This window comes from Planococcus beijingensis, from assembly GCF_016820615.1.
GTDB lineage: Bacteria > Bacillota > Bacilli > Bacillales_A > Planococcaceae > Planococcus > Planococcus notacanthi.
Map to the genome: position 1 here is coordinate 688,526 of NZ_JADHDZ010000001.1, position 57,671 is coordinate 746,196.

Genomic DNA, 57,671 nt, shown 5'->3' on the forward strand with positions numbered 1-57,671 from the left:
AGGCCCTCTGTGGATCCAAGTCCAAGCGATGGATAAAGGACTTGAAGTCACAGTAACACGCGCTCAATTGACTAAAGATGGGCAAAAGCTTGATTTGCCTGATGACATAGAGGAACGCCGCAAAATGTTTGCAAGTGAAGATGCGGTGACTCCCGAATTTGATGAATTCGAACCGGTTTTCGATGAACCCGATATTAAGAAACTTGAATATACATTTGTCTTCTCCGAAGTGGAAGAACTATTGCCGATTGCACGGCGCTTGATGTATGTGCCGATTGAATCTGCGGTCTATCACTTTGAGAACAAATACTACCTTTACACAAGTTTTGATGAAATTCTTCATTCTGAAGAAGATATCAAAAACAATGTCAGCATCATCACAGAGTATTTGCGCATATCACCTGTTACAGTTCACCGACTTGAAGAATACGGTAAGCCCATCTTCAAAGAAGACGCGCTCTCAAATGTACTGCATTACTTTGGCTAAGACCTCCTTTACAGGAGGTCTTTTTTTATTGCCAAAATAGGCTGGATTCCATAGAATGGAAAAAAGGAGAGTGATTGATATATTAGTGGCTAAAACAGAACAACAGGAATTGTTTTATTTGACCGGACAACACGATAGGCATGAACTTCAGTACATTCGTACCCAGCGTCGATTCTTTTGCCCATCCTGCCAAGCTCCATTGCTTTTAAAAATTGGCGTAATCAACATCCCTCATTTTGCCCATCGGACTCTTTCAGGCTGCGACCATTACAGCGAACCTGAATCTTCTTTACACCTTCAAGGAAAACTCCTTCTCCATCAATTCTTCAAACAGCGGAACTTTAAAGTCAATCTGGAAAACTACTTGCCTGAAATCCGGCAGCGTGCAGATCTTCTGGTAGATGGACAACATGCCATTGAGTTCCAATGCAGCACCATATCACCTGAGGACCTCCAGCAGCGCTCGCAAGGCTATCGACGATTAGACATCAAGGACATCTGGATTAAAGGCTTAAGAGAGCCCTGCAATGAAGGAATCGGCTTGTTGCGATTGAAATCCCACGAAATTGCTATGCAGCAGAAAAGGGGAGCGCTTCCTTTCATTCTTTTGTTTTTCCCTCCGGCTAATCGATTTTATTATCACTCCAATTTATTGTTCATCAGTTCAAATCGGTGGGTAGGAAAAACGAAGTCGATTTCAGCTGCTATGCAGGTCTTTCCATTTGCAGTTCCGAAGCCACTGTCGAAAGCGGAGTTCAAAACAGTGATGGAAATTTTTAAGGCCGAAAAAAAGCGCTATATCCGAAATCAGCTGTACGCTGAAAATCGGATTAGAAACGTTTATTGCCGTCTTTGCTACGAGTTGCGAATGGATATGGCAAATGTACCAGAGTTCATCGGCATCCCAGTCCAAGGCGCCCAGTGTTTCAAAGATCCTGTAGTGTTGTGGCAATTGCATGCCCTTGCTGCACAGGAAAAAAAGATTCCCCTACGTGACTTGATCCGTTCGGGCAAATTGACATTGAGTGCCGGTACGCAAGAAGGACAGGCAGCAGCAGTTTTGGAAGATTACCTTTCCTGTTACCTGTCTTTTGGAGGAAGTGCCTTGACTGATAACAGTCTTTTGGATATCGTCTACCATAACTATTGCAAAACCTTATGAAAATTGAGAAAATAAGGTGTAGTTCGATTCCCGAAAGAGTGGGACAGAGGAGGAAATTAAATGGTTGAGAAAGTATTGGCAAGAGAAGAAGTACCAGCAGAACTGACGTGGAGATTGGAAGATATATTTGAAACCGATGAGCTGTGGGAAAAAGAGTTTGTAGAAGTTGCAGCTCTTGGAGATAAAGCCGAATCCTATCAAGGGAGATTGCAGGAAAGTGCGGAAGCACTCTATGAGGTGCTGGTCTATAAAGATGAGTTGACTGAACGTTTAAGACGCCTTTACACGTATTCCCATATGCGCTATGACCAAGACACCACCAATTCAAAATATCAGGCGTTGGATAGCCGCGTAAAGTCTTTGTTTGCGAAAGTATCAGCGGGCTTGTCCTTCCTAACACCGGAAATTTTGGCTTTAGAGGAATCTGTTTTAAATGACTATATTGACAGCCATGAAGGCTTGCGCTTATACAAACAAGCACTCGAAGAATTAAATTCCTTGCGTCCTCATGTCTTGCCGGCAGAGCAGGAATCCCTGCTTGCCCAAATGTCTGAAGTAAGCCGTGCTTCTTCCGAAACGTTCGGCATGCTGAACAATGCAGATCTTGAATTCCCGGAAATTGAAGATGAATCAGGCGAAAAAGTGCAGATTACACATGGCAACTATATTCGCTTCCTTGAAAGCAAAGACCGCCGTGTACGGGAAGATGCATTTAAAGCCGTTTATGCGACATATGGCAAATTCCGCAACACGTTCGCTTCTACTTTATCCGGCAATATCAAACGTGATAACGTCAATGCGCGGATCCGTAAATTCGAATCGGCTCGCCAGGCAGCTTTAGCTGATGACCATATTCCAGAAGCGGTTTACGACAATCTGGTGGAGACTATCAATAATAACCTTCACCTCTTGCACCGTTACGCCGCCCTTCGCAAAGAAGTGCTCGGCATCGACAAGGTTCATATGTGGGATATGCATACACCATTGGTCAAAGAAGTGAAGATGGAGATTCCATACGAAAAAGCCACTGGCATCATGCTTAAAGGACTTGAAGCACTTGGAGAAGAATATGTAGGCATCGTCAAAGAAGGCATCGACAATCGCTGGGTGGACGTCAAAGAAAACAAAGGCAAGCGCAGTGGAGCTTACTCTTCCGGTGCTTATGGAACAAACCCTTATATCCTGATGAACTGGCAGGACAATGTTGATAACCTGTTCACGTTGGCGCATGAGTTCGGCCATAGTGTCCACAGTTATTATACGCGCGCGAACCAGCCGTATATTTATGGTGATTATTCAATCTTCGTGGCAGAAGTGGCTTCTACCACCAACGAAGCCCTTTTGAATGAATACATGGTCAACGCCACTGAAGATGACCAGGAACGCATCTATCTGCTGAACCACTGGTTAGATGGATTCCGTGGGACGGTGTTCCGCCAAACCATGTTTGCTGAATTCGAGCACATGATGCACAAAATGGATCAAGATGGCGAAGCGCTGACTGCAGACCGCCTGACAGAAGTTTATTATGAACTGAATCAGAAATATTTCGGACCGGATGTAGCAGTCGATGAAGAAATCGGTTTGGAGTGGGCGAGAATCCCGCATTTCTACTATAATTACTATGTGTTCCAATACGCGACAGGCTTCAGTGCTGCAACTGCCTTGAGCAAAGGAATCCTAGAAGAAGGACAACCCGCTGTTGACCGCTATATCAATGAATTCCTGAAAGCCGGCAGCTCGGATTATCCGATTGAAGTGCTGAAAAAAGCTGGTGTCGATATGACACAATCAAAAGCTGTTGAAGAAGCCTGCAAAGTGTTCGAACAAAAACTTAATGAGCTTGAGAAACTATTGTTGAATAAATAAGAAGGAAGAGAAACTAACGATACTAGTTAGTTTCTCTTTTCTATTTGTTATTACACAATAATTAAGTTCAAACAGATATTGGATAATACACAGCTCGTTTATGACAAATTTGTGAAAGTCTTTGTGAATTATTGCATTAACTATTATGCCATGCTAAGATTAGGTTGTGAAATAAATCACATACAAACATACACCCCTTTGTTTGAGCGTGAACATTTCTCCCATCCCCTTTGTGTAATATAGAAAGGCGCCTTCCGGACGTGGAAGGCGCCTTTCGCTTTTTTTCGCATCTTTATTGGGCAGACTCTCGATTTAATTCACTTACTTTCTAATTCAACCCAAATACTTTCCAATAAATGCAGAATACTTTCCGTTTCAACTCACATACTTTCTATTGCAGAATAAATACTTCTCAAAGTCATCCCGATAAAAAATAGCCTGTCTCCCCCAAAAGGGGAAGCAGGCTATTTTACTTTCCATATGGTTTCTTTTGCCATGCAGATGCGTTCCAGTTTTTGTTGGAGCACTTGTTTTTTGAGTTCGCATTCGGCTGTTTGTTCGGAAATATTATAAATAGAAGCAATTTCTCTAGTGGCCATTGTCGAGTATTTAGTAAAAAGATCATCCAAGGGTGGCGGGGACTGACGATTTAAGCTTTCTTCACCCATCATCTCTTGCAAAATTGTCTGATAGACATCGTATGAATAAAGTCCGGATACTTTAACACCCTCATCTTCAATGCATTCATTGAAAAATACGATGCTTGGCACTTCGTTGATTTCCATTTCACGTGTAATCTGTAAGTCGCATTGGAAAGCTTTTGCGGTATGTACAGAGTGGAAGTCCAATTTGAACTCTTCTTGATCCAATTCTGCTTCTTCCGCAATTTCCAGTAAAACATTGTATGAAGAAACATCTTTTGATTGAAGGAACAAGTGCTCCTGCAATTTGTGCAGGAATCGGTTTCCAGAACGTTTTCCCTGAAGCTCTGCTGCTTTAATCGCAACAGACGGCAAAACAGGATGGGTTAAGTTGTTCGTGTCGATGTTTGATGAAAGTGTTCCTTTATTTAAATTGAGCAGCTGTGTACTCAATACAATACGCATAGAAAAGTAATGGCCGTATTCGATCTGGAGTTTCCGTATAACTGCTTGGAGCTTCCAACATTCTGGGTTCAAGGGGTCTACGAAAACATACAACTCCATTGGTTTGAAAGAATTCGCAGGTTCACGAATTTCCTGCACCAAATCTAAATTGCTCACTCCAACTCCTCCTCACTGTCAGACTCATTGATCATGTGATGTGCAGTTAAAACAAGTCGATTGTATAAGGTTTCACGGAATTTTCCGCTCAATCCCACCTCGTCCATTGCTTCACTCATGCACTCAAGCCAAGCCTGAGCTCTAGCAGGCGTTATTGCGAATGGATGATGTCTTGCTTTTAGTCTCGGATGCCCATGTTCTTCTGAATACAAATTCGGTCCACCTAAGTATTGGGTTAAGAATTGTTTTTGTTTACGGGCGGTCTCGGAAAGGTCATCTGGAAAAATAGGCTGCAGCTTTGGATGTGCCGCTACGCGAGCATAAAATGCATCGACTAACTGTGATAATGTTTCCGCACCAATCTCTTCGTACGGAATAATCGGTTTTCCAGTCATCATCGTGTCTCCTTTGCTTTAGCTGTAAACTCATTCTAACAACGCAGCACAAATATCTCAAACAAATCGATTGAACAGTTGGGAAAAATTAGGCAATAAAATTTAATTGTCAACAGAACGGATAGAAGCAGAATTCATGAAACGGGCGATTTTTTTATCGGCCGGGCGCTGTGGAATGTCTTGCTGCTGCAGGAAATCCAAGAAGCGTTTTTGGCCATTTTCAGCATCAGCTACTTCGAATTCCAATTCAAAATCTTCATGGCCGTTGTACTCGGAATGGTCAATCACCAGGAGCCCATCCAGATAGTCGAATTCTGCACGATGAGTGGTCAATGTGCCGATCGATTCTAATTGCGCCAATGGAATATCGAGCTCCTGCAGGGCAAGCGAAACTTCAGGTGCTTCAAAAGTCTTTAATTCCAGCATGCGGCGCGCTTGTTCTCTGGTCAATTTATCAGTGATTTCGTAATGTCCGACTGGCGCCGGAATCTTTAACGTACATTCGAAGCGCCCCTGTTTATTGCGGATGCGAAGAGCGCCGAGCTTGTGCTTCAATTGAAAGTCGGGCGTGTCAAAATAATGGTTGTGCTGGGTTTTAGGCCCGTTGTGGAAAGCAGAAAAATCCTTCAGTAAACGCATGTATTCTTCTTTAGTGAGCATGTTTTTAAATTCGATTTCAAGTTCTTTTGTCATAAGATGCACCTCTCTAGTAACTTCATTATCGGATAGTTTAGCGCAAACTGCAACGAATGGCAGAGCTGTGTTAAAATATCATTATCAGGAAGCCAGAGAGGATGTATGAATTTGCATAAATTAGTAGCTGTATCTAGGACTGAAATTACCGACAATGAAATAGAATTCATTATTGAAGAAACAGAACCTGTCGAAGCAATTGAAGCTTCTGGCCAAATGCTGACAGATTCCGACAACCAGGCGTTTGTCTACTTGTTGGATACGGGTACTGACTATATATACGTTCAATTTGATATACATACATGGCCGGCGTTGACCAAAGCGCTCCAGCTTAAAAACGTCCCCCTTTTAACATGGGGCAAGCAAGTTATGCCTTTGGCTAATTTCCACGACGAACTATGGATGCTGGTGGAGAATATAGAAGGCAATGACAATTATGGTGAAGCGTTCCGCATCGCTGTTGAACAGGCATTTCATGAGGCACTTGCTTCAAGATCTTAGAGAGAAGTGAGGAGGACCGGAAATGGGTCAATGGAATCGATTTTTAGCACCGTATAAACAAGCCGTAGATGAATTAAAAGTAAAATTTAAAGGAATGCGCAGCCAATTTGAAAATGGCAATACAAATTCACCAATCGAGTTTGTTACAGGCCGAGTCAAGCCTCTAGCGAGTATCTATGACAAGACACTGGAAAAAGGCATCCCGTTCGAGCCTTCTGAACAATTGGCCCACCAGTTGCAGGACATTGCCGGAATCCGGATGATGTGCCAGTTTGTCGGAGACATCGAAACGGTAGTCAGCCTGCTCAGGCAACGCAAGGATCTGCGCTTCGTTGAAGAAAAAGATTATATTTCCAATGAAAAGCAAAGCGGTTACCGCTCTTACCATGTCATCGTGGAATACCCGGTCCAGACCATTGATGGTGAACAACTGATTTTGGCGGAAATCCAGATACGTACTTTAGCGATGAATTTTTGGGCCTCGATTGAGCATTCCTTGAATTACAAGTATAAAGGTGTTTTTCCGGAAGAAATCAAGAACCGCTTGCAGCGAGCGGCGGAAGCCGCGTTCCAATTGGACGAGGAAATGTCGCAGATCCGGGATGAAATTCAGGAAGCCCAAGCTTATTTTACTGAATTTAAGGAATCGCCCGGAACCCATTTCCGAACCGACAGAGAAGGAGGTCGATCAGAACGATGAAATTTTACATTATATCGAGAACGGACAAATTATCCAATGAATTGATGGCCACTGCAAAGAATTACCTGGAGGATTTTGGGATGGAATGGAACGAAGAGGCACCGGATGTTGTCTTGTCGATTGGCGGAGACGGTACGCTTCTTCACGCCTTCCATAAATACAGTGAGAAACTGGCGGATGTAGCTTTTGTCGGGATACATACGGGCCATCTTGGTTTTTATGCCGACTGGAAGCCGATTGAAATCGAAAAATTGGTTTTATCAATTGCTAAAAAAGATTATGAAGTGATCGAATATCCATTGCTTGAGGTTAGCATCCACTATCAGAACCTCGATGAACCGGCTGTTTATCTGGCGTTGAACGAGTCGACTGTAAAATCTCCGGATGTCACATTGGTGATGGATGTCTTTTTGAATGAAAGCCATTTTGAACGTTTCAGAGGAGACGGCCTGTGCATGTCGACGCCTTCTGGCAGTACTGCCTACAACAAAGCGCTTGGCGGGGCGATCATCCATCCGTCCTTGCAGGCGATGCAATTGACGGAGATGGCCTCCATCAATAACCGGGTTTTCCGCACAGTCGGTTCACCATTGGTTTTGCCTGCGCATCACAGATGTGCGTTGCGCCCGGTCAAGGCGCCGGATTTCATGGTGACAGTTGACCATCTGCAATTGCTTCACAAAGATGTAAAATCAATCGAATACAAAGTGGCCAGCGAAAAAGTCCGTTTTGCCAGATTCCGTTCATTCCCGTTCTGGCAGCGTGTCCACGACTCATTCATTGACAGCGAGCTTTCAGATTGAACGCCATGAGACCTTTTCAACTGACGTATACTGCTGAAAACCAAAGCCTGTTGCGTGAAGCATTGGGAGAATGGGGCATCTCAAAACGAACGTTGGCTTCCGTCAAGTACGGCGGCGGACAAATTTTAGTGAATGGTGCAGAGGTAACGGTCAGGCATCCCCTTAAAAAAGGCGATGCAGTGACCGTTATTTTTCCGAACGAAGAACACGGCAAGGGCCTGCTGGCAGAAGACGGGAACCTGGATATTGTCTACGAGGATGATGCTTTGCTGATTGTCGAGAAACCGCCTTTGCAGAATACGATTCCTTCCCGAGAGCATCCTTTTGGAAGCCTGGCCAATATTGTAGCCAAGCACTTTAATGACAACGGAATCCCTTCGACCTTGCACATTGCCACACGTCTGGACCGGGATACGTCCGGCCTCGTCTGTATTGCGAAAAACCGCCACATCCATCACATGATCTCCATGCAACAGCAGGAGAAAAAGATGAAGCGGCGGTATGAGGCCTTGGTTCATGGTCTGGTGGAAAAGGACGAATTTACAATAACGGCTCCGATTGGACGGAAAAATACAAGCATCATTGAACGGGAAGTCCGTGAAGACGGGCAATTTGCGGAAACCGAAGTACGGGTGCTTAAAAGGATTCGGGATTATTCGCATATCAGTCTCCAGTTGAATACAGGAAGGACTCATCAGATCCGTGTGCATTTAGCCCATATCGGCCACCCTTTAGTTGGAGATGATTTGTACGGCGGCAAAAGGGAACGGTTGGACCGCCAGGCGCTTCACTGTACGGAATTGGAATTGATCCATCCGGTTTCCGGAGAAAAATTGTTTTTCAGTTCTTCGTTGAATAGAGACATGCAGGCATTGGTTTAATTGTAGATGTGAAAACGGTCGGGTTGGTAGGGCTGCTGAGAAGGAACGGAGACGATTTCTTTTTCGGGATAACGGAAAGCTGTTAAAGCGCCGCCAAACACACAGCCGGTATCGATATTAACGGTCCGGTTGATGAAATAAGGTTCAGCGGTCGGCGTATGGCCATAGACCACCCACTTCGTTCCTTTGTATGTTTTAGCCCAGTCGCGCCGGACAGGGCGGCCATCGGCATGGAATCTGCCTGTAATGTCACCGTATAGCACAAAAACCGCGATGCCTTTGCTCAGCGGCTTGCCGATCATTTCAGCCTTTAAACCAGCGTGGGCGACAATCAAATCATCTTCAAGCTGCTGATAATGAGGAAGCTGCTCATAGAAATGAATATAGCGTTTCCGGAACTGCTGCCTTTCCTGTTTGGGCAACTGTTCCCATTCGGCGACAGTCATTTCCAGTCCATGGGCAAGCTGAACATTATGCCCTTTGAAAAAACGGAAAAGTTTATTGCAATGATTTCCAGGGGAATAGTAAAGGATGCCTTCATCCTGCATGGCGAACAGTAGGCGCAGGACATTCAACGACTCTGGTCCACGGTCCATCGCATCACCGACAAACGCCAGCTTTCTGTTTTCAGGATGGGTGAATACATCGCCCTGTTTCTGGTAACCTAAGCGTTCGACGAGCTGCAATAGTTCTTGGTAGCAGCCATGGATGTCACCGATGATATCGTATTTCAAGTAAACCACCTCTTTAATGAAAAATTTACTATACAGTTCTATAGTGAAGCGTATAGACTACTATAGCAAGCAGACACAATCCTCGAAAGGAGGGAGTATACATGATGGAAGAAAAAGTTATACGTGATGAGGAAATGAACGATGCATTGTTCAATGAATTGCTTATCCGCGGAGATGTTAAAGAATTCCGTGATGAGTTTTTATCGCACCATCCATACGACCAGGCAAGTTTTTATGAAAAGGCGGATTCCGCCACTAGGCAAGTGCTGTATCAGTATCTCTCTCCTAAAGAGATGGCAGATCTCTTTGAAGCAATCGAAGTGGACGATGATGATTACGAAGATTTGTTCCGCGAGATGGATGCCAGTTACGCCGCTGATCTCTTGTCCTATATGTACACGGATGACGCGGTCGATGTCTTAAACGAATTGAATAAAGAACAAGTCGCCAGTTACTTGACGATTATGGACAAAGACTCGGCGCAGCAAATTAAAGACTTGCTGCATTATGAGGAATATACTGCAGGTTCCATTATGACGACGGAGTTTGTGGCTATCCCGAAAAACTCCACTGTCCGTTCCGCGATGAACATTCTTCGCAATGCCGCTCCGAATGCGGAAACCATCTATTATGTGTTTGTGGTAGATGATGATCAAAAACTTTCAGGCATCGTGACCTTGCGTGATTTGATTCTGGCGGAAGAAGATACCTTGATCAGCTCCATCATGAATGACCGGGTCGTCAGTGTTTCGGTCAGCGAAGACCAGGAAGAAGTGGCACGGATGATTAAAGATTACGATTTCCTGGCTTTGCCGGTTGTCGATTATCAACATCACCTGCTCGGCATCATCACTGTCGATGACATCATTGACGTGCTGGAAGAAGAAGCATCAGATGACTACTCCAAACTGGCCGCTGTCTCGGATATGGACACGTTTGACAAAGGATCCTTTACCGCGGCTAAAAAACGGCTGCCTTGGTTGATTTTATTGACGTTCCTTGGAATGTTGACGGCCAACCTCATGGGCATGTTCGAAGCGACATTGGATCAGGTAGCATTGCTTGCTGTCTTTATTCCGCTTATTGCGGGAATGGCAGGAAACAGCGGAACTCAAGCTTTGGCCGTAGCAGTGCGGGGGATTGCGACAGGAGACATCGAAGAAGAAAGCAAGATCAAGCTGTTGTTCCGGGAAGCCGGCACAGGTCTGATTACAGGCGTGGTCTGTGGCATCGTAGTGGTAGGCTTAGTGTACTTCTGGAAAGGTGAATTGCTGATCGGTGTATTGGTCGGAACCGCTGTTTCCAGCTCTATTTTTGTGGCGACTCTTGCAGGTTCGTTCATTCCATTATTGATTCACCGGATGAAGATTGATCCGGCTGTCGCTTCAGGACCCTTTATCACTACTTTAAATGACATCATTTCCATTTTGATTTATTTAGGTTTAGCGACAACGTTCCTGGGCAGCCTCTAGAAAAGTGCGAATTGCACTTTTCTTTTTTGTGATGTATTATTAGTACCAGGTAATAATAACAGATGCAGGAGGAATGGACATGTCAATATCATTAGAAGGAAAGACTTTTGTCATTATGGGAGTAGCCAACAAGCGGAGCATCGCTTGGGGAATCGCACGTTCGTTGGATCAATCGGGAGCTAACCTGATTTTCACTTATGCAGGTGAGCGCTTTGAAAAATCTGTGCGTGATTTGGTGGCTACGTTGGATGGCAACCACGAACTGATTTTGCCATGTGACGTGACAAATGACGAAGCTGTAGCAGAATGCTTTACGGCCATTAAAGAACAGGTAGGCACCATCCATGGACTTGCGCATTGCATCGCTTTCGCGAAGAACGAGGAACTGGCAGGAGATTTTTCGGATACGTCAAGAGACGGATTCTTGCTGGCTCAAAACATCAGTGCATACTCATTGACCAATATTGCCAAAAACGCCAAGCCATTGATGGCTGAAGGCGGAAGCATTGTAGCTTTGACATACATCGGCGGCGAGCGCGTTATGCCGAATTACAATGTCATGGGCGTTGCAAAAGCTTCTCTTGAAATGTCTGTGCGTTATTTAGCAGCAGATCTAGGGCGTCATGGCATTCGTGTCAATGCGATTTCTTCAGGTCCGATTCGTACACTTTCTTCTAAAGGAGTCAGTGATTTCAATTCGATTTTGCATGAAATCGAAGAAAAAGCGCCACTGCGCCGCAACACTACACCGGAAGAAGTGGGCGATACAGCAGCATTCCTCTTCAGCGACATGTCTCGCGGGATTACAGGAGAAACCATCCATGTAGACAGCGGATACCATATCCTTTAAAGAACACAAAAAAACAGGGCGACCAGATTAGCGGTCGTCCTGTTTTTTCATGTCTGCAAAACCATCAGTTAACGACTTTTTCCATCGATTTGTGAGGGATTCCCGCATCCATGAATTCTTCTGATGTCACTTCATAGCCGATATTTTCATAAAAGGAGATAGCGTGGGTCTGGGCATTCAATTTAAGTCTGAAAATCCCGTTTGTCCGTGCATACTCTTCCATCTCGTTCATCATCATGACACCGATATGCTGTCCACGGTACTCGGGGAGAACACATACCCGTTCGACTTTGCCGAGGCCAGCTTCTACTTCCCGCATCCGTCCGGCAGCAATCGGCTGTTCAAGCTGATAGCCGACAAAATGAATGGCACTGTCATCGTATTCATCCATTTCAAGATGAACCGGAACTTTCTGCTCTTCCACAAAAACTTTTCTGCGGATATCAAAGGCCTGTTCTTTTTCCAATTGGTTTTCGGTTATTTTTACTTTCAGCACTTATTGATCATCTCCAGTTAATCGGAATGTCTCGTAGACCGTCCATGAACCATCTTCCAATTGATAAAGTAAATGAATGCGGTCAATAATTTCTTCGTGGTCGATGCCTGCCATCTTCAATTGGGCGAAAACATCGGCATGTTCGGTATCAGACAATTTCTGTCCAATCGTAACATGCGGCACGAAAGAATGCTTCGGCATACCGCCAAAGAAATCGGAATGTAAGTCTTCATGCAACGCTGAGATATCAGCATTCGGTTCCACTTTGAAATACAAAGTATTGGTGACTGGAGAAAACGTGCTGACACGCGTCGCGTGCAATTTAAACGGTTTATGGCGTTTTGCGATGTTCTGCATTTCTGCCGCAACATCTTTTATTTTTGATGCGTCCGCCTCAAATGGATCTTTTAATGTCATGTGAGGGGTGATCAGTTCATAATGCGGATCATAGCGTTTTCTGTATGAGTTTGCGATATCCTGCAATTTTTTTGAAGGAAAAGCTGCTACTCCATATTTCATCCTAATGACCTCCTTGTCTGTAATGACCATTTCTCTGAATGCCGCCAGTTAGTCCTGGCGCCTCATCAGCTTCTACATACCGAAGTTCTGAATCAATGCACGCCGCAAATCTGGCTGCCAATGCTTCCAAGTATGGTCTCCATCAAATTCTTCATAAAAGATCGAAAACCCTTTATTTTTCATTAAATTATTTAATTTCCGGTTAGGTTCAACAAAATCTTCTGTTCCGCCATTGCTCAGTTTGACTGCTGTTTCTTCTTTTCCGATGACGTGGTAAACGGTGAAAGAATTGGCTGAATTAAAGGCTTCGACTGTTTTCAGCATGTCTTCGCCGACTTTTGGCGACTGCAGAATGACGCGGCCGAATATATTCGGGTATTTCAAAGCTGCCATCAGCGATACTGTTGCAGCCAGCGAATCCCCAATCAATGCACGGCCCATGCCGACTTGATAGGTCGGGTATTTTTCATCCAGGAAAGGCACCAGTTCATGTGCTAAAAAGCGCACGTATGCACCATGCTGTTCACCGGTCGGTTCGTATTTTTTATTGCGGTCGGACACGCTCTTATAAGGAACGCCGACCACGATGATATTTTCGATTTCCTGATTCGCCAATAACTCATCTACGACACGCGGAATCCGCCCTAATTGAAAATAATCCTTGCCATCTGAAGCGATGACCAATGTGTATTTGTACAAGGGTGAAAAATTGGAAGGAAGGTAGACAAGCAATTGCATGTCTTCTTGAAGTTCCTTGCTGTAAATGGATAAATCTTCTACCTTTCCAGTAGTCATTTATATGCCTCCTCTAGTGGTTTGTAAGAAAATTGTACCATACTGGATGGACAAGGTATAATGGGAAAAGAACACCAAGACTATAGAAGGAAGGGGTTTTTGATTATGGATGGCGGAAGATTTCGAGTACATTCGGACGAAGTGACGAAAGCGACGCACGAGGCGTTGGAGCGAAGAGGCGTCACCAATGAAGACATAGCTAAAATCGTTTTGGATATGCAGTTGCCTTTCAATGAAGGACTGACAATTGAGCATTGCATGGAATCCGTTGAAAGTGTTTTGCGCAAACGTGAAATGCAGCACGCCCTGCTCGTGGGAATTGAGTTGGATGAATTGGCAGAACAAGGGAAGTTATCCCGTCCACTCCAGCAGATCGTGGGAGCAGACGAAGGGCTTTTCGGAGTCGATGAAATGATCGGTTTAGGTGCAGTATTGACTTATGGAAGCATCGCTGTAACCACATTCGGCCATTTGGACAAAAACAAAACTGGAATTATCCATAAGCTTGATACGAAATATGGCGGCCAAGTCCACACATTCCTGGATGACCTGGTAGCAAGTGTTGCGGCATGTGCATCGGCACGGATTGCCCACAGGACACGTGACCTTGAAGAACAAGGGCGGACTTTTGAAGATTTGCCGCCGGAAGAAACAGCTCCTGAAACTCATGTAGAAGGTGCTGAAAATTGATTCGAGTTTTCTAAATCTTCTCTATGTAAGCGGTTGTATTTCCTGAAATGCATTGAAAGTAGTAAGAAAGACATGCTATTATGAAAAGGAAACAAAAAATAAGAATTGAGCAAAGGGAGGTCACTTTATGTTGAAGAAGAAATTTGGTTTATTTGCTGCAGTAACTCTTGCAGGATCTGTATTTTTGGCAGGCTGTGGAGATGACGCAGCAACAGAAACCGAAGGAGAAGGCGGTGGCGGGGCTTCAGATCCCGAATTCCTCAGCATCTTGACGGGCGGAACAACAGGAACATACTATCCGCTTGGTGGCGCGATGGCTACGATCGTTGAAAATGAAACGGGCTTGGACACGACTGCTGAAGTTTCCCAGGCTTCCGCTGCAAACATGACTGCACTTGCTGATGGAGCGGCGCAGATTGCGTTTGTTCAAACGGATACAGCCTTCTACGCAGCTGAAGGATCGAACATGTTCGAAGGGGAAAAGATTGATACCGTTTCCGCTATCGGTGCGCTTTACCCGGAAACCATCCAATTGGTCACAACTTCAAATTCAGGAATTGCTTCTTTTGATGACTTGGCTGGGAAGAAAATCTCTGTAGGTGCCCCTGGATCTGGGACTTATATTAATGCTGAACAATTACTGGAAATCCATGGCATGACGATGGAAGACATCGATGCTCAAAATCTTGATTTTGGGGAATCACAAGAAAGCCTGCAGTCAGGACAAATTGATGCGGCATTCATCACTGCCGGGACACCGACAGGCGCTGTTGAAAGCCTTAGCGCAACTTCAGACGTAGTGATTGTACCTGTCGAACAGGATAAAGCGGATGCATTGATCGAAAAATATCCTTACTATGCAAATGATGTTGTACCATCCGGCACTTACGGATTGACTGAAGAAGTTCCGACTGTTTCTGTATTGGCTATGTTAGTGGTACAAAACGAACTTTCAGAAGACTTGGTGTACGACATCACTAAAGCGATCTATGAAAACACAGATCAAATCCAGCACGCTAAAGCGGAATTGATCAAAGCTGAAACGGCTCTTGATGGAATCGGAATCGATATCCATCCTGGAGCACAGAAGTATTTCGACGAAGCAAAGTAATTGAATGAGCGAACAACTGACGGTAAAGCGAAAGCTCTGCCGTCAGTTCTTTGTTTTAAAGATGGAGGAGAATGGACGATGCAGTTTCCCCGGATACAGAAGTTTCTTCCGTTAATGATTGCCCTCATCTTAATCAGCTCCTTGATCGCATTCACCCCATTCCAGAAGAATTATGTGTTTACCGATAACGAGACTGAAAAAATAACGGCTTATGTGCCGGTCAAAAGCCGGTTTTTCCAATTGATCTATACCCATTCGATCCATTTGTCAGAAGTCATTGAAAGTTATAAAGTGATCGAGGATAACGCTTTAATGATGACAGAGCTTGAATATGAAGATTTTAATATCGGCATGCCCTCAAATGCAGGAGAAGGCGAGACCTTTGTCGAAAAGGACGGTAAATACTTTATCAAGAATATGACAAGGGAACTGCCCGAATTTCGGCTGTTCGTCGGAGATGTGGATGCCGGTTTATCATTCAGAACAAAAGGACAGAAGATTGATTTGAAAAAAACGCTTGAAAGAGGGAAGTCGTATACTTTTAGGGTAGAACGCTTATCCCTGTTTCAACTAAGACAAGGAGTGAGAATTGATGAGCGATAAATTGTCTCCAGAAGAACGCGAACAGCAAAAGCTTCCGCCGGAAGATGAATCTTACATCTCGGAAGAAAAACAGAAGGAAATTCTACAGAAATACGATCCTGAATCCAATACGCGGGATTTAAGCGGAATCATTAAGCATGTGGTCTTTTTCGGGTTATTAGCTTTTTCTTTATTCCAGCTTTATACCGCTATTTTCGGGCAATATACCGCTTATATTCAGCGGTCTGTCCACTTAGGGTTTGCATTATCTTTGATCTTCATATTATTCCCGGCCAGAAAGCGCAAAGGAATCCGGCATAAAGTGGCCTGGTATGATTATATTCTGGCGCTGCTTTCAATTGGCGTAGCTGCCTACTGGCCAATCATGTATGATGATTTGGTGTTCCGTCTCGGACGGGTCACTGAATTGGATTTGATTGTCGGGATTTTAGCGATCCTGCTGACGCTTGAAGCAACCCGGCGGGCCGTGGGTATGCCGATTACCGTCATTGCCAGTTTATTCTTGGCCTATGCCTTTTTCGGGCCTTACTTCCCGAGCTTCCTGCGCCATAGAGGACAGGATCTGGATTCGATCGTCCAGCTCATGTTCTATACCACAGATGGCATACTGGGAACGCCAATCAGCGTTTCAGCCACCTTTATCTTTACGTTCCTGTTGTTCGGGTCGTTCCTGGTGAAGACCGGGGTCGGACAGTATTTCAATGATCTGGCTGTATCCTTGGCCGGTCATTTGACTGGGGGGCCTGCGAAAGTGGCCATCTTCTCCAGTGCGTTGCAGGGGACCATTTCCGGGAGTTCTGTGGCCAACGTAGTAACTTCAGGTTCCTATACTATTCCGATGATGAAAAAACTGGGATATAAGAAGGAATTTGCCGGAGGCGTAGAGGCAGCAGCTTCGACAGGCGGACAATTGATGCCGCCGATCATGGGTGCTGCAGCCTTCCTGATGGTGGAGTTTATCGGAGGAGTTACCTACTGGGAAATTGCGAAAGCAGCTGCAATACCGGCTCTTTTGTATTTCACAGGAGTTTGGATCATGACTCATTTTGAAGCCAAGCGGATTGGACTGAAAGGCCTTTCGCCTGAAGAAATGCCAAACCGCAAGGAAGTTTTGAAAAAGATTTATCTCTTGCTGCCGATTATCGCCATCATCGTTTTCTTGTTGATCGGCATTCCAACCATGCAGGCAGCACTTTACGGGATTCTGTTGACGATTTTCGTCAGTGCTTTTAATAAAGAAACACGCTTGAACTTCAAAGATATCATTTTAGCGCTTGTTGATGGGGCACGAACGGCTTTAGCTGTTGCAGCGGCAACAGCCGCCGCCGGAATCATCGTCGGCGTCGTTGTGAAGACCGGCCTTGGCCTGAGTCTGGCAAATGGGCTGGTTTCAGCTTCAGGAGGAAATATCCTGCTGACCTTGTTCTTCACCATGCTGGCAGCGATTGTTCTCGGAATGGGGTCACCGACAACTGCCAATTATGTCATCACCTCTACGATAGCGGCACCAGCCATTATCACGTTGTTGATGATGGATGAGCCGGTTGGAGCGGCAGTACCGCTGGTGGTCGCTTTATCTGCCCATCTATTCGTGTTCTACTTCGGGATCATTGCCGATATTACACCGCCTGTTGCGCTTGCAGCATTTGCAGCTTCAGGGATTTCAGGTGGCGAACCGATCAAGACTGGTTTTATTGCAGCCAAATTGGCGGCCGCGGCGTTTATCATTCCGTATATGTTTGTGTTGTCACCCGCTCTGCTGATGATCGATACCACTTGGCCTGAGCTGATCTGGGTACTGATTACAGCATTGACAGGGATGATTGCCATCGGAGCAGGATTGATCGGTTATTGGTACCGCAAGCTGAACTGGCTTGAACGCATCCTGGCATTCGCAACCGGATTAGCTTTGATTTATCCGGAGGGCTTGTCTGATACGATTGGTGCCATTGCCTTTGTTATTCTATTTGGAATCCAGTGGCTGGCGCGCGATAAAAAGCCTGCCAAAACTGTAGAAGCATAATAAACTATGAAAAAACCGGTCGGGCTGATGCCTGGCCGGTTTTCTTTTAGCTGAAAAAACGAAAAAAGCCATCACCCGAAGGCGATGACTTTTTCAAAGCAAACTTTGTTCCTAAAGCTTGCAGTGGGTTTGGCACCCATTGATTCCTGCAAATCGGGAACAGCAATTTCCAACTGTTTTCCGGTGCGCTGATAAGAATGATGGATGTCAAATCTTTTACTGCACTTATCATAATACGCATACCGGCAAATGTAAAGTTGTTAGAAAATTGAATGATCCATAAGGCGGGGCATTCAATTTTTTTAAATCTTTTTTTATAGTTGAAGCATAGGATCTGTTGGATTTTCTTTAGAATATCGCTTCTGCTATGCAGTCCAGAGCCAGTGAACCGCATGGCAGAAGTTTATTTTTTTAAAAAGGATTGCCGTTACGATCATCGTGGTATAGAATAAGAACATACGTTCCCTTTCGAGAGGTGAGAGTGATGAAAGCACTTGAATTGCCAGAACGTCATATCTTTTGTATTGATATGTGCAGTTTCTATGCCAGCGTCTCGGCGGTAGAACTGGGACTCGATCCGTTGGAAGTTTGTCTTGCAGTGGTGGGAAACCAGGAACGGAAAGGAAGTGTGGTTTTAGCGGCATCACCTATGATGAAAAAGCGTTTTAGTGTGAGAACCGGCACACGGCTTTTTGAAATTCCGAACCATCCGGATATTTTGCTGATTGAGCCTAAAATGAAGCTTTATTTGGAAAAATCGATGGCTATTACTGAGCTGTTGGGCAGCTACGTGCCAAAAGAATCGATTCATGTTTACAGTGTAGACGAGAGTTTTATTGAACTGACAGGGACAGAGAAGTTGTGGGGGCCTCCTGAACAGACAATGCGCCGCATCCAACAGAAATTGCTGGACTGTTTCAAACTGCCTTCTTCGGTGGGGGGAGGGCCAAATATGCTGCTGGCAAAGTTGGCTCTCGATTTGGAGGCGAAAGAAACGGGTTTTGCCAATTGGACATATGCCGATGTGCCAAAAAAGTTATGGCCAGTAGCGCCTCTCAGTAAAATGTGGGGCATCGGCTCTCGGATGGAAAAGACCTTAAACAGCATGGGGATTTTTTGTATTGGAGATTTGGCCTGTACAGATGTCTCGCTTTTGGAGGAGCGCTTTGGGATTATGGGCAATCAACTCCACCAACACGCCAATGGCATCGACTTGTCGGATTTAGGCGCGCCTTTGGTGGAGGGACAGGTCAGTTACGGAAAAGGACAGATTTTATATCGCGATTACATAGAAGAAAAAGACATCATGACGATTATTCTGGAAATGTGTGAAGATGTTGGGATGCGTACGCGTAAAGCTCGCCGCATGGGGCGGACAATTCACTTGAGTGTTGTTTACAGCAAGTCCGTATTCGGCGGCGGATTCTCCCGTTCGCGCTCTATTGACGAAGCAACGAATGATACGCTGAAAATTTATCGCGTCTGCCAGGAGATTTTTCATGAGCATTTCCAACATAAACCGGTTCGCCAGATTTCATTGTCCATCAGCAATCTGGAAGAAGAGGCGTCGATGCAGTTAAGTCTGTTCGATGAAAGGAAGTTTGAAAACAGGCGCTTAGGGAGTGCCATGGATGCCATCCGGAAAAAGTATGGCTATTCGGCTATCTACCGGGGCATCTCGGGCACACAGGCGGGCACCGCCATAGCGCGGACAAAATTGATCGGCGGACACAACAAAGAATAGGGGTGGTCCGATGAAACGCAATAAGTATTTAAAGACAGTCGGCGATATTAAAGATCGCGGAAACATTAAATGGACAGCCTTGATGCTGCCAGAACATGTCGAAATGATCCGGGAATGGTACGAGAAAGACGAACAAGTGCCAAAACCCGAGTTGAACGGAGACGACTTGCAGCTGATTCAGGAAGAGATGGAGATTGCGCTGAAACGGCAATGCGAAGTTCTCATCCGCTGCTGGAAAGATGGTGCCATCGAGGCACACAGGGGGAAGATTAAAAGCATTGATGGGAAAACTCGAATGCTGATTTATGAGGATCCATTCAAGCAACGCAGACTGCCCGTGGATGAAATCGTGTCGATTGTGATGGTGGATTAAACCAGCAGGCATGGCCTAAAAAAGTGACAAAAAAGGATGATAAAATGAAGCGGATGAATTTGTATTTTTTTGGTGAAGAGCACATAAGTTTTCAAGATGGCTTTTATTTTTACGGGATGAACTTACTGGGGATCGCCTTGCTGTTTTTGATGCAGTTTTGATGTTGAAGATAAAGATGAATAGGATTTCAAATTTGGTGCGGGAGCTTTATGCATCCCGTTTTTTGTGATACAAAAAAACCGCGCAGCCTAAATGGCTGTGCGGTTCTTCATCATACTATATGATTCCTACTGGGCTCGAACCAGCGACCTCTACCCTGTCAAGGTAGCGCTCTCCCAGCTGAGCTAAGGAATCTCAATTTCCAGGACAAATATAAGTATAGCTTGTCCACGGAAAAAGTCAATAGTTTTTGGAGAAGAAAAATAAGCGCTGTATTTCCCTTTATCCGTCCCGCCCGGAGCACTGTCAGGGCATGCGGAAATACGCTGTATTTCATCGACGACACAGCCGGAAGAAAGCCTCTTAAAGAACTGCTGTCCTACTGTCCAACTCCTCTAAAACCGGCGTCTTGCGCTTCTTGTTCTGTACAGAACCATTCTTCGGGATTGGTTTGTTCATAAGAAGAATCACTCGGCATGTGATAGATTTTATTGCCGTTGCGGTTGATATTTCCTTTGATTTCACAATCGCCGGCTATTGGCTCTTCAGTGGAGGAACGGGCATTTCCGGAAGATTCCTGTCCAAATGCTTCTGAATTGAAGCCCCGGTCGGTGGAATAGTTTTCGTATTGCCAAATCCCTGCTTCCTCGTCCTTGGCAATTTGCTCCGCTTTTTCAAAATCATCCAGGTAACGGGTATTTGGAGGGAAGACATAGGCAACCCGGGCCAGTCCAGACTCCAGCATCTGTTCCTGAACACTTTCGCCATCGACGTAGATATAAGCCAGCAAGCGGTCATAATCGTCAAAACGGTCGCCGACGTCAAACTCGATCGAGACATCGCCTGATTCGATCAGCCGTTTGTTTTCTTTTGTCGCTTCTTTGCCAAGAGGCTGTTCACCCAGGCGCGGGTGATTGGTTTCCGGCGTATCCATCAATAAGTAACGGACAGTGACTTCTTCGCCTTCATAAATGATTTTTATGGTATCGCCATCAATGACCTGCGTCACTTCCACATCGATCCGGTCGGTTGTGCCGGATGTATCAGTCGATTCCAGCATGCCGCATCCTGAAAGAAAGAATAAGGCCATCAGCATAAGTTTTAGTTTCATAGGATCCCTGCTTTCGTTTCCATTATTATATGGATAATTAGGCTTTCTGGCAATGCGATAGCGGTTTGCGGATTTGGGTTCAGTTATAACTGTCCTGGAGATCCGCATAATAAAACGCCTCAATCAATTGTAAATTGAATAAGGCGTTTTCTATGTATTGCAGCGGCAAAAGTCGTGTGTAAGTTTCAGCAATTAAAAAGCTGACTCCGTCTGATTTGAAGTTTCTTCATAGTATAAAATAGATTCTTCCGTAACGCTTTCTAACTTTTCTTTATTGACGCCTACTTCTAATTGTCCTGTGAAAATAGGCTCCCACCAATTCGTTTGTTCATTCATGTTGTTTCCTCCTCAGGATGTAATGGTATTGTTTGACTATTCTATACCCCTAAAGGTTACACTGATAAACACAGGGCATAAAAAAGCCGAAAGGCCATAAAAGGGGAGATTTTTTATGATTTCAATTGGCATCATTGGAACAGGAATTGTTGGTGAACGCATCATCAAACAGCTTCAGCAGGAAAAACAAGTGGAAATAAAAATGGTCTATGACCAGCAGGCAGAACGCCTCGAAGAAATCAGCGAAGCCTATGGAATCCCTGCAGCAAGATCAGTAGAGGACGTATTGCATTCAGAGGTCAATTGGGTATACATTGCGACACCGCCCGCCTTTCATTCGGAAATCGCTGAACTGGCAGCCAGTGCGGGAATCAATATCCTCTGCGAAAAACCATTGGCTCATGACGTGGACGATGGAGAAGCGATGGTCAAGTCTGTTGCTGACAATCGTGTGCACACGGCAATGCATTTTCCATTGATGTACAGACCGGAAATCCGTGAAATGGCCAAGCGCATCAAGAGCGGACAGATTGGAAAAGTCTTGCGGATTGAGCTCCAGACCTTTTTCCCGGATTGGCCGAGGCTGTGGCAACAAAATCCATGGATAGCTTCAAGAAGCCAGGGAGGCTTTGTCCGTGAAGTCTTTCCCCATTATTTTCAATTGATGAACCGTCTTTTTGGTGAGTTGTCGTTTACTTCCCACCACATCACCTATCCGGAAGACGATGAAAAATGCGAAACAGGATTGATTGCACATGGCTTGACTCAGGATCAGACTCCATTTCTGCTGACGGGCATCAGCGGCATCGGGCAACAAGAAAACTTGCAGTTTAAAGTTTATGGCGAAACAGGGGTTCTGACACTGGAGAATTGGTCAGATCTTTATGAAGAGAAAAAAGGGGAAGAGCGGCAATTGATCAGTGGATTTGAAAATGTCCCGTCGCTTTTCGAAGAAATGAACAATCAATCAACTCTTTTGGTTGATTTTGAAGAAGGCCTGGTCATCCAACGCTATATCGATTATTTGTTGACTGAATAAGTGTTCATTTTTTGAATTCAAGAACTCCATTGGTATAATGAAAAGACTTGAAGGAGGTTGGAAAATGAATTTTACAGCAAATGACGTAGAACAGATGATTGAAGAACAACGTGATTATTATTATACGGGCGCCACAAAATCAACGGACTTTCGGATTGAACAATTGCATCGCTTGAAAAGCGTAATCCAATCCCATGAAACCGACGTAATTGAAGCTTTGAAGAAAGACCTGGGCAAAAGTGAATTTGAAGCATATGCAACCGAAGTAGGCTTTGTGCTCGACAGCATCGGCAGCATGGCGAAAAATTTGGAAGACTGGATGAAGCCTGAACAAGTCAAGACGCCGATTCATCTTCAGCCGTCGAAAAGCTTTGTCATCCGTGAACCATACGGCTCTGTCCTGATTATCGGTCCTTTCAACTATCCGTTCCAATTGGTGATGGAGCCATTGATCGGGGCTATTATCGGCGGAAACTGTGCAGTGGTCAAGCCATCTGAAGCAACGCCTCATGTGGCGAAAATCATCCGCACCATTATTGAAGAAACGTTTCCCACCTATTACATTCGTGTGGTTGAAGGCGAACGTGAAGAAGTGACGGCGCTGATCCATGCTTCATTCGATTATATTTTCTTCACGGGCAGCGTCAATGTCGGGAAAGTCATCATGAAAGCGGCATCGGAACGATTGACTCCCATAACTTTGGAGCTTGGCGGCAAAAGCCCGGCGATTGTGGACCAGACGGCGAACTTGGACCTGGCTGCCAAACGGATTGTCTGGGGGAAACTAATGAACACAGGCCAAACGTGTGTAGCGCCTGATTATATTTGCGTGCACGAATCGATTAAAGATGAATTCCTGAAAAAATTGACGAAAACGATACAGAAATTCTACGGGAAAGACGCCCAGCAGAGCAAAGATTACGGACGCATCGTCAACACCCAGCATTTTGACCGCTTAGCGGACATTGTGAATAAGGAAGCTGACCACGTCATTTACGGCGGCAAAATGGACCGCGATGATTTGTATATCGAACCGGTTCTTCTGGACAATGTCAATTGGGACAGCCCGTCGATGGAAGATGAAATTTTCGGACCGGTTTTGCCGATCATCACATATACGGATCTTCCGTTGCTGTTGCGCCAAATCCGTAAATTGCCGAAACCTTTGTCGGCATACTTGTTCTCTGAAAACGATCGTGCTGTCCGGTTCTTCCTTGATCAATTGCCATTTGGGGGTGGCTGCATCAATGATACGGTATCTCACGTGGGCAGCTCGTACTTGCCATTCGGCGGCATCGGTACATCGGGAGTCAATTCCTATCATGGAAAATCCAGTTTTGAAACCTTTACGCATGCCAAATCGATTCTCAAGAAATCAACTAAATTATCAACGAACCTGGTCTTCCCGCCTTATAAAAACAAAGCGAAGTGGATCAAGACAGTATTGAAATAAGCGGCCTTCAGGTCGCTTATTTCTTTTTTGTCTACTTGCTTGCGCTTTTCGTGATATCCAGACTCCAACAGCCAGCCCCTCGAGTCGCTTCAGCCTTCCCGACAATGGCAAAGAACGCCATTACCGGGAAGGCTTCCAGCGCTTGTCAGGGCTAAACGACTGCTTGCGCTTTTCTTGATGTCCAGACTCCAGTGCCCAGCTCTTTGGGTCATAAGCCAGCCCAGCTGCGTGGCAAAGAACGCCACACTGCTATTCCGTCTTATGCCCGGCAGAGCTACATGGGCACTTGCGCTTTTCTTAAATCTGCTATTATAAGTATCAAGAGGTGATTGCAGTGGCAGAACGCATTTTAATTGTGGAAGATGAGAAAAGCATTGCACGTGTATTGGAATTGGAATTGAAATTTGAAGGATATGAAACAGGGGTTGCCCATACAGGATCAGAAGGATTGATTCAATTTCGGGAACAGGACTGGGATTTGGTGCTGCTCGATTTGATGTTGCCGGAAATTCATGGACTGGATGTCTTAAAACGAATCCGTTCTTCTGATGCAACGATTCCGGTTATTTTATTGACGGCTAAAAACGATGTGAAAGATAAAGTGGCCGGATTGGATTTAGGGGCAAATGATTATGTGACCAAACCTTTTGAAATAGAAGAATTGTTGGCCCGGATCCGTGCTTGCTTGCGCTTGGTGAATGGCAACGGCAATTCTTCACTCCATCGTTTCCAGGAGCTGGAGATGAATGAAAGCACACGTGACGTCAGACGTAACGGCCGTGCCATCGAATTGACGCCGAGGGAATTTGATCTTTTGCTGTATCTGATTAAAAATCCACAGCAGGTGCTCAGCCGCGAACAAGTGTTGAATGCAGTGTGGGGCTATGATTATTACGGCGACACCAACGTCATTGATGTCTATATCCGTTACTTGCGGAAGAAAGTGGACGCTGGTGAAAACTCGACTTACATCCAGACGGTTCGCGGAGTCGGCTATGTCTTGAAGGAGCAAGGCCATGAAGCTGAAAAATAAAATCCACATTTCCTCCACTTTACTGATGCTGGTTATTTTACTGGTGCTGGCTTTTGTCATTTATTTTTCGTTCAGCCAATTGACGTATTCATCGGAAGTCAATCAACTGCAGTCGGAAACAAACGCTCTTGTGGCGAAGTTCAATGAAACTGAAACAACAGATCCGAGCAATGTACTGCGAGCGTATGTGCCTGTCAACGGACTTGTGAAGGTCACAGTTCCAGAAGGCAAGCAGCCTTCACCTATTCAATCTCCGACAGTGACTGTGAAACTTCCTGCAGAGTTGGAAGGCCAGTCCGGAACAGTGAAAGTGGATGACGAGCGCTTTGCGTATGTAAAAGCGCCGATTATCTGGACAGATGGCCAAGTGGCGGAAGTGACGGTCGCGCAGTCATTGCGGGAAACGACCAATAACTTGAATACGCTTCGTTTAGTTTTGATTGCGGGAACTTTGCTGGCGATGATTCCAGTTGTCATTTCCAGTGTCGTTCTGGGGAAAATCGTGACACAGCCAATCACCAACTTAACGAATACCATGACACGCATCCAGCGCAATGGCCAGTTTGAAAGACTTCCGATAGAAGGGAAGTCTCAGGATGAATTGACGCAGATGGGCAATACCTTCAATGAAATGATGAGTCTATTGGAAGAAAACTATTCCAAGCAGGAAGAGTTTGTTTCGAATGCATCGCATGAACTGAAGACACCGCTGACAGTCATCGGAAGTTACGCCAAGCTGCTGCAGCGGCAGGGCATGCAGGATGAAAAAATTGCGGAAGAAAGTGTGGCCGCCATCCGTGCAGAAACCGATCGCATGAAGGCGTTGATCGAGCAATTGCTGCACATTGCCCGCCGAAGCGAATCCCAGGTGGAGTGGACACAGGTGGATGCACTTGACCTATTGGAGCAGACCGTCACTGCCATGAACACTTCCTACGACCGTGAATTCAAGTTGATCACAAGTGAGCAGTCTCTGCCAGTCGTCACCGATATCGCGAAATTTAAGCAATTGCTGTATATCCTGTTGGACAATGCCCGAAAATACAGCTCGGAAAAAGTAGAAGTGGTGGCCAGAAAGAACGGTGACACCATCATCCAGGTTCGCGACACGGGAATCGGCATTCCAAAAGAAGCTGTGCCCTATGTCTTTGAACGTTTTTACCGAGTCGATAAAGCCAGAAACCGTGAAACTGGCGGGTTTGGTTTAGGGCTCTCGTTAGCGAAGCAACTAGCCGATTCCTTGAAAGTCCGAATCGAGCTGGAAAGCATTGAACAGCTTGGTACGACAGTATCCATCATTTTCTCAGAGAATTTTAATGTTGATGAAGTACACTCGAAGCAGGAGGGATTGTGATGCGAAAATGGATTTTGATGGCGTCAGCGACAATCTTGTTTGGAGTAGGGGTTTTGGCTTTTCTTCTGTTTCCTCGTTCTGGACCTGATATTTCAGCAAAGCAGGCCAATGAAACCGTAATCAGCCTGTACGGGGGGAAAGTGGAACAGACTATAGAAGAAGGCGATGCTTACCGGGTCGAATTCGTGCGGCCGGATGGACGTTATCTGGCTTTGGTCAACCGTCAGAACGGGCAAGTGGAGACCATGGAATTGCTTAATAAAACAGAAACAGTTAAGGAATTGACGGAACAACAAGCACAGGAAATGGCGTTGAAGAATGCTTCGGGTACGATTGACGACATCAACTATAACAAAGAGCGCAATGAATACGAGGTCAAGGTAAAGGAAGAAACCCAAGTTTCGACGGTCATCTTATCTGCGGAAACAGGAGAGGTACGGAAAATCAGCCAGGAGCCGATTAAAGCGGCACCGCCTGCAGAAGAACCGGAAGCCGAACCTGAAAGAATCATTACAAGAGACGCCGCGATCAAACTGGCTAAAAAAACATTGACCGGCGAAGTGCAAGAAGCTGAGTTTGTAGAAACTGGAGACGGCGGATACTACTTGGTTGAAATTGAGAATGAACAAACTGACCAGGAAGCAACAATCCAGATTCATGCGATCCGCGGGGATACCATGACCGTTGAGTGGGACGATTGACTCTGAGAACACTATCATGGATTTCTCATCAAATTCTCATAAACCCTTAATCTTCTGCTCAGAACAGAAGGTTATTGTAAGAGTAACAACAAATGAGGAGGAGAAATTACATGAAGAAATTAATTTACATTCCAGTCGCAGCAGGGGTTTTAGCTTTTGGGGGCATCGTTTTGGCTAACTCGGAAACGCCGGCAGCCAATCCGGCAGCCAAAACGGTGACCAACGAAGTGCAGAAATTATCAACACCTGAAGAAATGCTCAGCTTTGAAGAAATCTCAGCAAAAGCATTGGAGTTGGCAAATGGACGCATTACTGATATCGAGTTGGACAAAGATGACCGTAGAGCTCATTACGAAGTGGATGTCGACTTTGAAGGGTATGAATATGATTTTGAATTCGACGCCTACACAGGAGAAGTGCTGGAACATAAACGCGAAAAAGACAGAAATGATGATGTAAAGCAATCCAGCACAGCAGTTTCACCGGCAAGCACAAAGACAGCAGACAGCAAATCAGTCAATCAGGCAGTTTCAAACAAAGACTTGATCGGTTCGGATAAAGCGATTGAATCGGCTTTGGCGGTCGTAAGCGGGACTGTGGAAGGATTTGAACTCGAAACGGATGACGGATTTGCTTATTACGAAATCGAAATCAAAGATGGACGCTCAGAACATGACGTCGACGTCAATGCAAAAGACGGTTCTATCCTGAAAGTCGATTCGGATTTTGATGATGATGATGACGATGACGACTGGGATTGATTACAGCATGCATCTGAATAACCGGCTCGAATAGAAAAGACAGGAAGGGGAATCGATCCCTTCCTGTTTTTGTTTAAATCGTTTTTATAGGCAAAAGAATTGTGGCGGTTGTTCCGACGCCTTCTTTACTTGAAATCGTCAAGGAACCTTTGTGTTCTTGGATAATCTTTTGGGAAACAATCAATCCGAGGCCAGTACCACTGGCTTTAGTGGTGTAAAAAGGTTCGAAAACTTCTTCCAGATCCTGTTCAGCAATCCCAATCCCCGAATCTTTGAACCTGATGGAAAACATGGAATCAGCTTCGGCTTGCAGTGAAATCTCGATTTCGCCAGGCTGTTCCATCGATTCAACAGCATTTTTCAATAAATTGATAAAGACCTGTTTTAAATGATGTTCTTCCCCATTGATCTGGAAATCCTTGTCCCATTCCGTCTTCAAAATGATGCCGTTCAGATTGAGCTCTGAACTGAAGAGCAGCAAAATATCATTCAGTGTTTGCTGAACGCTGAAAATCTTCAATGTGGCAGCTTGAGGTTTGGCGAGAACTAAAAATTCACTGATGATCAAATTGATCCTGTCTATTTCAGATTGAATCAATGCTGTATATTCAGGAAAGAGATGCTTGGGATCCTGATGCATCATTTGGACAAACCCGGAGACGACGGTCATGGGATTCCTGATTTCGTGAGCCACCCCTGCAGCGATTTCTCCAGCAAGCTTGAGTTTTTCAGATTGCAATATCAGCTTTTCAGATTCCTTTTGGTAGCTGATGTCCCGGGAAATGATCGAAGTGGCAATCACCTCATTGGAATCATCAAAGATAGGCGACAGCGTGACCTGTGCATGAAAGCGGCTGCCGTCTTTTCGGACATCTATCGTTTCCAATAAAGAATAGCTTTGGCCCTGCTGGACTTCCCTGGTACGGATTTCCGCTTCTTTTTTCATATCCGCTGGGTAAAGCGGCAAGGTTTTGCCGATGCATTCTTCTGAAGGCCATCCGTATAGTTCTTCAAAAGCGGGATTGACAGCAATGATTTTATTAGTTGAATCGAAAACAGCAATCGCATCTTTGGCATTCTCGAAAAACAAATGCAAGTAGCCTTCTTTTGACAACAGCGCCTTTTCCATCGATGCATTTTTTGATTCCAACTGTTTTAAATAATGGCTGAAATAGATGCTGTCGAGCAAAGTGATCGATAGAACCGCGATGAAGAAGGTAACCATCGATAATTGGTTGTAAGGCAATGGTGCTCTTACGGCAAAGCGGTCAAAAACCGTCAACAGCAAGGTGAATTCTACAGAAGTAATTAATGCCAGGACGACAATCGGCTTTGTATCATTATATAAAGCGGAAGCAATGATTGGTATCACAAAGAAAATGAGTGTGATGGAAGATGAAGATTCTAAATTCAAGATGAATACATATAGGTTCATGGCTAAAAGAACCATGAATTGAAGCGTATGATCATTTACTTTGACTATAGATAAGCCCAGTAATACTGTATAAGAAATGATGCCGAATAAAGGAGAAGCAGCGGCTGTATTCATTTCCACTAATTGATTAAGCAGAAGGTGGAAAATGCTTGCAAATCCGTACAAGTGGATAAATAATTGATTTCTTCTGTGTTTGATGACATTGCTTTCCATTGGACACCTCGAGGTTTATGCTTATAAACTATAGTATGTTGAACTATTCTTTCCGGTTTTCCGGCAAACAAACCGGAAGCGGAAAATGACAGGCAAAAGTTCATTTTTTTGATTCAACTTATACCATGATACTATAAGACAGGACTGTCCGAACAACTTTGATTTTGATATGATTAAAAGATCGAGGAGTGATGAAGGTGACCTATCAATGGAACCAAAACGAAACGATCGAATTATTGAAAGAAATAGTGGAAATTCCAAGTCCATCCGGCTATACCATGGACGTCATAGCAAAGATCCGAACGTTATTTGAACAATGGCATGTCGAGTACAAGACCACCCATAAAGGTGCGGTAATCGCGACGATCCAAGGAGAAAATAATCAGCAACATCGGTTGCTGACGGCGCATGTCGATACACTCGGTGCGATGGTAAAGGAAATCAAACCAAGTGGCCGCCTGAAGCTGTCATTGGTGGGCGGATTTAAATTCAATGCGATTGAAGGCGAAAATTGCCTGATACATAAAGCGGACGGTTCAACCGTATCCGGAACGATCCTGCTGCATCAGACAACGGTCCATGTCTACAAGGACGCGGGATCAGCTGAGCGCAATGCAGACAACATGGAAGTGCGCTTGGATGAAAAAGCCTTTTCACCAGAGCAGGTCAGGAACCTTGGAATTGAAGTCGGAGATTTTGTTTCTTTCCAGCCAAGATTTGAAGCGACTGCTTCTGGCTACATCAAATCCCGTCATTTGGATGACAAGGCAAGCACGGCTTTGCTGCTTCAATTGGTGAAGCATTTCAGCGAAACACAAGAAAAGCTGCCTTATACGACCCATTTTTATATTTCAAACAATGAAGAAATCGGCTACGGCGGAAATTCCAGCATTCCTGAAGAAACACAGGAGTATATTGCGGTTGATATGGGTGCTATTGGAGACGGACAGGAATCAGATGAATACACTGTATCGATCTGTGCGAAAGACTCAAGCGGCCCGTATCATTACGGATTGACCCGCCACTTGATTTCCTTGGCGAAAGAGCAGAGTATTGATTACAAAGTCGACATCTATCCTTATTATGGATCGGATGCATCGGCGGCCATCAGTGCCGGCCACGACGTGAAGCATGCTTTGTTCGGTCCTGGAATTGAAGCTTCCCATTCATATGAGCGCACCCATACAGATTCATTAAAAGCGGCGGCAGCATTGCTTCACGCATATGTCTTGTCACCATTGGTTTCATAAGAGTTAGGAGAGGATTTACATGAACAGCAAAGAATTACTTGCGGCAATCCCATATAAGCAGATTAAAGGTGAGTTGCCTGAAGAAATTAAGTATTTAACCATCGATTCACGGGATATCCAACCGGATTCCTTGTTCATTTGTATAGCAGGATATACGGTGGACGGCCATGATTTTGCACAACGGGCTGCCGACCAAGGGGCAACAGTGATTATTGCTGAAAAGCCATTGACGATCGATAATGCCACAGTGATCACAGTGGCCAGCACTTCGCGGATATTGGGGCTATTAGCCGCTAAGTTTTACGACTATCCCTCTAAGCTTTTGCATATGATCGGCGTCACTGGCACTAACGGCAAAACCAGTGTGGCAGGCATTCTGCATTCCATGTTGATGGAGCTGGGCGAAAAGTCAGCCTTGACCGGGACAATCGGCTTCAATTTAAATGGCCAACTGCATCCATCAGCCAATACGACAAACGATGTCTTGACGACGCAGCAGATGATTGCACGCGCACGCGATGAAGATTGCTCACACATGACGATGGAAGTTTCTTCGCATGGATTGATACTCGGCCGATTGGCTGGCGTGGAATTCGACACGGCCATTTTCACCAACTTGACGCATGATCATCTGGATTTCCATGGAACGATGGAAGCATACGGCCATGCCAAAGCGCTATTGTTTTCTCAGCTTGGCCAGGACCTTGCCAACCGGAAGCAGGCTATTTTAAATGCAGATGATCCATGGTCTTATGAAATCGCCAAGATGACACCACACCCTGTCTATACATTCGGCATTAAGAACGATGCACAATTCCAAGCAAAAGATATTGAATTGACACATGAAGGGACCCGCTTCACTCTTGAATGTTCTGAAGGGAAGTTCCCGGTCCAGATGAAATTGCTGGGAGAGTTCAACGTTTCCAATGCGCTGGCAGCAATTGCTGCATTATACGCTGAAGGCTATAAGTTGGATGAAATCCTTAAAGCTTTGGCGGCAATTGCGCCTGTCGAAGGACGTATGCAGAAAGTGGAATTGGAAGCACCGATTTCAGTCTTCATTGATTATGCGCATACACCGGATGCCATCGAAAAAGCGATTGATGCTGTTCAAGACTTCAAAAAGAACCGCATCATCTTCCTGGTCGGAACAGGAGGCAACCGGGATAAGACAAAACGTCCTATTATGGCTGAAAAAGCATCGGTTGCCGATTATGTCGTCTTAACGACAGACGATCCTCGCGATGAGGCATATGACAGCATTTTGGGCGACTTGGAAACCGGTATGACGCACAGCAATTTTGCTTGCATCGGCGACAGAGAACAAGCTGTCCGCCATGCTGTGCAACAAGCTGAGCCAGGCGACATCATTATTTTTGCCGGCAAGGGACATGAAGATTACCAAATTATCGGCAATACCAAATATCCACATAGCGATAAAGAAATTGCGATACAGGAAGCAATGAAAAAGTTTCAGTGAAAAAGAAGCCTCTCCAGGCTTCTTTTTTCTATGGACAGTAAAATTCCTTGTTTTTTTCAGTCGCGTTCTCTAATATGAAGAGAGTAGATTAAAGGAGCGTATAAACATGCCAGACCAATTAAAGAATGAAATTCAAAATAGAAGAACCTTCGCCATCATTTCCCACCCGGATGCCGGGAAAACAACTTTAACGGAAAAGCTGCTGTTGTTCGGCGGTGCAATCCGTGATGCAGGAACTGTCAAAGGAAAGAAAAGCGGCAAGTTCGCTACATCCGACTGGATGGAAATTGAAAAACAACGGGGGATCTCTGTAACGTCTTCCGTGATGCAATTCGATTATGCCGGACACCGCGTTAATATTCTGGATACTCCTGGACACCAGGATTTCAGTGAAGATACGTATCGCACATTGATGGCCGTCGACAGTGCCGTCATGATCATCGATGTGGCCAAAGGGATTGAAGCCCAGACCGTCAAATTGTTCAAAGTCTGCAAAATGCGCGGTATTCCCATTTTCACCTTCATCAACAAAATGGACCGCCAAGGGAAAGAACCGCTCGAACTGATGGAAGAGCTGGAAGAAGTACTTGGCATCCAATCCTATGCGATGAACTGGCCGATCGGCATGGGGAAAGAATTTCTCGGGATTTACGATCGCTACAATAAACGCATCGAGCCGTTCCGTTCTGAAGGAGAGCGTTTCCTGAAGCTGGATGAAGAAGGCAAATTGATGGAAGAACATGAAATGACCAAAACGTCTTATTACACTCAAGCGATGGAAGACATCGAATTACTGGATGAAGCGGGCAATGATTTTTCAATTGACCGAGTGAAAAAAGGTGAATTGACGCCTGTATTCTTCGGAAGTGCTTTAGGAAACTTCGGCGTGCAGACCTTCCTGGAAACGTACCTGCAGTTTGCTCCTTCACCACAGCCGCGTGAAACGCGAGATAACGAAGAAATCAATCCGGTCGATATGCCGTTTTCTGGATTTATCTTTAAAATCCAAGCCAATATGAATCCGGCTCACCGTGACCGTATCGCTTTCGTGCGCATCGTGTCCGGTAAATTCGAACGGGGAATGAACGTTACGCTGGCGCGGACAGGAAAAAGCATCAAATTATCACAAACCACTCAATTCCTGGCGGATGACCGGGAAATGGTCAACGAAGCCGTTGCAGGAGACATTATCGGCCTTCATGATGTCGGGAATTACCAGATTGGGGATACCATTACGAGCGGCAAGAAGTTCCAATTCGAAAGCTTGCCACAGTTTACACCGGAACTGTTCATGAAAGTAACCGCCAAAAACGTCATGAAACAAAAGCATTTCCATAAAGGGATTCTTCAGCTTGTACAAGAAGGAGCCATTCAATATTACAAAACCCTTCACTTGGAGGAAGTCATTCTTGGTGCAGTCGGACAGCTTCAGTTCGAAGTGTTCGAACATCGGATGAAAAACGAATACAACGTGGATGTACGGATGGAACCAGTCGGTTCGAAAATCGCACGTTGGATCGAAAATGAAGAAGATGTTAAAGAATCGATGTCCAGTGGACGTTCGATGCTGGTTCGCGACCGTTTCGATAATTATGTTTTCTTATTCGAGAATGAGTTTGCAACACGTTGGTTCCAGGACAAAAATCCGGGAATTCGATTGTATAGCCTTCTGTAAAAATGAAACCTGCTTCGGCAGGTTTTTTTATTTTTTATTGAAAAAAGTGGCAGATAAGTGAACACTATCTTTATAATTTGCGGTTGTAAGCGTTTTTTCTTATGATTAAGAAACACGGATAAGAGAGGGTTTGAAGAAATGAAACTAAGCGATTTTTCGATTAAAAGACCTGTTTTCACCTTAGTCATTATGTTTTTGATCATTATTCTGGGAGTGGTATCTTTTACCCGGATTCCAATTACTTTAATACCTGAACTTAATCCGCCGATTGGCGTGGTAGTGACTAATTATCCGGGGGCAAGCCCTACAGAAGTAAGTGAAAAAGTCACAAAGCCATTAGAGGCGAATTTATCGACTTTGCCAGGAATCAAATCAATTCAATCAAATAGCCAGGAAGGATCTAATTTTATCCTGTTGGAATTTGATTGGTCCACCAATATCGATGATGTCCAAACAGATATCATGCAGCGAATCGATCAAACGCCGATCCCGGATGATTCGAACGATCCACGTTTTTTGAAGTTTGACCCTTCTCAATTCCCAATCCTTCAATTGTCTTTACGTTCGAGCGATCCGGATGCTGATGTTCGTGTAGTTGCCGAAGAGCTGGAAACCGAGCTTCGCCAGACGGATGGAGTAGCCAGCGTCAACATTTCAGGATCTTTAATAGAAGAAATTCAAATTGAATTGGATCAGGCAGAACTGGAAGAACGAGGTCTGCAGCAATCGGATGTTGTCCAGCTGATTCAGGCAAACAATATTTCATTGCCGGGAGAACCGATTGAAACTGAAGATGGCCGGAATTTGACTACACGCATCATCAGTACGTTGACCAGTGTTGAGGAAATACGTGACCTAATTTTAACTATTGATCCAATTGACGGCAACAATGTCACCGTCGCGGATGTGGCCGAAGTGAATGTCAGCGAACGCGATAGCAATAGTGAAACGCGCGCGAACGAAGAGCCGGCTGTCCTATTGTCTGCTTTGCAGGAATCGCAGGCGAATACAGCAGAGGTTTCGGATGCTTTTCAGGAAAGGTTAGACGAATTGCTGAGTGAAGAGCGTTTTGAAGGCGTTCAAGCAGATGTACTGTTTGATCAGGGCGACTATGTCAAATTGGCCATTGGAAATATTGGCCAGACACTGATTCTGGGTGGAATATTTGCCATGCTGGTACTGTTCTTTTTCCTTCGTGGCATCAAGAGTCCAATTATTATTGGTGTCGCTATTCCGTACTCCGTTATCGTTACATTTGTTTTGATGTTTTTTGCGGACTTTGCTTTGAACATTTTGACTCTTGGTGCATTGGCTCTTGGAATTGGGATGTTAGTGGATAATGCCATTGTTGTGATCGAAAATATTGAACGGCATTTAGCGATGGGCAAGAACTCCAAAAAGGCTGCTTCTGAAGGCGCCAGAGAAGTTTCAGGTGCAATCATTGCTTCTACTCTGACGACAGTGGCAGTATTTATTCCAGTCATATTCATTTCAGGTTTGATTGGGGAAATTTTCTTTGAATTTGCTTTAACGATTTCTTTCAGTCTTTTTGCTTCTTTAGCTGTTGCGTTAACAGTCATTCCGATGATGGCTTCAAGAATGCTTGGGAAACCAGGCGATAAGCCGAAAGTACAAAAAGACACATCCAAAAGCGTCAAAGCATTCGAAGGTTCGGTTATTTGGGCTCTCCGCCATAGAATCATCGTACTGCTTACAGCGTTGGTCTTGTTGGTAGTTGGTGCTTTCGGAATTATGCAAGTTGGCACCGAATTTATTCCAGCCACGGATGAAGGTTTTGTCAGTGTCTCTGTTGAGCTGGAGAATGGTTCTTCCAGAACGGCGACCGACGAAGTCGTCAATCTGATAGAAGAAGAATTGAAAGATGAAGAGGATGTCGAAGTATACGTCAGTTTGATCGGCTCGACACAGCAAGGACAGGCCCAAGGTTCAGCAGAATCGAATACAGCTGAAATTTATGTGAAGCTGGTGGACTTGGCGGATCGTGACCGTTCTGTCTTTGAATTTGTGGATGAAGTGCAGCCGCGGGTTCTTGAGGCTGTAGGAGAACGGGCACTGGTCAACTTTAATCTGCAGACAGCTGCAGGTTCTTCACCGAATACATTGTCGTTTACAGTGACGGATACAGAACGGCCTCGCTTGGATGATGCAGTGGCTGATATTGAAGCTGCTTTACTGGATTTGCCGGAAATTACGGAGTTGACAAATGACCGCCAGGAAACCATCGATGAAATCCAGATGACCATCGACCGTGAAGCCGCCACTGAATATGGGTTGCCGCCGGCTCAAATCGCTCAATCCGTCAATAACATCACGCGCGGCGTTTTAGCTACACAAGTACTGACGGAAAATGATGAAGTGCTGAGTGTGTATGTCGCTTTTGACGAAGAGGAAAGAAACAGCCTTGAAAAGCTGCGGACTTTATCCCTACGGACACCTTCAGGCGAATTTGTCGAGCTGCAGGAATTGGCTGATATTGAAGTTGCTCAAGGTCCAGTCAGCATTCAACGGGTGGATCAAGCAGACAGCGTAACTTTTACATTGCAACATCAATCGAGCATTACTTTAGGGGATATGTCCGATAAAGTGGATGCCGCCATTGAAGAGTTGAATCTGGAAGAAAATACGATGATTTCGTTTGGTGGAGACCGGGAGCTGCTGGACAACTCCATCAATGACATGATGCTTGCTGTCGTGCTTGCCATTGTGCTGGTCTACATTGTGATGGCTGCGCAATTTGAGTCCTTTAAGTACCCGCTGGTCATCATGTTCACTGTTCCACTCATGGCAATTGGTGTGGCAATTGCGCTCTTTGTCACACAAACGCCGATCAGTATAACAGCTGTTATCGGGATACTGGTTCTGGTAGGAATCGTGGTCAACAACGGGATTGTGCTGGTTGACTATATCAATCAGCGAAAAGAAGCCGGAATGGAATCTTATGAGGCTATCGTAACTTCTGTCCATGATCGCCGCCGTCCGATTCTGATGACTGCTTTGACCACCATTCTAGGGTTATTGCCTTTAGCTATCGGAATTGGTGAAGGAACTGAAATCAATCAGCCGATGGGAATTACGGTTATTGGGGGGCTTATCAGTTCAACTTTGCTGTCGCTCTACATCGTGCCGATCGTTTATAGCTTGTTTGACAGACAAACAAGAAGAATGAATAAAAAGTAAGCCTTCGGGTTTACTTTTTATTTTTAATGAAAATTATTGGAAAATTTAGTATGATTATTAAAAAAGGGGAATGAAGCTATGAATGAAGTGGTCTTTACAGGATTTCCAGGATTTATCGCCAGCCAGTTGATACAAAAGCATGCACAGCAAAACGAGGCGATTTCTGCCATTATTCTTCCATCCGAACGCAACAAAGCTGAAAAAGAAGCCAGCCGAATTGAAAAAGAAACACATTGCCGGCCGATCAAACTGATTGAAGGAGATATCACCCAACCCGATTTGGGAATTGCTGACGAGGATCAGGCATATCTAAAGGCGAAAGAAGTCACTTTCTGGCATCTTGCTGCTATTTATGATTTGGCGGTGCCGAGAGACCTGGCATGGAAAGTCAATGTGGAAGGAACACGCCAAGTCAACGAGTTCGTTGCTGAATTGCCACGTCTGAAGCGATATGTCTACTTTAGTACGGCCTATGTGGCAGGAAATCGGGAAGGGACAATTTATGAAAATGAATTGCTCCGTCCAGAAGCTTTCAAAAACTTCTATGAAGAAACAAAATTTGAAGCGGAACTGCTGGTCGAAAAAATGAAGGATTTAATGCCGATTACCATTATCCGGCCAGGAATTGTGCGTGGCCATTCAGTTACAGGAGAAACCATTAAATTTGATGGTCCTTATTTTTTCCTGAATTTGATTGATCGGGTTAAGTTCCTTCCTGCTATTCCATTCGTTGGTCGTTCTAAATCCTATATTAATGTAGTACCGGTTGATTACATATTGGATGCCTCAATTTATTTAAGCAAGCTAGATGCGGCTTCGGGCCAAACTGTCCACCTGACAGATCCAAATCCACATCCGGTGGAGGAAGTTTATCGCGGAATGGTCCATTTGATGACAGGGAAAAATCCGAAAGGGCGTTTGCCGCATAAGCTGGCGGAAATATCTTTATCCATAGCACCCGTAAGAAAAGGGCTGGGCGTCGAAATTGAAACCTTGGATTACTTGACCTGGACCGCTGACTTCGACACCAAAAATGCAGAACTTCTGTTGAAAGGGAGCAGCATCAGATGTGCCGATTTTTTGGAAACAATGCCGGCAATGGTGGAGTTTTACAATATGCATAAAAATGACAAAAAGTTTCAGATCCCTATTCATTAAACTTTCCCTTGTTTTGAAAAGATGCTATACTGACATTACAACTTCATACACTTTGACTTTCAGTCAAGGGGGAGTAGCTATAGGGTAACCTATTTCACAGTCGTCAATACATGGTTAGTAGCCATCGGTTGTGATAGCAGATGAATTTTGCTTAGCGAGACCTTTGCCTTTATTTAGGCAAGGGTCTTTTTTGTGGGCAAAAATAGGAGGAGAAAGCAGAATGGAAGCAATTTTATTGGAGTATGCCTGGGTCCTATTGGTATTAGTTGGACTTGAAGGGCTACTAGCTGCAGATAATGCAGTGGTAATGGCGGTAATGGTAAAACATTTACCGAAAGCGCAACAGAAAAAAGCGTTATTTTACGGATTGGTAGGAGCTTTTGTTTTCCGTTTTGCAGCGTTGTTCATGATTACGCTATTGGTTAATATCTGGCAGATTCAAGCACTTGGAGCGGCTTATCTATTGTTCATTTCGATTAAGAGCATATACGATCAGCGCAAGGGAGATACAGATGAAATCCTTGAAGGCGTTGATGGAAAACCTGAGAAAAAAGGTTCTGGTTTCTGGATGACGGTATTAAAAGTCGAATTAGCAGATATTGCTTTCGCAATCGATTCGATGTTGGCAGCGGTCGCTTTAGCTGTAACCTTGCCGCATTTGAATGTTTTTGGAATGGATGACATTGGAGGCATCAACTCAGGGCAATTTATGGTCATGCTTGCTGGTGGATTGATCGGCGTTATCATCATGCGATTTGCCGCACATAAATTCGTGCAATTGCTTGAAAAATATCCACAGCTTGAAACAGCCGCATTCGTCATTGTTGGATGGGTTGGAGTAAAGTTATTGGTTATGACACTCGCTCACGAAAATGTCGGTATTCTGCCGCATGATTTCCCGCACTCCACACCTTGGACACTGATCTTCTGGACGGTATTGATTGGTATTGTAGTGGTAGGTGGAATTCTCGGAGTCAGACAAGCTAAAGAACAAGAAGTTAAATAAATTTCGAGTTTATCGGAATAGAATATAAAAAAAGGTGTATTGAATCCAATTCAATACACCTTTTTCTATGATTTAGAAATCAGTAGACGAAAAAATGATTCACTACCGACAAAAGAAATAATTAAAAAGCGAATAATGGTAGGAACAGAAGAAACTGCCTCTTTCAAATTAGTTCCTTCAAAGCTACAATCGAGTAAGCAGTGACTTTGAAATGAGGTGAATGAAGTGCTTTTGTCTACATTAAGCGGAATTTTTGGGCGCGACGAAAAAACTGATCTTGAAGCAATGGTGTTTCAAGCGCAGAACGGAAACGAACAGGCATTGCACGATTTACTTTTTTCTTATTCACCTTTTATGAAAAAAACGGCTTCTCAAGTGTGCAAACGGTTCATCGATGATCACGACGATGAGTACAGTGTCGCACTTTCCGCATTCAATGAAGCTGTACAAAAGTTTGATCAAACCAATAACGCTTCATTTCTGACATTCGCGCATATGGTCATCCGCAGGCGCATCATTGATTTTATACGCAAGGAAAGCCGGCGAGACGAATTCAGTCATGACTTCATGCCGGCAGCTGAACCGGAAACGCATAATAAGATAGCCGACCAAGCGGCATCTCTTGCCTATGATACCAAACAGGAAAATCAGAAAAGGCGTGAGGAAATTGCTTTATATGAAAACATACTCCAGCAATATGGCCTATCTTTCCAAGTTTTGGTGAAAGTGTCGCCATCTCATCAGGATGCACGCCTCACTGCTATCCAAATCGCACAGTTGGTTGCTGAAACAGATGAATACAAACATTATTTATTGGAAAAGAAAAAATTACCGATTAAGGAAATTGAAAAACTGGTTAAAGTGTCACGGAAAACGATTGAACGCAATCGGAAATACATAATGGCAATTGCGCTCTTACAGATGAGCGATTTATATTTCTTAAAAGATTATTTGAGGGGAAGGTTAATTTGATGCAGAGACAATCGGGAATATGTATTGAACTGAATCAAGACCGCTCAATTTTTCTGATGAAAGATGGACAGTTTGTAACCGGAACTCCTGTAGGCAAGACTTCTATCGGAGAAGAAGCCAAATTTTATCCTTTTGAAAAAAAAACGCTGATTCGTCGGCAGCCCATTATCGCCCCTGTGGTAGCGGCGATAGCTGCTTTGGCATTGTTTATGTCTGTGCTCGTGTCTCCGGCTGAGGAAGCCTTTGGTTACGTTCAAATACAAATCAATCCAGGCATCGAGCTGGGAGTCAACGAGCAGCATGAAGTCGTATCTATCCGTGAATTGAACAGCGATGGAGAAAAGCTGATTCATCAACTTGGTGACTGGAAAGACAGTTCCCTTCCTGAGATTTTAAACCGAGTGATCGGTTTGGCTGTAACAGAAAAAACCAAAGACATCACTATCACGGCAGTAGAAGAGGAAGGCAAAGAGATTGAGGATTCCATCAAGAAAGTAGCAGCGGAAGTTTCGTCCAGCACAGACAACGAAAATATGGCCATTCATTTGAAAGCAGCCACTAAGAAACAATGGCGGCAGTCGAAAGAAAAGCATGTACCCGTTGGAAAACTGATAGAAGAGTCGGAAACCCTGAAAAAAGAAAAACAGCCAGACGTCAAAAAGAAGGAACATCAGTCTGACAAGAAACCCATTTATAAAGAGGAGACAAACGGCAATAAACAAGGGGAATCGGATCAAAACAAGAAAACCGATAACAGGGAAATAGATGAAAGCAACACTTCGAAAGATAAGAAACACCCAAATGCAAAAAAGGCAACTCCTCCTGCAGTAGAGAAGAAAAGAGAAGTAAAGGAACATCAAAAAAATTCGAAGCAAAATAATGAGTCTGAAAAATCTTCCGCTCAACCGAAGAACATTCTTCCCGAAAAGAAACAGGAAAAAGTAAATCCACAGCCTAAAGCTGAGCCGAAGCAAAAAGCTGAGCCAAAACCAGTACCAAAGCCTAAAGTTGTGCCGAAGCAAAAAGCTGAGCCAAAACCAGTACCAAAGCCTAAAGTTGTGCCGAAAGAAAAACCGGAACCTAAGCCGAAAGAAAAATATGAGCCTAAGCAAAAGCCGAAAGAAAAAAATGAAAAACGAGGTCCGGAAAATAAAGGGCAAGGAAATAGCAAAGCTCCAGGCCAACAAAAGAAGAATCATTCTCCTGGCAACAGCGATAAGCGAGAAAACAATAAAGATACTCATGCTCCGCCTGCACAAAGCGAAAAGAATGCTAAGAACCCCGATAAAAAACAAAAAAACACCCATGAGGCAAATGGGAAAGAAAAGTCGGCAAAAGCAAATGGCAAAGAAAATCAAGAAAAAGAGTAGAAGATTGACTTCTGCTCTTTTCATTTTTCGGAACCCGGAATGCTGACTCGCTAGCTGTGTATTGAGACTAAGAACCTGGACTAAGTGCTTTTTGTCGATACTTTGCCAGATCACCACTCAGTACCTAAAAGCGGGACTTTTCAATTCGCAATCATTAGATTTTCGATTTCTCTTTCCTTTTGCCTATTCTTTTCATAGAATGGGGAGAGAGAAAAACGCTGAAGGGAATCAATGTCCTATGAATAAATCATTTCAAAAAGTACGGAATCTTACACCTGCACAGGCGATTGTTTCGTATTACTTTGTGGCAATTGCCATTTCCTTCTTATTATTGAGGTTACCGAATGTCCACAAACCCGGCATGACCATCCCTATGATTGATAGTCTTTTCACGGCAGTAAGTGCGGTGAGCGTAACAGGTTTAACGGCAATCAATGTGGTGGAGACCTATACAGTCTTTGGCATCATCGTATTAATGGTTATTTTGCAGTTAGGCGGTATTGGCATCATGTCCATCGGTACGTTTTTCTGGCTGCTGGTCGGTAAACGAATCGGCTTGCGGGAGCGCCAATTGATCATGGTTGACCATAACCAGTCGAGTATGGCTGGCGTAGTTAAATTGATTCGTGAAATAGTTAAAATCCTCCTTCTGATAGAAGCGGTGGGAGCACTCATTTTGACTGTTTATTTTACGCAGTATTTCCCGACGTTCCAGGAAGCTTTGCTTCATGGTGTGTTTGGTGCTGTAACCGCAACGACGAACGGCGGTTTTGATATTACAGGAGAGTCATTGGTCCCTTACTTCAATGATTATTTTGTGCAGATCATCAATATGATCTTGATTATTTTGGGGGCCATCGGTTTTCCTGTACTGATTGAAATAAAAGAATTTTTGTCGAATAAAGAAAAACATTTCCGTTTCTCTCTTTTTACTAAAATTACCACAAGCATTTTTGCGATTTTATTGGCGGTTGGAGCAGCCGGCATCTTACTGCTCGAATCATTCCGGGCATTTAAAGGAATGAGTTGGCATGAAGCTGCATTTGCGGCGATGTTCCATTCGGTCTCCTCACGCTCCGGTGGAATGGTTACCGTCGACATCACCCAATTTAATGAAGCCACAAATGTCTTCATGAGTGCGCTGATGTTCATCGGGGCTTCACCGAGTTCGGCAGGAGGCGGAATACGGACTACCACTTTCGCCATCGCGTTTTTGTTCCTGATCAATTTTGCGAGAGGGAAAAACACCATCCAGATATTCAAGCGTGAAATTGAATTGATTGATGTTTTTCGTTCGTTCGCTGTTATTTTTCTGGCGGTCTTCATGGTGCTCGCTGCAACCATCACATTGCTCATCACGGAACCCCAGGCAACGCTCGTGGAAATCGTCTTTGAGATCACTTCGGCATTTGGAACCTGCGGCATGTCACTTGGCCTAACGGATGACCTGTCGGTGATCGGCAAAATCATCATCATGGCTTTGATGTTTGTGGGACGTGTCGGTTTGATATCCTTCCTCTTCACCATTGGCGGAAAAACGGATCCAACGAAATTCCATTACCCGAAAGAGCGTGTTATCATTGGCTAACTCCCAAAGGTGTTATTTTAGCGAAAAAAGACTATAATTAGTGTAATGCAGCTTAAACAGTAGAAAGAGTGAACCTAATGAATGAAGATATTAAACAATCGTTAAAATTATTTATTGTGCTGTCGCGTGCGCACAAAGCCATATCGGAACAAACTAACCAGTTTTTCCAGGCGAGTGGTGTAAACCCGACAGAATTTGCTGTGCTTGAACTTTTATACCATAAAGGCAAGCAGCCGCTCCAGAAAATAGGCGGGAAAATTCTATTGGCGAGCGGTTCGATTACATACGTAATCGATAAGCTTGAAAAAAGAGGTTATATTAACCGTGTCAATTGTCCGAGTGACCGGCGCGTGACATATGCGGAGATATCTGAGCAAGGAAAAGAATTTATGGCTCAGGTCTTTCCGGAACACGAAAAGAAATTGCATGAATTGACGAACGTGCTGTCAAACGAAGAAAAAGAACAAGCCATCGAATTGATGAAAAAATTAGGCTTGTCGATCAAAGACCTGTCATATTGAGCACGTTAAAAGGCCATCCGGAATTTTCCGGATGGCCTTTTTGTGGACTTGCAGAACAATGGTTTATTGCGCTTTTGCTTTAATGGTTTTTCCCATAGCGAGAAATTCTTCAGTGGCGTTGACAGTGCTATCGTCAAAAATAGTTAAACGGACCAGCAAATCATCTTTTTCATAGACAAGGCCTGTCACGCTGCCTTCTGAACTTGGAACTTTCCATGCAGTCGACTGAGTATAGCCGGATCCGTCAAAATCCGTAACTTCAACAGCTTCCTCATCTGGACTTACAGCCTGAAGAGTTTGGATCATGGTTTCTTCTGCAGTGGTGAAATCGGTTTCTTCGGGTGTGAATGTTTCAATTCGCATAAAGACAGCTGGATGATCCTTTACATAAAGAGAATCTTTTTTTGGCTCTTCTGCTGTCAGTTCATACCCTTCAAGGACGTGCATTTCAAAATTCTGTCCGTCACTCTGAGTCAGTGTTCCTTCAGGTTCGGCCGCATCAGTTGCCGGAGTACTGTCGTCCGTTTCTTCCTGAACGACTTCTTCTGCTGCATCCTCCGGTGTCGGTTCCGTTTCTTGATCTGTTGTATTCGTCGATCCACAAGCAGCTAACAATAATCCGGTGGTGAGAATGGATGACAGGATGAATAAATTCTTCTTCATAAAAAAACCTCCCTATCGGTTCGTCTAAGTAGACGTTCGACAAGAAGGAATGTTTCGTTTAAACAGGCAATGGCAACACCAGGAATAATAGGACGATCATGACCAGGTGAGCGATAATGATGACTGGCAGGCTCTTTTTCCATTCATAGAGCAGACCGAGAACCAAGCCGGCAGCAATTCCAGCCCAAACCCCAGGCCAAAAATTACCTAAGGCAAGTGCAGAACCGAACAGAATCGAACTGACGAGAATTGACCAGGGGGTGGAGAGGTATTGTTTCAGCTTTTGCTGAACGAGGCCTCTCCAAAAAATCTCTTCTCCGGGGACGATGATGAACATCAGCAGCAAGTAATGCCAAATTGAGAAGGGGGAGAAGTCGGACAGGAAAGATTTAACTGGTCCCGCAACATCGATGGGTGTCAGGAGAAGCAATTGGAAACCAATAGCAATAAGCCCATACAGAAGTGTCCCGTACCCCAATCCGTAAATTAACGATTTCCACGTAACAAGCTCATCATAGATTTTAACGAATATGATAGCGGCGGACATTAAAGTCAACATCGCAAATGTGTACATATACCAGAAAATAGAAGTGTTTTCGAAAGCTAAGTTGTATAAAAAGAAAGCCAATGGCAGCATGAAAATCAAGGTATGCTGCTTGAAAAAATTAATCATGTAAATCCTCCTAAAAATCAAAGCCGTGCTTAATTACGCAAATGGTGGAATGGACAAAGATGTCCGGTTTGTATTGTTGCTGTATACTGTTTACTGGAACAGAGTTTTGTAATCTGTCTGGAGATAACCCGAAAAATGCCGGATATATACGATTTATATCATCCGTCTAGTATTATAACAGAAGGGGTTACTAAAACTATGGCAAAAGGAGAACAATTCATGACTGACTATAACCAACTGCTTGAAGACTTGAAGAACGGTGAAATTGAATCGATCACTATTCAAAAGGAAGATTTTCTTGATTTCCGGACTGTGCTGATCGCACGTGAAGATTTTAAGCATTTCAGAGGCACAGCTTACCATCTTGGACTGACTGTCTATACTTATACAGAAGAACCCTCTAAGTGAGTTTTTTCCGCAGCCATCAAGTATTTTAAAGGAACAAAGCAGCTTAGATATTCTTGAAAGCCATAAGGTTGATTAAATAAAAATAAAAAAAGGTAAATATTTTAAATGAATATGTTTAAAGTGTTTATGGGAAGGGGATAGTATACTTGAACACAGCAACATTCTCATTTCCCCCTTTTGTGGTCGGTCCGTTATGCGGGTCGGCTTCTTTTTTTATGCAAAAATCAGTCGGCTTCCGCTTTTCTGTTGTCCAGACTCCGGCGCCCAGCTTCTCGGCGTCTTAAGTCAACCCGACCCCGTGGCACAAAACGCAACACGGCCGCTTCCACTTTTCTTTAGTTTACGGAAGATTTTTGCTAAACTGAGAACATCAACAAAAGGAGGAACTACATATGAAGCTCGGATTTATTGGAACTGGTGTTATGGGCAATAGCCTGGTCAAACATTTATTGGATCACAAACATGAGGTCTCCATTTACACTCGAACAGCTAAAAAAGCCGAGAATCTAGTAGAAGCTGGAGCTGTTTTGCTGGCATCACCGCAGGAAGTAGCTGAAAAAAGCGAAGTTATTTTCACAATGGTCGGCTATCCCTCCGATGTGGAACAAGTTTATTTTGGGGAACAAGGATTGTTGAAAAACGCGAAAGCAGGAACCGTGCTTGTAGATATGACCACTTCCCAGCCTTTGTTGGCACAACGCATTTTCGAAGCCGCTGCTGCGAATGGGCTCCACGCATTGGATGCTCCGGTATCCGGCGGGGATATCGGTGCTAAAAATGGAGTATTGTCCATTATGGTCGGTGGTGAGAAAGAGATTTTCAAACAAATATCCCCGATACTGGATCTATTTGGTGAAAATATCGTCTTCCAAGGACCGGCAGGTTCTGGACAGCATACTAAAATGTGCAACCAAATTACGATTGCCAGCAATATGATCGGCGTCTGCGAATCGCTCATTTATGCCAAAAAAGCAGGGCTTGATCCAGAACGTGTCTTGAGATCTATTTCTACAGGTGCAGCTGGCTCCTGGTCGTTGGCAAACTTGGCACCGAAAATGATCAATGAAGATTTTCGTCCCGGGTTCTACATCAAGCATTTCATCAAAGACATGAAAATCGCTGCAGAAGAAGCGGAGAATCTGGGATTGCAACTTCCTGGCCTCCGTTTGTCATTGAGTATGTATGAAGAATTGGCGGCTCAGGGCTATCAGGATAAAGGCACCCAAGCACTCATCAAGCATTATGAAGCATAAAAAAGCCGGAAACCTTTGGAGGTTTCCGGCTGATAACCGTCATCAATCAAAATAAGATTTTTTTGGTGAATAAAATCGATCAACTTGCCGAGGCTGATAGGATTTGGTGAAATTGGAAACTGTTGTTTCTTTTTTCTGTGGTTCCAATCCTGTCAAGACGCGCAAGGTTTCCTTTGCCACTTTTAAATTCATCCGGCTTGGAGGATTGCGGTACGTGTCATCTAAATGGCCTAAATGCTCGAGTGATGCGAAATCTTCTTTTTTCGGGAGCATATGAAAATAATAATTGCCACATTTTACGAGGACTGAAGATTGTTGTTGGCTTTTCTGGGGATTTTTGCTGAAGTGCAAACCGATTTTTTGAGCGCGTTGCTGTTCAATCATCAAATTTAAAGCTTCTTTTTTCAGGGCATATAAGTATTGATTGTCAGGAGCAGTTTTTGCGTGCCGGTTAACGGTAAAAATGGCTTGTGCGATATCTGAATCTGATTTAGAAGAGGTCATGGACTCATTCCTTTCATCCGAAATTACGTCTGGTTCGACTTTATCATATCAAAATTTCCAGGCACTGTATACCGAAGGGCATGGTCAATAAAAGGGAAAAGCACGTCTTGTATCGAACTCTATTAATCAAGTCGAATTAAATAAATCCCGATTGAATTTCAAAGGGCTTGTGACTATCATAAGAGGGACTCGTCAATTCGGCATATAAAGGATAATCAAAAGGGGATGTTTGAATGTTCACGGATAAAACAATGATTGTTACAGGTGGATCAAGTGGTATGGGCTTGCACATGGCAAAAAAATTCGCTTCAGAAGGGGCCAATGTCGTCATTACCGGACGGGATATGGAAAAATTGAACGAAGCAGTGAAAGCGATTACAGGAGAGCGGGGATCGGTTGAAGTTTTCCAAATGGATGTCCGCGAACCTGAGCACGCCAAAGCAATGGTCAAGTTCGCACACGATAAGTTTGGAAGAGTGGATGGACTTGTAAACAATGCCGCAGGCAATTTTATTGTTCACGCAGAAAAGCTGTCGCCTAATGGGTGGAAATCGGTGATCGACATTGTGTTGAACGGAACTTTCTTTTGTTCCCATGCAGTCGGCAATTACTGGATTGAGAACGGCACAAAAGGAAATATCCTGAATATGCTTGCTACCTACGCCTGGAACGCTGGAGCGGGTGTTGCGCATTCAGCTGCTGCAAAAGCAGGTGTCATGTCGTTGACCCGCACATTGGCTGTAGAATGGGGTACGCAGTTTGGCATCCGTGTCAATGGAATTGCCCCTGGGCCAATTGAACGGACAGGTGGAGCCGACAAACTTTGGGAATCTGAAAAGGCGGCGAAGCGGACAATAGAATCTATTCCGCTTCGCAGGCTCGGTAAACCGGAGGAAGTGGCAGAACTTGCAGCCTTTATCATGTCGGAAAAAGCATCTTATATGAATGGAGAAATCGTTACTTTGGACGGGGGACAATGGCTGAATAAGTTTCCTTTTTAAGGGATTCTGCGCAGCAATTCAATAGTGTCCATAAACACGATGTGTTATGATGAAACCTGAATGGTTGGCATCCAATATAGGCGCTGCAAAAGGAGTAGAGCACATGATTTCATTACCAAGCAGAGATTTTCTAGATACACCAATCGAAGACTATATCATTTCTTCCGAGAAAGTTGCTCATGTACAGATGGGAAACAGTGCTGAACATGCATTGCTCGTACTGACCAAGACGGGCTATTCCGCAATTCCGGTTTTGGATTCAAAATACCGCTTTCGGGGTTTGATCAATGCACAACGGATTACTGATGCGATTCTTGGATTGGATCATATAGAATACGAACGGCTTCCAGACATCCGTGTGGAAGATATCATGGAAACAGATCTGCCCTTGATCCACGTCAATGAACGTTTTCAAAAAGCGCTTGATATGGTCATCAACCAGAACTTTCTTTGTGTAGTTGATAATGAAGGAATGTTCATGGGGATTTTGACGCGGCGTGTTGTATTGAAACAATTGAAAAAACAAATTTATCAGCTGAAGAATTGAATAAGGCAATAATGGAGAAGGTCTCGTTTTGAGGCCTTTTTTATGCTTAAAAAAGGATGGGGTATTTCCCATACGAGAGATATTATGAGCGCAGGCCACTACTCAACCGTGTAGGAAACTGCATTAGATCAACCCCGGTTGGTGCTGCTAATTGGAGATAGTCGAAAAGAGGTCTGTTCAATGGAAAATTCAAAAAGGCCGCTGATTTTGGCTTCTGTCATGCTGGCCATGTTCGTCAGTGCGGTTGAGGCCACAATCGTCTCGACCGCAATGCCTAGCATTGCTTCTGAGCTGGGCGGCTTTTCAAAATACAGTTGGGTGTTCTCAGCTTATTTACTGATGAGTACCGTAACGGTTTTAATTTACGGGAAATTATCCGATATTTTTGGGCGAAAGCGGGTATTCGCTTTTGGCATGCTGCTTTTTTTAGTCGGTTCGCTTTTATGCGGATTAGCCAATTCTATCGAAGAATTGATATTTTATCGCTTTATTCAAGGCATGGGGGCAGGGGCAGTCATGCCGATTGCCACGACTATTGTCGGTGATATTTATTCCATGGAAGAACGTGCAAAAATACAAGGGTATTTATCGAGTGTCTGGGGAATTTCAGCAGTCACTGGACCGGCAATCGGCGGAATTCTTGTGGCGACCATCGGATGGGAATACGTCTTCTGGCTGAATCTTCCCCTTGGCATCGTCTCTCTTCTTGGCGTGATGCTGTTTTTAAAGGAACCCGCAAATACGAAGAAACCGGCGATTGACTATAAAGGGGCATTCTTATTAACGGCCGCTTTATCAAGCTTGCTGTATTTATTGGTTGAAGGCGGCGTATCGTTTGATTGGTTATCCAGGCAATCGCTCATTTTAGCGGCAGCTAGCCTAGTGCTTATCGCATTGTTTGTCTGGGCAGAACAGAAAGCTGCCGATCCGATGATGCCTTTTGAAATCTGGAAGAATAAGACCATTCTGTATGCCAATCTCGTATCTTTGGCGACCGGTGTCATTTTAATCAGCATATCCAGTTATTTGCCGACCTATGTGACCGGGGTGATGGAACAGCCTGCAGCTATTGCAGGCTTCACTCTGACCGCGATGTCGATTGGCTGGCCACTGGCCGCTTTCTTCTCGGGAAGGTTGCTGCTGAAGATCGGCTATTTCAAAACATCTTTAGCTGGCGGGATATTCCTGGTAGTGGGAACTTTATTGTTTGTCTTGATGCAGCCAGGCTTCGGTCCTTTATGGGCAGCCATGTCGAGTTTTTGCATCGGAATCGGAATGGGTCTGACCAGCACAGCCTTTATCGTTTCGATACAGGCTGCCGTTTCCTATGAACAGCGAGGATCGGCGACGGCCTCGAATATGTTCATGCGGAATTTAGGCAGTACGATTGGCGTGGCATTGCTCGGCAGCATACTTAATAGTTCTCTGCTGCGTTATTTTGCTGACAATGGCGAGAATTATTCGTTAAGCTCAATCAATGATTTATTGAGCGTGGACAGCCGTGCCGGCATTTCAGCTCAAACACTGGATTTTCTGCAGCAGGCATTGGCTGGTGCGCTCCAGAATGTGTACGTGGTTACCGCTTTTTTCGCGCTGCTCAGTTTTATCCTGATCTTTGGGCTTCGCGGACAGAAAGGAATGAAAAACAGTGTCAAATGAAGAATTGATCATTAAAGTGCTTGCGGAAGAAGGCAATATGAGAAAAGCGGCTGAGCGGCTATTTTTATCTCAGCCGGCTTTATCCCAGCGTCTTCAGACAATCGAGAAGGATTGGGGACAGCAATTGTTCATCCGTTCTCAAAAGGGATTATCTCCTACACCAGCTGGAGAATTGGTGATTCAATATGCTAATGAAACCATTCAGCGTAAAGAAGAAGTTTTCGAAGTGCTGCACACATTGACCTCAAAAGTTCATGGCACCTTGAAGATCGCGTGCGCTACAATCATCGGCCAGAACTGGCTGCCCAAAGTGCTGAAGGATTTCGTGACGCTTTACCCGGAAGCCAAAATTCAATTGATTACCGGCTGGAGCTCTGAAATCGTCCGTTCGCTGTACGAAGGAGAAGCACATATCGGAATTGTACGGGGCCATACAGATTGGAAAGGGCCGAAACTCCATTTATTCAAAGATACGTTGTATCTTGTAGATAAGGAAATTCGATCATTGGAAGAGTTGCTTCAGACGGACCGGCCTTTCATTCAGTTTAAAAGCGACTCGACTTATTACGAAGAGATCCAGCAATGGTGGCAAAAGCATTTTGCCTCCAATCCGAAACGGCAGATTACAGTAGACCAGATTGAGACCTGTAAGCAGATGGCCGTCAATGGCATCGGCTATGCCATCCTGCCATCCATTACATTGACCGGCACTGAAGATGTCCATATGATGCCTTTGACAAACAATAAAGAAGAACTTGAATTGACGCGGGATACATGGCTGATTGGCTATGAATCAGCATTCCAGCTTCGCCAAGTAGAGGCATTTGTCAATATAGTCAAAAAACATGCCACTTTATTAAGGTGAAGCGGATGAATTATTATGCAATATCAGATATAATAACAGCATCACATAATAGAAAGAGGTTATATTGATGAAACAGATGGATGCAAATGAAATTATCTCGTACATACAGAATGCCAAAAAATCTACACCCGTTAAAGTATACATAAAAGGACAGGGCGTCGCTGATTTGGATTATGGAACAGATTCCAAAGTATTCGGAGAAGGCAGTTCAGTTACTGTATTTGGTGAATGGGCAGATATTCAAAAGGCATTGGAAGCGAATGCTTCTGTCATCGAAGATTCGGTTGTAGAGAACGACCGCAGAAATTCAGCCATTCCATTATTGGATATGAAAAACATCAACAGCCGCATCGAACCGGGTGCGTTTATCCGTGAAAACGTGGAAATCGGCAATAATTGTGTCATCATGATGGGCGCTGTCATCAATATCGGTTCTGTTATCGGAGATGGAACAATGATCGATATGGGCGTTATATTGGGCGGCCGTGCAACTGTCGGAAAAAACTGCCATATCGGAGCCGGCGCTGTACTAGCCGGCGTTATCGAGCCGGCATCAGCTACCCCTGTCATCGTCGAAGATAATGTGATGATCGGAGCCAATGCAGTAGTTCTTGAAGGGGTTCGCATCGGCAAAGGCGCCGTAGTTGCTGCAGGGGCTATCGTGATTGAAGACGTTCCTGAAAACTCGGTAGTGGGTGGAACGCCAGCTCGCGTATTGAAATTGATGGATGAGAAAACACGTTCGAAAACTGAAATCAAACAAGAACTAAGACAGCTGTAATCGGTGAATCCAATGGAATTAGTGAAAATCAGAAGAGATCTGCATCAAATTCCGGAAATTGGTTTTCAGGAAATTAAAACACAGGCTTATCTATTGGAAGCCATTTCGCGGTTGCCTCAAGAGCGGCTGGAAGTAGTGGAATGGCGTACCGGCATCGCGGTTAAAGTACGGGGCAGTTATCCCAAGAAGCGGATTGGCTGGCGTACGGACATCGATGCTCTGCCGATTACAGAAGAGACCGGATTCGATTTCAAATCGACTCATCCCGGATATATGCATGCCTGTGGACATGATGTCCATATGGCGGTAGCACTCGGGTTGCTTGAAAAGCTGATTGACAAACCCATCAAGGATGATGCCGTGATTTTGTTTCAGCCTGCAGAAGAAGGTCCAGGAGGAGCATTGCCATTTCGTGAATGGCTGAAAAATGACAAACCGGATTTTCTTCCGGACGTGATTTGTGCGCTGCATATTGCGCCTGAGCTGCCGGTCGGTACAGTCGGCACCCGGCCTGGTTTGCTGTTTGCCAATACGTCCGAGCTGTTTATCGACCTCCGGGGCAAAGGCGGCCATGCAGCCTATCCACATTTGACGGAAGATATGGCCGTTGCTGCTGCTTCGTTATTGATTCAGCTGCAGACCATCGTCAGCCGCACTGTTAATCCGATGGACTCTGCCGTTCTGACGGTCGGCAAAATGACTGTCGGAACGGTGCAAAATATTATTGCTGAGCATGCACGTTTGGAAGGGACAATCCGTACGCTGAACAGTGAATCTATGGTTCATATGAAGCGACGGATTGAAGCCATCTGCCGGGCTGTCGAAGAAGCCAATCATTGCAAGGTCACCATCGATTACGGTTCAGGATATTTGGAAGTCAATAATAACGAGGCACTGGCGGAGAAGTTTCTCCGTTATGCCAGCGAATCTGAAGGCATTCAAGCCATTCGCAGCGAAGCAGCTATGACAGGCGAAGATTTTGGTTACTTTACCGAACAGCTGCCAGGACTGATGTTTTGGGCAGGAGTTTCTTCACCTTATGGATTGCATCACGCGAAACTGAATCCGGATGAAAAAATTCTGGACTTAATGCCAGGGTTTATCCATGGATTCATGTCAGAATTGTAGGGCGGACAGCTTAGGCTGCCGTTCTTTTTTATGGAGAAAAATAGGAAGGGAGAGAGGATGAACGTTTAACCGCCAGCCCAGGAAAAAAGGCATTACAACAAGATGCCTGTCTTCCTATTTTACGGGTACTGCAACAAGCACTTATTCGTTAAAAATAACTGAAAAATTGTTATGAGAAAATGGAACTATTTAACTTAGCCAGCGTACTAATAAAGAGACAAGAAAAAGGGGGATCAACATGCACAAACGCTTGCTGGCATTTTTGGTTTTTGCATTATTTATCAGTTTGTTTATTGTGCCGCAGGTAACATTGGCAGCACCGCAAATCACGGTGGATTCCAGCGCCGGTTTTCAAAATAAGGTCAAGTACGAAAAAGGGCTGCCGCTGCAATTTACAGTGACCAATCAAGGCTCTGCATTTTCCGGAGACCTCGTACTGAGCTATTCTGAAACCTATAATCTTGGGGCCGGTCTGGCGATGCCGATCGAGCTGGCTGAAGGCGAAAGCAAGACCTTGCAGATTGCCTCATCCGGATTGTCGGATATGTATTACACAGGAGGTCCAGGAGACCAAAACATCTTTGTATTTGAAGGTGGCTGGGAAGACGGAAAATCCATTGCCTTCAAAGGTGCAAAGATGGTACAGCCTTCCTATTATTCGCCCATGACGTTATTTGTAGCCACCTTGACGGATAATCCGGACCGTCTGTTGCCGTTGAAGCAACTGGCGGTTCCGGCAAGCGAAGGAGTGGAAGTGTTTCATCTAAACCAATTAAAAAACTTCTCATTGCCGACAGAAGCACAGGCTTGGGACATGATCGATTACTTGGTCATTGATGAGTTTGCCTTTAGTGATTTGCCGGATCCGGCACAACAGGCAATTCTGCAATGGATGCAGCAAGGCGGCAACATGATCGTCGGTTCATCCAGCAGCGTAGAAGCTGAACTTGGCAGTTTAAGTGAATACTTGCCATTGGAACTGGGGAATTCGATTGAAGCAGCCGTTCCAGGGTTGGAGAAGCCAGTACCTGCATACGAAGCGGTAGCTAGAGAAGGAGCCGCTGTCAAGCTGCAGAAAGATGGGCAGGTTTTTGCTGCGACCCAGCCAGTGGGTACCGGAAGTTTGACGCAGCTGAGCTTTTCTCTTGGAGATGAAACAGTTTCTGCCCAAAAGGGCTATAGCAAGATGATGTCGAACTTCTTTCCGACGTCGTTGAATGCTTACAATTCTATGGGCGGCCAATCGATTCTTGATTACATGAGCTATGAAGTGGGAGATGTCAACGAGCTATTCGACAGTTTTGCTGTGTCACGTCCGTTTATCCTTGCTATCATTTTGCTTTATATCCTGTTGATTGTGCCTGTTCTTTACATTGTCTTGAAGAAAAAAGACAAACGGGAATATGCCTGGTTCATCATTCCGGGAATCGCTTTACTGACCTCGATCGGGCTCTTCGCATATGGTGCCAAAGATCGGATCGGCAATCCGCAGATTCAGCAGACCGGTTTTTTTGAAGTGGACGTGGACAGCGGATTGAACGGTTATTATGTCAATTCCTTGTTATCAAACCGCGGCGGGAATTATCAATTCACCGCACCTTCATCGACTACCATGACTTATCGCATGGCCAGTGAACTTTCAGGCACACAGCCTTACCTTTCTGCGATGATGGAGAAAGGGGCTGCCAGCAACCAAATGACTTTGCGTGATATGCGCTATTGGTCTGTAGAGTCCATCATGGGCCAGTCGTATATTGAAAACAGTGGGGATTTCACCATTGACTTGGAAGTGGCTGAAGAAAAAATTTCAGGAACAATCCGCAATAATTTTCCATTCGCTGTCGAAGACGTCTCAATTTGGACAGGGACACGCCTTTTGGATCTGGGTGATTTGAACCCGGAACAGGAACTATCAGTGGACGAGAAAATCCAGTCGGCTATTTTGTCCCCTGCCGCTGCTATCGGCCAATCCTATGGCTATATGCCGATAGCGGATCTGAAAGAACTGGAAAAAGCCCGACGCCAGACTTTGCTCTCGACATCCTATGAACAGATGTCACAGAACGGCAAAACGCCTTATGTGATTGCTTATACAAAAGATGCCATCGTTCCAATTACTCTTGAAAACCAGCGTGCTTCAGTGGATTCTATTCATTTGATTGCGCAAAGCTTTAAGCCGAAATTGTCCTTAAGTGGAGATATTACGCTAAATGCTGATGCTCTTGGAATGGAAATCAACGGTACCACTACCAATGCCTATGCTGAAAACATATCTCCCGACCCCTATCTGTATTATTTGCCAGAAGGCGAGTATGACATGGCTTATACACTGCCTGAGGACATCGAGAAGGACAAATCTGCCTGGGATGAGCTGTCTGTCATTACTTCGGGGCAAAGCTTGAGCGTTTCCATTTTGAATGCGGATACCGGGAACTATGAAGAAATCACGGACTCCAATAAAAAATTCACCGATACGGCTAAAAATTATGTGGGGCCGGAAGGGACGGTGAAATTTAAGCTGAAAATGCCTGTGAATTCAGCAAACCCTGAGGTCGTCGTGCCGAAAGTCAAATTGAAAGGAGTGATTACTCCGTGATTGAAACCATCGGATTAACAAAAAAATACGGTTCTTTTTATGCGCTTCAGGACTTGAACTTAATAGTAGAAGACAGCACGGTATTTGGATTTGTCGGTGCGAACGGCGCCGGGAAATCAACCACCTTTTCGATTTTGGCGACTCTTCTGCAGCCGACTTCAGGGGATGCATTCATCAATGGAGTGAGCGTTACTAAAAATCCCCAGGAAGTCAGAAAACAGATCGGCTATATGCCGGATTTCTTCGGTGTCTACGATCAGCTGAAAACTGAAGAGTACTTGGATTTTTATGGTGCGAGCTATGGCATTAAGCCGAAAGAAAGGGCTGCATTGATTCCGAAGCTTTTAGAATTGGTGAATTTGGAGCACAAGCGTTATGACTATGTCGATTTGTTGTCGAGAGGAATGAAGCAACGGCTATGTTTGGCCCGCGCCTTGATCCATGATCCAAAAATCCTGATTCTTGATGAACCGGCTTCCGGTCTTGACCCGCGTGCCCGTGTGGAAATGCGGGATATTTTAAGAGAGCTGAAAGCGATGGGCAAAACCATCCTGATTTCTTCCCACATCCTTCCGGAGCTTGCAGAAATGTGCGACAGCATCGGCGTTATCGATAATGGCAGATTGATTGCGCAAGGCTCTGTCCATGATATCCAAGCGCAACTGCAAAGCGAAAAAGTGCTGCGCGTTAAAGTAATGGGAGATACACAGCCGGTTGTTCCATTTTTTGAAATGGATCCCTTCGTATCTCAGATTGAAGAACAGCGTGACAAAAACACGATTCAGTTTTTCTACCGGGGAGCAGAAGAAGACCAAATGCGGATGCTGCAACGGGCAATTGAACAAAAAATTCCGATCCTGTCATTTTCAGAAGAAGAAACCGATCTGGAAGATGTCTTTATGGCGATCACAAAAGGAGTGGAAATTGGATGAAAACCCTTTCTGCCAATCCAGTATTAATTAAGGAACTTAAATTGCGTTTCCGTAATTTGAAAAGTTTTACGGGCATCCTGTTCTATTTGATAGCCATGAGCGTTTTTGTTTTCGGTTTCATCTTTTTGGCCACCTCGCTGACGGGAAGCGGATTCTTCCGTCCTGATGAAAGCTTTATGCTGTTCAGCAGCATGACCTATATCCAGCTGGGGCTGATTTTATTCATCACTCCGGCATTGACGGCAGGAACCATCAGTTCGGAACGTGAAAAACAGACCTTGAATATTCTGCTGACAACATCTCAAACATCTTTCCAAATCATTTTTGGAAAGATGACATCATCCATCGCTTTTCTACTGTTGATGATTGTATCTGGGCTGCCTATATACAGTCTGGTATTCTTGTACGGAGGGGTTTCTCCCAGCCAATTGCTTTTCATTTTCCTATTTTATCTGCTGACACTGTTGGCATTAGCCAGCATCGGTGTCATGTTTTCCACATTAATCCGTAAAACGATTGTCGCGATCATTGCGACCTATGGGGCCATGATCTTCTTTGCCGGCGTCACTGCATTTTTCCTGCTGATTTCGGTCCAAGTATCTCAAATGGGCACTGCAGCACCGTCTATGTCGCCAATGGCCCATTTCTGGGCTACCATCAACCCGCCGGCAGTGCTGCTGACTTT

Annotated in this window: 55 protein-coding genes and 1 tRNA gene (2 of these 56 running past the window's edge); 42 read left to right on the forward strand and 14 right to left on the reverse strand. The window is 44.7% G+C overall.

Translation table 11 applies throughout. The features are described 5' to 3' along the window. The 3 genes in view from mecA to pepF are tightly spaced (at most 60 nt apart) and all read left to right on the forward strand, a layout consistent with a single transcriptional unit that may run on beyond the window. Positions 1-487, forward strand: the 3' portion of a protein-coding gene (gene mecA, locus IRE19_RS03170) for an adaptor protein MecA (RefSeq protein WP_191713877.1). 170 nt of this gene lie to the left of the window's left edge; 487 of the gene's 657 nt are visible here — the last part of the coding sequence; its start codon lies beyond the left edge, outside the window; it ends in the stop codon at positions 485-487. A gap of 55 nt (positions 488-542) precedes the next feature. Next, positions 543-1,649: a competence protein CoiA gene (locus tag IRE19_RS03175; RefSeq protein ID WP_238943042.1), complete on the forward strand. Its 1,107-nt coding sequence runs from the start codon at positions 543-545 to the stop codon at positions 1,647-1,649. A 60-nt stretch (positions 1,650-1,709) separates the two neighbouring features. Continuing rightward, a complete protein-coding gene (pepF, locus tag IRE19_RS03180) occupies positions 1,710-3,518 on the forward strand; it encodes an oligoendopeptidase F (protein WP_203339313.1) in 1,809 nt (602 codons plus the stop codon). Between the two features lie 464 nt (positions 3,519-3,982). Here pepF and IRE19_RS03185 read toward each other — a convergent pair whose 3' ends face one another. The 3 genes from IRE19_RS03185 to IRE19_RS03195 all read right to left on the reverse strand — a co-directional run bounded on the left by IRE19_RS03185 (position 3,983) and on the right by IRE19_RS03195 (position 5,868). Continuing rightward, positions 3,983-4,780 carry a DsbA family protein gene (locus tag IRE19_RS03185; RefSeq protein WP_203339314.1) on the reverse strand — a complete coding sequence of 266 codons (798 nt, stop codon included), beginning with the start codon at positions 4,778-4,780 and terminating at the stop codon, positions 3,983-3,985. After that, positions 4,777-5,175, reverse strand: coding sequence for a globin domain-containing protein (locus IRE19_RS03190; protein WP_203339698.1), 399 nt, complete (start codon positions 5,173-5,175; stop codon positions 4,777-4,779). Before IRE19_RS03190 ends, IRE19_RS03185 begins: the two co-directional genes overlap by 4 nt. A 102-nt stretch (positions 5,176-5,277) precedes the next feature. Next, the gene (locus tag IRE19_RS03195) at positions 5,278-5,868 is read right to left on the reverse strand and encodes a CYTH domain-containing protein (protein WP_203339315.1); all 591 of its coding nucleotides are present in this window, start codon (positions 5,866-5,868) and stop codon (positions 5,278-5,280) included. Between the two features lie 105 nt (positions 5,869-5,973). On the opposite strand from IRE19_RS03195, the gene IRE19_RS03200 reads away from it, so the two are divergent. The 4 genes from IRE19_RS03200 to IRE19_RS03215 are packed head-to-tail and all read left to right on the forward strand — an operon-like array spanning position 5,974 to position 8,753. Then, positions 5,974-6,369: a UPF0738 family protein gene (locus tag IRE19_RS03200; RefSeq protein WP_238943043.1), complete on the forward strand. Its 396-nt coding sequence runs from the start codon at positions 5,974-5,976 to the stop codon at positions 6,367-6,369. A 22-nt stretch (positions 6,370-6,391) separates the two neighbouring features. Next, a complete protein-coding gene (yjbM, locus tag IRE19_RS03205) occupies positions 6,392-7,069 on the forward strand; it encodes a GTP diphosphokinase (RefSeq protein ID WP_203339317.1) in 678 nt (225 codons plus the stop codon). Further along, positions 7,066-7,872, forward strand: a complete 807-nt coding sequence (locus IRE19_RS03210; protein WP_191713883.1) for an NAD kinase — start codon at positions 7,066-7,068, stop codon at positions 7,870-7,872. The genes yjbM and IRE19_RS03210 overlap by 4 nt, the downstream gene beginning before the upstream one ends. 5 nt (positions 7,873-7,877) lie before the next feature. Beyond that, the gene (locus IRE19_RS03215; protein WP_203339699.1) at positions 7,878-8,753 is read left to right on the forward strand and encodes an RluA family pseudouridine synthase; all 876 of its coding nucleotides are present in this window, start codon (positions 7,878-7,880) and stop codon (positions 8,751-8,753) included. Here IRE19_RS03215 and prpE read toward each other — a convergent pair. Next, positions 8,750-9,487: a bis(5'-nucleosyl)-tetraphosphatase PrpE gene (gene prpE, locus IRE19_RS03220; protein ID WP_203339318.1), complete on the reverse strand. Its 738-nt coding sequence runs from the start codon at positions 9,485-9,487 to the stop codon at positions 8,750-8,752. The two genes, IRE19_RS03215 and prpE, sit on opposite strands and share 4 nt — an antisense overlap. 101 nt (positions 9,488-9,588) lie before the next feature. Between prpE and mgtE the strand changes: the two genes are divergently transcribed. Beyond that, positions 9,589-10,959: a magnesium transporter gene (gene mgtE / locus IRE19_RS03225; protein ID WP_203339319.1), complete on the forward strand. Its 1,371-nt coding sequence runs from the start codon at positions 9,589-9,591 to the stop codon at positions 10,957-10,959. A gap of 79 nt (positions 10,960-11,038) precedes the next feature. After that, positions 11,039-11,809, forward strand: coding sequence for an enoyl-ACP reductase FabI (gene fabI / locus IRE19_RS03230; RefSeq protein WP_191713886.1), 771 nt, complete (start codon positions 11,039-11,041; stop codon positions 11,807-11,809). 64 nt (positions 11,810-11,873) lie between these two features. On the opposite strand, the gene IRE19_RS03235 is transcribed toward fabI, so the two are convergent. From IRE19_RS03235 to IRE19_RS03245, 3 genes are all read right to left on the reverse strand, one after another. Beyond that, on the reverse strand, positions 11,874-12,305 hold the full coding sequence (locus IRE19_RS03235; protein WP_191713887.1) for a GNAT family N-acetyltransferase: 432 nt from the start codon (positions 12,303-12,305) through the stop codon (positions 11,874-11,876). Next, the gene (locus IRE19_RS03240; protein WP_203339320.1) at positions 12,306-12,824 is read right to left on the reverse strand and encodes a YjcG family protein; all 519 of its coding nucleotides are present in this window, start codon (positions 12,822-12,824) and stop codon (positions 12,306-12,308) included. Between the two features lie 72 nt (positions 12,825-12,896). Next, complete coding sequence (locus IRE19_RS03245; protein ID WP_203339321.1) at positions 12,897-13,619, reverse strand: alpha/beta hydrolase; 723 nt, start codon at positions 13,617-13,619, stop codon at positions 12,897-12,899. 105 nt (positions 13,620-13,724) lie between these two features. Between IRE19_RS03245 and IRE19_RS03250 the strand changes: the two genes are divergently transcribed. From IRE19_RS03250 to IRE19_RS03275, 6 genes are all read left to right on the forward strand, one after another. Next, positions 13,725-14,309, forward strand: coding sequence for a phosphatidylglycerophosphatase A family protein (locus IRE19_RS03250; protein WP_203339322.1), 585 nt, complete (start codon positions 13,725-13,727; stop codon positions 14,307-14,309). 127 nt (positions 14,310-14,436) lie between these two features. Continuing rightward, positions 14,437-15,420: a TAXI family TRAP transporter solute-binding subunit gene (locus tag IRE19_RS03255; protein ID WP_203339323.1), complete on the forward strand. Its 984-nt coding sequence runs from the start codon at positions 14,437-14,439 to the stop codon at positions 15,418-15,420. Positions 15,421-15,498: 78 nt separating this feature from the next. After that, positions 15,499-16,023 carry a DUF1850 domain-containing protein gene (locus IRE19_RS03260; protein WP_203339324.1) on the forward strand — a complete coding sequence of 175 codons (525 nt, stop codon included), beginning with the start codon at positions 15,499-15,501 and terminating at the stop codon, positions 16,021-16,023. Then, entirely contained in the window at positions 16,013-18,046 is a 2,034-nt protein-coding gene (locus IRE19_RS03265) for a TRAP transporter permease (RefSeq protein WP_191713893.1), read from the forward strand. Before IRE19_RS03260 ends, IRE19_RS03265 begins: the two co-directional genes overlap by 11 nt. Before the next feature lie 484 nt (positions 18,047-18,530). Beyond that, the gene (locus tag IRE19_RS03270) at positions 18,531-19,790 is read left to right on the forward strand and encodes a Y-family DNA polymerase (protein ID WP_203339325.1); all 1,260 of its coding nucleotides are present in this window, start codon (positions 18,531-18,533) and stop codon (positions 19,788-19,790) included. Between the two features lie 10 nt (positions 19,791-19,800). Next, positions 19,801-20,163: a YolD-like family protein gene (locus tag IRE19_RS03275; protein WP_203339326.1), complete on the forward strand. Its 363-nt coding sequence runs from the start codon at positions 19,801-19,803 to the stop codon at positions 20,161-20,163. Positions 20,164-20,444: 281 nt separating this feature from the next. Here the strand turns inward: IRE19_RS03275 and IRE19_RS03280 are convergent. The 3 genes from IRE19_RS03280 to IRE19_RS03290 all read right to left on the reverse strand — a co-directional run bounded on the left by IRE19_RS03280 (position 20,445) and on the right by IRE19_RS03290 (position 21,769). After that, positions 20,445-20,517, reverse strand: a tRNA-Val gene (locus tag IRE19_RS03280). A 184-nt stretch (positions 20,518-20,701) separates the two neighbouring features. Continuing rightward, on the reverse strand, positions 20,702-21,433 hold the full coding sequence (locus IRE19_RS03285; protein ID WP_203339327.1) for a thermonuclease family protein: 732 nt from the start codon (positions 21,431-21,433) through the stop codon (positions 20,702-20,704). Positions 21,434-21,625: 192 nt separating this feature from the next. After that, positions 21,626-21,769 carry a hypothetical protein gene (locus tag IRE19_RS03290; protein WP_191713897.1) on the reverse strand — a complete coding sequence of 48 codons (144 nt, stop codon included), beginning with the start codon at positions 21,767-21,769 and terminating at the stop codon, positions 21,626-21,628. Positions 21,770-21,884: 115 nt separating this feature from the next. Here IRE19_RS03290 and IRE19_RS03295 point away from each other — a divergent pair, with 115 nt between their 5' ends. The 6 genes from IRE19_RS03295 to IRE19_RS03320 all read left to right on the forward strand — a co-directional run bounded on the left by IRE19_RS03295 (position 21,885) and on the right by IRE19_RS03320 (position 28,110). After that, the gene (locus IRE19_RS03295) at positions 21,885-22,808 is read left to right on the forward strand and encodes a Gfo/Idh/MocA family protein (RefSeq protein WP_203339328.1); all 924 of its coding nucleotides are present in this window, start codon (positions 21,885-21,887) and stop codon (positions 22,806-22,808) included. A gap of 64 nt (positions 22,809-22,872) precedes the next feature. Next, positions 22,873-24,261 carry an aldehyde dehydrogenase gene (locus IRE19_RS03300; RefSeq protein ID WP_203339329.1) on the forward strand — a complete coding sequence of 463 codons (1,389 nt, stop codon included), beginning with the start codon at positions 22,873-22,875 and terminating at the stop codon, positions 24,259-24,261. A 334-nt stretch (positions 24,262-24,595) separates the two neighbouring features. Beyond that, positions 24,596-25,294, forward strand: a complete 699-nt coding sequence (locus IRE19_RS03305) for a response regulator (RefSeq protein WP_203339330.1) — start codon at positions 24,596-24,598, stop codon at positions 25,292-25,294. After that, positions 25,278-26,648, forward strand: a complete 1,371-nt coding sequence (locus IRE19_RS03310; RefSeq protein ID WP_203339331.1) for a sensor histidine kinase — start codon at positions 25,278-25,280, stop codon at positions 26,646-26,648. The genes IRE19_RS03305 and IRE19_RS03310 overlap by 17 nt, the downstream gene beginning before the upstream one ends. Next, the gene (locus IRE19_RS03315; protein WP_203339332.1) at positions 26,648-27,349 is read left to right on the forward strand and encodes a PepSY domain-containing protein; all 702 of its coding nucleotides are present in this window, start codon (positions 26,648-26,650) and stop codon (positions 27,347-27,349) included. The genes IRE19_RS03310 and IRE19_RS03315 overlap by 1 nt, the downstream gene beginning before the upstream one ends. A gap of 110 nt (positions 27,350-27,459) precedes the next feature. Then, positions 27,460-28,110: a PepSY domain-containing protein gene (locus tag IRE19_RS03320; RefSeq protein WP_203339333.1), complete on the forward strand. Its 651-nt coding sequence runs from the start codon at positions 27,460-27,462 to the stop codon at positions 28,108-28,110. Positions 28,111-28,183: 73 nt separating this feature from the next. Here the strand turns inward: IRE19_RS03320 and IRE19_RS03325 are convergent, their stop codons facing one another. Next, the gene (locus IRE19_RS03325) at positions 28,184-29,758 is read right to left on the reverse strand and encodes an ATP-binding protein (RefSeq protein ID WP_203339334.1); all 1,575 of its coding nucleotides are present in this window, start codon (positions 29,756-29,758) and stop codon (positions 28,184-28,186) included. Positions 29,759-29,949: 191 nt separating this feature from the next. On the opposite strand from IRE19_RS03325, the gene IRE19_RS03330 reads away from it, so the two are divergent. The 10 genes from IRE19_RS03330 (at position 29,950) to IRE19_RS03375 (ending at position 43,976) form a co-directional block, all read left to right on the forward strand. Then, a complete protein-coding gene (locus IRE19_RS03330; RefSeq protein ID WP_203339335.1) occupies positions 29,950-31,008 on the forward strand; it encodes a M42 family metallopeptidase in 1,059 nt (352 codons plus the stop codon). 19 nt (positions 31,009-31,027) lie between these two features. Beyond that, positions 31,028-32,488, forward strand: coding sequence for a UDP-N-acetylmuramoyl-L-alanyl-D-glutamate--2,6-diaminopimelate ligase (locus IRE19_RS03335; protein WP_203339336.1), 1,461 nt, complete (start codon positions 31,028-31,030; stop codon positions 32,486-32,488). A 106-nt stretch (positions 32,489-32,594) separates the two neighbouring features. Next, the gene (locus IRE19_RS03340) at positions 32,595-34,163 is read left to right on the forward strand and encodes a peptide chain release factor 3 (RefSeq protein ID WP_191713907.1); all 1,569 of its coding nucleotides are present in this window, start codon (positions 32,595-32,597) and stop codon (positions 34,161-34,163) included. Positions 34,164-34,301: 138 nt separating this feature from the next. Next, positions 34,302-37,361, forward strand: a complete 3,060-nt coding sequence (locus tag IRE19_RS03345) for an efflux RND transporter permease subunit (RefSeq protein ID WP_203339337.1) — start codon at positions 34,302-34,304, stop codon at positions 37,359-37,361. A 78-nt stretch (positions 37,362-37,439) separates the two neighbouring features. Beyond that, positions 37,440-38,519: an SDR family oxidoreductase gene (locus tag IRE19_RS03350; protein WP_203339338.1), complete on the forward strand. Its 1,080-nt coding sequence runs from the start codon at positions 37,440-37,442 to the stop codon at positions 38,517-38,519. Positions 38,520-38,739: 220 nt separating this feature from the next. Continuing rightward, a complete protein-coding gene (locus IRE19_RS03355) occupies positions 38,740-39,525 on the forward strand; it encodes a TerC family protein (protein WP_203339339.1) in 786 nt (261 codons plus the stop codon). A 225-nt stretch (positions 39,526-39,750) separates the two neighbouring features. Then, positions 39,751-40,497, forward strand: a complete 747-nt coding sequence (gene sigI, locus IRE19_RS03360) for an RNA polymerase sigma-I factor (RefSeq protein ID WP_203339340.1) — start codon at positions 39,751-39,753, stop codon at positions 40,495-40,497. A 209-nt stretch (positions 40,498-40,706) separates the two neighbouring features. Next, complete coding sequence (locus tag IRE19_RS03365; protein ID WP_432419929.1) at positions 40,707-41,867, forward strand: anti-sigma-I factor RsgI family protein; 1,161 nt, start codon at positions 40,707-40,709, stop codon at positions 41,865-41,867. A 238-nt stretch (positions 41,868-42,105) separates the two neighbouring features. Next, positions 42,106-43,455, forward strand: coding sequence for a TrkH family potassium uptake protein (locus tag IRE19_RS03370; protein ID WP_203339342.1), 1,350 nt, complete (start codon positions 42,106-42,108; stop codon positions 43,453-43,455). A gap of 77 nt (positions 43,456-43,532) precedes the next feature. Further along, positions 43,533-43,976: a MarR family winged helix-turn-helix transcriptional regulator gene (locus tag IRE19_RS03375; RefSeq protein ID WP_191713914.1), complete on the forward strand. Its 444-nt coding sequence runs from the start codon at positions 43,533-43,535 to the stop codon at positions 43,974-43,976. A 63-nt stretch (positions 43,977-44,039) separates the two neighbouring features. Here IRE19_RS03375 and IRE19_RS03380 read toward each other — a convergent pair whose 3' ends face one another. Both IRE19_RS03380 and IRE19_RS03385 read right to left on the reverse strand, forming a co-directional pair. Further along, positions 44,040-44,639: a hypothetical protein gene (locus IRE19_RS03380; RefSeq protein WP_203339343.1), complete on the reverse strand. Its 600-nt coding sequence runs from the start codon at positions 44,637-44,639 to the stop codon at positions 44,040-44,042. Between the two features lie 58 nt (positions 44,640-44,697). After that, on the reverse strand, positions 44,698-45,312 hold the full coding sequence (locus IRE19_RS03385) for a CPBP family intramembrane glutamic endopeptidase (RefSeq protein WP_203339344.1): 615 nt from the start codon (positions 45,310-45,312) through the stop codon (positions 44,698-44,700). A 219-nt stretch (positions 45,313-45,531) separates the two neighbouring features. Between IRE19_RS03385 and IRE19_RS03390 the strand changes: the two genes are divergently transcribed. Both IRE19_RS03390 and IRE19_RS03395 read left to right on the forward strand, forming a co-directional pair. After that, positions 45,532-45,720, forward strand: coding sequence for a hypothetical protein (locus tag IRE19_RS03390; protein ID WP_191714488.1), 189 nt, complete (start codon positions 45,532-45,534; stop codon positions 45,718-45,720). 392 nt (positions 45,721-46,112) lie between these two features. Further along, on the forward strand, positions 46,113-46,973 hold the full coding sequence (locus IRE19_RS03395) for an NAD(P)-dependent oxidoreductase (protein WP_191713917.1): 861 nt from the start codon (positions 46,113-46,115) through the stop codon (positions 46,971-46,973). Between the two features lie 42 nt (positions 46,974-47,015). On the opposite strand, the gene IRE19_RS03400 is transcribed toward IRE19_RS03395, so the two are convergent. Further along, a complete protein-coding gene (locus IRE19_RS03400; RefSeq protein WP_191713918.1) occupies positions 47,016-47,477 on the reverse strand; it encodes a YkyB family protein in 462 nt (153 codons plus the stop codon). A 233-nt stretch (positions 47,478-47,710) separates the two neighbouring features. On the opposite strand from IRE19_RS03400, the gene fadH reads away from it, so the two are divergent. The 9 genes from fadH to IRE19_RS03445 all read left to right on the forward strand — a co-directional run. Continuing rightward, positions 47,711-48,478, forward strand: coding sequence for a 2,4-dienoyl-CoA reductase (gene fadH / locus IRE19_RS03405; RefSeq protein ID WP_203339345.1), 768 nt, complete (start codon positions 47,711-47,713; stop codon positions 48,476-48,478). Positions 48,479-48,581: 103 nt separating this feature from the next. Next, a complete protein-coding gene (cbpB, locus tag IRE19_RS03410; protein WP_191713920.1) occupies positions 48,582-49,025 on the forward strand; it encodes a cyclic-di-AMP-binding protein CbpB in 444 nt (147 codons plus the stop codon). 180 nt (positions 49,026-49,205) lie between these two features. Next, on the forward strand, positions 49,206-50,684 hold the full coding sequence (locus tag IRE19_RS03415; protein WP_203339346.1) for an MDR family MFS transporter: 1,479 nt from the start codon (positions 49,206-49,208) through the stop codon (positions 50,682-50,684). After that, on the forward strand, positions 50,674-51,549 hold the full coding sequence (ccpC, locus tag IRE19_RS03420; RefSeq protein WP_203339347.1) for a transcriptional regulator CcpC: 876 nt from the start codon (positions 50,674-50,676) through the stop codon (positions 51,547-51,549). Before IRE19_RS03415 ends, ccpC begins: the two co-directional genes overlap by 11 nt. 67 nt (positions 51,550-51,616) lie before the next feature. Further along, the gene (dapD, locus tag IRE19_RS03425; protein WP_191713923.1) at positions 51,617-52,330 is read left to right on the forward strand and encodes a 2,3,4,5-tetrahydropyridine-2,6-dicarboxylate N-acetyltransferase; all 714 of its coding nucleotides are present in this window, start codon (positions 51,617-51,619) and stop codon (positions 52,328-52,330) included. A 12-nt stretch (positions 52,331-52,342) separates the two neighbouring features. Continuing rightward, entirely contained in the window at positions 52,343-53,458 is a 1,116-nt protein-coding gene (locus tag IRE19_RS03430) for an N-acetyldiaminopimelate deacetylase (protein ID WP_203339348.1), read from the forward strand. A gap of 238 nt (positions 53,459-53,696) precedes the next feature. Beyond that, positions 53,697-56,054 carry a DUF8725 domain-containing protein gene (locus IRE19_RS03435; RefSeq protein ID WP_203339349.1) on the forward strand — a complete coding sequence of 786 codons (2,358 nt, stop codon included), beginning with the start codon at positions 53,697-53,699 and terminating at the stop codon, positions 56,052-56,054. Then, positions 56,051-56,986: an ATP-binding cassette domain-containing protein gene (locus IRE19_RS03440; protein ID WP_203339350.1), complete on the forward strand. Its 936-nt coding sequence runs from the start codon at positions 56,051-56,053 to the stop codon at positions 56,984-56,986. Before IRE19_RS03435 ends, IRE19_RS03440 begins: the two co-directional genes overlap by 4 nt. Beyond that, positions 56,983-57,671, forward strand: the 5' portion of a protein-coding gene (locus tag IRE19_RS03445; protein WP_191713927.1) for an ABC transporter permease. 154 nt of this gene lie beyond the right edge of the window; only the first 689 of its 843 coding nucleotides appear in the window; the start codon lies at positions 56,983-56,985; its stop codon lies off the right edge, out of view. Before IRE19_RS03440 ends, IRE19_RS03445 begins: the two co-directional genes overlap by 4 nt.

Bases quoted from the DNA above. Each gene is read 5' to 3' on its own strand.
- IRE19_RS03175 (WP_238943042.1), top strand. From the start codon at position 543: ATGGAAAAAAGGAGAGTGATTGATATATTAGTGGCTAAAACAGAACAA.
- pepF (WP_203339313.1), top strand. From the start codon at position 1,710: ATGGTTGAGAAAGTATTGGCAAGAGAAGAAGTACCAGCAGAACTGACG.
- IRE19_RS03190 (WP_203339698.1), bottom strand. From the start codon at position 5,175: ATGACTGGAAAACCGATTATTCCGTACGAAGAGATTGGTGCGGAAACA.
- IRE19_RS03195 (WP_203339315.1), bottom strand. From the start codon at position 5,868: ATGACAAAAGAACTTGAAATCGAATTTAAAAACATGCTCACTAAAGAA.
- IRE19_RS03200 (WP_238943043.1), top strand. From the start codon at position 5,974: ATGAATTTGCATAAATTAGTAGCTGTATCTAGGACTGAAATTACCGAC.
- yjbM (WP_203339317.1), top strand. From the start codon at position 6,392: ATGGGTCAATGGAATCGATTTTTAGCACCGTATAAACAAGCCGTAGAT.
- IRE19_RS03210 (WP_191713883.1), top strand. From the start codon at position 7,066: ATGAAATTTTACATTATATCGAGAACGGACAAATTATCCAATGAATTG.
- IRE19_RS03215 (WP_203339699.1), top strand. From the start codon at position 7,878: ATGAGACCTTTTCAACTGACGTATACTGCTGAAAACCAAAGCCTGTTG.
- mgtE (WP_203339319.1), top strand. From the start codon at position 9,589: ATGATGGAAGAAAAAGTTATACGTGATGAGGAAATGAACGATGCATTG.
- fabI (WP_191713886.1), top strand. From the start codon at position 11,039: ATGTCAATATCATTAGAAGGAAAGACTTTTGTCATTATGGGAGTAGCC.
- IRE19_RS03240 (WP_203339320.1), bottom strand. From the start codon at position 12,824: ATGAAATATGGAGTAGCAGCTTTTCCTTCAAAAAAATTGCAGGATATC.
- IRE19_RS03245 (WP_203339321.1), bottom strand. From the start codon at position 13,619: ATGACTACTGGAAAGGTAGAAGATTTATCCATTTACAGCAAGGAACTT.
- IRE19_RS03250 (WP_203339322.1), top strand. From the start codon at position 13,725: ATGGATGGCGGAAGATTTCGAGTACATTCGGACGAAGTGACGAAAGCG.
- IRE19_RS03255 (WP_203339323.1), top strand. From the start codon at position 14,437: ATGTTGAAGAAGAAATTTGGTTTATTTGCTGCAGTAACTCTTGCAGGA.
- IRE19_RS03260 (WP_203339324.1), top strand. From the start codon at position 15,499: ATGCAGTTTCCCCGGATACAGAAGTTTCTTCCGTTAATGATTGCCCTC.
- IRE19_RS03265 (WP_191713893.1), top strand. From the start codon at position 16,013: ATGAGCGATAAATTGTCTCCAGAAGAACGCGAACAGCAAAAGCTTCCG.
- IRE19_RS03270 (WP_203339325.1), top strand. From the start codon at position 18,531: ATGAAAGCACTTGAATTGCCAGAACGTCATATCTTTTGTATTGATATG.
- IRE19_RS03275 (WP_203339326.1), top strand. From the start codon at position 19,801: ATGAAACGCAATAAGTATTTAAAGACAGTCGGCGATATTAAAGATCGC.
- IRE19_RS03285 (WP_203339327.1), bottom strand. From the start codon at position 21,433: ATGAAACTAAAACTTATGCTGATGGCCTTATTCTTTCTTTCAGGATGC.
- IRE19_RS03290 (WP_191713897.1), bottom strand. From the start codon at position 21,769: ATGAATGAACAAACGAATTGGTGGGAGCCTATTTTCACAGGACAATTA.
- IRE19_RS03295 (WP_203339328.1), top strand. From the start codon at position 21,885: ATGATTTCAATTGGCATCATTGGAACAGGAATTGTTGGTGAACGCATC.
- IRE19_RS03300 (WP_203339329.1), top strand. From the start codon at position 22,873: ATGAATTTTACAGCAAATGACGTAGAACAGATGATTGAAGAACAACGT.
- IRE19_RS03310 (WP_203339331.1), top strand. From the start codon at position 25,278: ATGAAGCTGAAAAATAAAATCCACATTTCCTCCACTTTACTGATGCTG.
- IRE19_RS03315 (WP_203339332.1), top strand. From the start codon at position 26,648: ATGCGAAAATGGATTTTGATGGCGTCAGCGACAATCTTGTTTGGAGTA.
- IRE19_RS03320 (WP_203339333.1), top strand. From the start codon at position 27,460: ATGAAGAAATTAATTTACATTCCAGTCGCAGCAGGGGTTTTAGCTTTT.
- IRE19_RS03325 (WP_203339334.1), bottom strand. From the start codon at position 29,758: ATGGAAAGCAATGTCATCAAACACAGAAGAAATCAATTATTTATCCAC.
- IRE19_RS03330 (WP_203339335.1), top strand. From the start codon at position 29,950: ATGAAGGTGACCTATCAATGGAACCAAAACGAAACGATCGAATTATTG.
- IRE19_RS03335 (WP_203339336.1), top strand. From the start codon at position 31,028: ATGAACAGCAAAGAATTACTTGCGGCAATCCCATATAAGCAGATTAAA.
- IRE19_RS03340 (WP_191713907.1), top strand. From the start codon at position 32,595: ATGCCAGACCAATTAAAGAATGAAATTCAAAATAGAAGAACCTTCGCC.
- IRE19_RS03345 (WP_203339337.1), top strand. From the start codon at position 34,302: ATGAAACTAAGCGATTTTTCGATTAAAAGACCTGTTTTCACCTTAGTC.
- IRE19_RS03350 (WP_203339338.1), top strand. From the start codon at position 37,440: ATGAATGAAGTGGTCTTTACAGGATTTCCAGGATTTATCGCCAGCCAG.
- IRE19_RS03355 (WP_203339339.1), top strand. From the start codon at position 38,740: ATGGAAGCAATTTTATTGGAGTATGCCTGGGTCCTATTGGTATTAGTT.
- IRE19_RS03365 (WP_432419929.1), top strand. From the start codon at position 40,707: ATGTCTGTGCTCGTGTCTCCGGCTGAGGAAGCCTTTGGTTACGTTCAA.
- IRE19_RS03370 (WP_203339342.1), top strand. From the start codon at position 42,106: ATGAATAAATCATTTCAAAAAGTACGGAATCTTACACCTGCACAGGCG.
- IRE19_RS03375 (WP_191713914.1), top strand. From the start codon at position 43,533: ATGAATGAAGATATTAAACAATCGTTAAAATTATTTATTGTGCTGTCG.
- IRE19_RS03380 (WP_203339343.1), bottom strand. From the start codon at position 44,639: ATGAAGAAGAATTTATTCATCCTGTCATCCATTCTCACCACCGGATTA.
- IRE19_RS03385 (WP_203339344.1), bottom strand. From the start codon at position 45,312: ATGATTAATTTTTTCAAGCAGCATACCTTGATTTTCATGCTGCCATTG.
- IRE19_RS03390 (WP_191714488.1), top strand. From the start codon at position 45,532: ATGACTGACTATAACCAACTGCTTGAAGACTTGAAGAACGGTGAAATT.
- IRE19_RS03395 (WP_191713917.1), top strand. From the start codon at position 46,113: ATGAAGCTCGGATTTATTGGAACTGGTGTTATGGGCAATAGCCTGGTC.
- IRE19_RS03400 (WP_191713918.1), bottom strand. From the start codon at position 47,477: ATGACCTCTTCTAAATCAGATTCAGATATCGCACAAGCCATTTTTACC.
- fadH (WP_203339345.1), top strand. From the start codon at position 47,711: ATGTTCACGGATAAAACAATGATTGTTACAGGTGGATCAAGTGGTATG.
- cbpB (WP_191713920.1), top strand. From the start codon at position 48,582: ATGATTTCATTACCAAGCAGAGATTTTCTAGATACACCAATCGAAGAC.
- IRE19_RS03415 (WP_203339346.1), top strand. From the start codon at position 49,206: ATGGAAAATTCAAAAAGGCCGCTGATTTTGGCTTCTGTCATGCTGGCC.
- dapD (WP_191713923.1), top strand. From the start codon at position 51,617: ATGAAACAGATGGATGCAAATGAAATTATCTCGTACATACAGAATGCC.
- IRE19_RS03430 (WP_203339348.1), top strand. From the start codon at position 52,343: ATGGAATTAGTGAAAATCAGAAGAGATCTGCATCAAATTCCGGAAATT.
- IRE19_RS03435 (WP_203339349.1), top strand. From the start codon at position 53,697: ATGCACAAACGCTTGCTGGCATTTTTGGTTTTTGCATTATTTATCAGT.